This is a genomic window from Amycolatopsis sp. NPDC054798 (genome assembly GCF_053611505.1).
The window spans coordinates 1-52,706 of sequence record NZ_JBSHAM010000043.1; the positions used below are offsets into that span (position 1 = coordinate 1).

General features: G+C 69.1%; 50 protein-coding genes. 32 read left to right on the forward strand and 18 right to left on the reverse strand.

Features of this window, described 5'->3' with window-relative positions; all coding sequences use genetic code 11:
• A partial coding sequence (locus ACWGIC_RS24915; RefSeq protein WP_452078364.1) for a hypothetical protein occupies positions 1-184 on the forward strand: 184 nt, incomplete at its 5' end.
• Positions 185-281: 97 nt separating this feature from the next.
• On the opposite strand, the gene ACWGIC_RS24920 is transcribed toward ACWGIC_RS24915, so the two are convergent.
• Positions 282-1,187, reverse strand: coding sequence for a hypothetical protein (locus tag ACWGIC_RS24920; protein WP_452078365.1), 906 nt, complete (start codon positions 1,185-1,187; stop codon positions 282-284).
• 200 nt (positions 1,188-1,387) lie between these two features.
• Between ACWGIC_RS24920 and ACWGIC_RS24925 the strand changes: the two genes are divergently transcribed.
• Entirely contained in the window at positions 1,388-1,894 is a 507-nt protein-coding gene (locus ACWGIC_RS24925) for a DUF4265 domain-containing protein (protein WP_452078366.1), read from the forward strand.
• A gap of 143 nt (positions 1,895-2,037) precedes the next feature.
• On the forward strand, positions 2,038-2,232 hold the full coding sequence (locus tag ACWGIC_RS24930) for a PspC domain-containing protein (protein WP_009072943.1): 195 nt from the start codon (positions 2,038-2,040) through the stop codon (positions 2,230-2,232).
• 66 nt (positions 2,233-2,298) lie between these two features.
• Here the strand turns inward: ACWGIC_RS24930 and ACWGIC_RS24935 are convergent, their stop codons facing one another.
• The 4 genes from ACWGIC_RS24935 to corA all read right to left on the reverse strand — a co-directional run bounded on the left by ACWGIC_RS24935 (position 2,299) and on the right by corA (position 5,476).
• Entirely contained in the window at positions 2,299-2,646 is a 348-nt protein-coding gene (locus ACWGIC_RS24935) for a ClpX C4-type zinc finger protein (protein ID WP_452078367.1), read from the reverse strand.
• Between the two features lie 54 nt (positions 2,647-2,700).
• Positions 2,701-3,540 carry a chromosome partitioning protein ParB gene (locus ACWGIC_RS24940; RefSeq protein ID WP_452078368.1) on the reverse strand — a complete coding sequence of 280 codons (840 nt, stop codon included), beginning with the start codon at positions 3,538-3,540 and terminating at the stop codon, positions 2,701-2,703.
• A complete protein-coding gene (locus ACWGIC_RS24945; RefSeq protein ID WP_452078369.1) occupies positions 3,537-4,190 on the reverse strand; it encodes a metallophosphoesterase family protein in 654 nt (217 codons plus the stop codon). The genes ACWGIC_RS24940 and ACWGIC_RS24945 overlap by 4 nt, the downstream gene beginning before the upstream one ends.
• A 197-nt stretch (positions 4,191-4,387) precedes the next feature.
• Entirely contained in the window at positions 4,388-5,476 is a 1,089-nt protein-coding gene (gene corA, locus ACWGIC_RS24950; protein WP_452078370.1) for a magnesium/cobalt transporter CorA, read from the reverse strand.
• 329 nt (positions 5,477-5,805) lie between these two features.
• On the opposite strand from corA, the gene ACWGIC_RS24955 reads away from it, so the two are divergent.
• Entirely contained in the window at positions 5,806-6,309 is a 504-nt protein-coding gene (locus tag ACWGIC_RS24955) for a MaoC family dehydratase (RefSeq protein ID WP_037815874.1), read from the forward strand.
• Between the two features lie 30 nt (positions 6,310-6,339).
• Positions 6,340-7,443, forward strand: coding sequence for a DUF2332 domain-containing protein (locus tag ACWGIC_RS24960; protein WP_452078424.1), 1,104 nt, complete (start codon positions 6,340-6,342; stop codon positions 7,441-7,443).
• A gap of 281 nt (positions 7,444-7,724) precedes the next feature.
• Here ACWGIC_RS24960 and ACWGIC_RS24965 read toward each other — a convergent pair whose 3' ends face one another.
• Positions 7,725-8,126, reverse strand: a complete 402-nt coding sequence (locus ACWGIC_RS24965; RefSeq protein ID WP_452078371.1) for an NUDIX hydrolase — start codon at positions 8,124-8,126, stop codon at positions 7,725-7,727.
• A 167-nt stretch (positions 8,127-8,293) separates the two neighbouring features.
• Here ACWGIC_RS24965 and ACWGIC_RS24970 point away from each other — a divergent pair, with 167 nt between their 5' ends.
• The 6 genes from ACWGIC_RS24970 (at position 8,294) to ACWGIC_RS24995 (ending at position 12,469) form a co-directional block, all read left to right on the forward strand.
• On the forward strand, positions 8,294-8,479 hold the full coding sequence (locus tag ACWGIC_RS24970; RefSeq protein WP_037815868.1) for a hypothetical protein: 186 nt from the start codon (positions 8,294-8,296) through the stop codon (positions 8,477-8,479).
• A gap of 22 nt (positions 8,480-8,501) precedes the next feature.
• Positions 8,502-9,062, forward strand: coding sequence for a PH domain-containing protein (locus tag ACWGIC_RS24975; protein WP_009072960.1), 561 nt, complete (start codon positions 8,502-8,504; stop codon positions 9,060-9,062).
• Positions 9,063-9,129: 67 nt separating this feature from the next.
• The gene (locus ACWGIC_RS24980) at positions 9,130-9,993 is read left to right on the forward strand and encodes a PHP domain-containing protein (RefSeq protein WP_452078372.1); all 864 of its coding nucleotides are present in this window, start codon (positions 9,130-9,132) and stop codon (positions 9,991-9,993) included.
• Position 9,994: 1 nt separating this feature from the next.
• Entirely contained in the window at positions 9,995-10,627 is a 633-nt protein-coding gene (locus ACWGIC_RS24985) for a MarC family protein (protein WP_452078373.1), read from the forward strand.
• Positions 10,628-10,679: 52 nt separating this feature from the next.
• Complete coding sequence (locus ACWGIC_RS24990) at positions 10,680-11,555, forward strand: RecB family exonuclease (protein WP_452078374.1); 876 nt, start codon at positions 10,680-10,682, stop codon at positions 11,553-11,555.
• Positions 11,556-12,028: 473 nt separating this feature from the next.
• Positions 12,029-12,469: a hypothetical protein gene (locus ACWGIC_RS24995; RefSeq protein ID WP_452078375.1), complete on the forward strand. Its 441-nt coding sequence runs from the start codon at positions 12,029-12,031 to the stop codon at positions 12,467-12,469.
• A gap of 5 nt (positions 12,470-12,474) precedes the next feature.
• On the opposite strand, the gene ACWGIC_RS25000 is transcribed toward ACWGIC_RS24995, so the two are convergent.
• Together ACWGIC_RS25000 and ACWGIC_RS25005 are read right to left on the reverse strand one after the other, a co-directional pair.
• Entirely contained in the window at positions 12,475-13,653 is a 1,179-nt protein-coding gene (locus ACWGIC_RS25000) for an Rv3212 family protein (RefSeq protein ID WP_452078376.1), read from the reverse strand.
• A gap of 743 nt (positions 13,654-14,396) precedes the next feature.
• The gene (locus tag ACWGIC_RS25005) at positions 14,397-15,992 is read right to left on the reverse strand and encodes a DEAD/DEAH box helicase (RefSeq protein ID WP_452078425.1); all 1,596 of its coding nucleotides are present in this window, start codon (positions 15,990-15,992) and stop codon (positions 14,397-14,399) included.
• A gap of 501 nt (positions 15,993-16,493) precedes the next feature.
• Between ACWGIC_RS25005 and ACWGIC_RS25010 the strand changes: the two genes are divergently transcribed.
• Positions 16,494-17,177, forward strand: coding sequence for a ferritin-like fold-containing protein (locus ACWGIC_RS25010; protein WP_452078377.1), 684 nt, complete (start codon positions 16,494-16,496; stop codon positions 17,175-17,177).
• Between the two features lie 103 nt (positions 17,178-17,280).
• Positions 17,281-17,511, forward strand: coding sequence for a DUF3107 domain-containing protein (locus ACWGIC_RS25015; RefSeq protein WP_009072973.1), 231 nt, complete (start codon positions 17,281-17,283; stop codon positions 17,509-17,511).
• An 83-nt stretch (positions 17,512-17,594) separates the two neighbouring features.
• Here ACWGIC_RS25015 and ACWGIC_RS25020 read toward each other — a convergent pair whose 3' ends face one another.
• Entirely contained in the window at positions 17,595-17,915 is a 321-nt protein-coding gene (locus ACWGIC_RS25020) for a DUF4873 domain-containing protein (protein ID WP_452078378.1), read from the reverse strand.
• Positions 17,916-17,929: 14 nt separating this feature from the next.
• Entirely contained in the window at positions 17,930-18,724 is a 795-nt protein-coding gene (locus tag ACWGIC_RS25025; protein WP_452078379.1) for a TetR/AcrR family transcriptional regulator, read from the reverse strand.
• Positions 18,725-18,840: 116 nt separating this feature from the next.
• Between ACWGIC_RS25025 and ACWGIC_RS25030 the strand changes: the two genes are divergently transcribed.
• The 3 genes from ACWGIC_RS25030 (at position 18,841) to ACWGIC_RS25040 (ending at position 22,336) form a co-directional block, all read left to right on the forward strand.
• Positions 18,841-19,749, forward strand: coding sequence for an AurF N-oxygenase family protein (locus tag ACWGIC_RS25030; protein WP_037816391.1), 909 nt, complete (start codon positions 18,841-18,843; stop codon positions 19,747-19,749).
• Entirely contained in the window at positions 19,746-20,648 is a 903-nt protein-coding gene (locus tag ACWGIC_RS25035) for an alpha/beta fold hydrolase (protein WP_452078380.1), read from the forward strand. The genes ACWGIC_RS25030 and ACWGIC_RS25035 overlap by 4 nt, the downstream gene beginning before the upstream one ends.
• A 74-nt stretch (positions 20,649-20,722) precedes the next feature.
• Positions 20,723-22,336, forward strand: coding sequence for an ATP-binding protein (locus ACWGIC_RS25040; protein ID WP_452078381.1), 1,614 nt, complete (start codon positions 20,723-20,725; stop codon positions 22,334-22,336).
• 1 nt (position 22,337) lies between these two features.
• Here ACWGIC_RS25040 and ACWGIC_RS25045 read toward each other — a convergent pair whose 3' ends face one another.
• Both ACWGIC_RS25045 and ACWGIC_RS25050 read right to left on the reverse strand, forming a co-directional pair.
• Entirely contained in the window at positions 22,338-23,012 is a 675-nt protein-coding gene (locus ACWGIC_RS25045; RefSeq protein ID WP_452078382.1) for an alpha/beta fold hydrolase, read from the reverse strand.
• A gap of 5 nt (positions 23,013-23,017) precedes the next feature.
• Entirely contained in the window at positions 23,018-23,641 is a 624-nt protein-coding gene (locus ACWGIC_RS25050; RefSeq protein WP_378308497.1) for a TetR/AcrR family transcriptional regulator, read from the reverse strand.
• Between the two features lie 81 nt (positions 23,642-23,722).
• Here ACWGIC_RS25050 and ACWGIC_RS25055 point away from each other — a divergent pair, with 81 nt between their 5' ends.
• The 11 genes from ACWGIC_RS25055 (at position 23,723) to ACWGIC_RS25105 (ending at position 38,155) form a co-directional block, all read left to right on the forward strand.
• Positions 23,723-24,736, forward strand: coding sequence for an alpha/beta hydrolase (locus ACWGIC_RS25055; RefSeq protein WP_452078383.1), 1,014 nt, complete (start codon positions 23,723-23,725; stop codon positions 24,734-24,736).
• Positions 24,737-24,817: 81 nt separating this feature from the next.
• Positions 24,818-25,984 carry a DUF3152 domain-containing protein gene (locus tag ACWGIC_RS25060; protein ID WP_452078384.1) on the forward strand — a complete coding sequence of 389 codons (1,167 nt, stop codon included), beginning with the start codon at positions 24,818-24,820 and terminating at the stop codon, positions 25,982-25,984.
• Between the two features lie 98 nt (positions 25,985-26,082).
• A complete protein-coding gene (gene moeZ, locus ACWGIC_RS25065; protein ID WP_452078385.1) occupies positions 26,083-27,264 on the forward strand; it encodes an adenylyltransferase/sulfurtransferase MoeZ in 1,182 nt (393 codons plus the stop codon).
• A gap of 566 nt (positions 27,265-27,830) precedes the next feature.
• Positions 27,831-28,628 carry a TIGR02569 family protein gene (locus tag ACWGIC_RS25070; protein ID WP_452078386.1) on the forward strand — a complete coding sequence of 266 codons (798 nt, stop codon included), beginning with the start codon at positions 27,831-27,833 and terminating at the stop codon, positions 28,626-28,628.
• A gap of 115 nt (positions 28,629-28,743) precedes the next feature.
• On the forward strand, positions 28,744-30,780 hold the full coding sequence (locus ACWGIC_RS25075; protein WP_452078387.1) for a molybdopterin oxidoreductase family protein: 2,037 nt from the start codon (positions 28,744-28,746) through the stop codon (positions 30,778-30,780).
• Entirely contained in the window at positions 30,777-32,201 is a 1,425-nt protein-coding gene (locus ACWGIC_RS25080; protein ID WP_452078388.1) for an FAD-dependent oxidoreductase, read from the forward strand. The genes ACWGIC_RS25075 and ACWGIC_RS25080 overlap by 4 nt, the downstream gene beginning before the upstream one ends.
• 26 nt (positions 32,202-32,227) lie before the next feature.
• Complete coding sequence (locus tag ACWGIC_RS25085; protein ID WP_452078389.1) at positions 32,228-33,565, forward strand: nitrate/nitrite transporter; 1,338 nt, start codon at positions 32,228-32,230, stop codon at positions 33,563-33,565.
• 1 nt (position 33,566) lies between these two features.
• Positions 33,567-36,071 carry a nitrite reductase large subunit NirB gene (gene nirB, locus ACWGIC_RS25090; protein ID WP_452078390.1) on the forward strand — a complete coding sequence of 835 codons (2,505 nt, stop codon included), beginning with the start codon at positions 33,567-33,569 and terminating at the stop codon, positions 36,069-36,071.
• Positions 36,068-36,400 (forward strand): nitrite reductase small subunit NirD, encoded by a 333-nt coding sequence (gene nirD, locus ACWGIC_RS25095; protein WP_452078391.1) that lies wholly within the window; start codon positions 36,068-36,070, stop codon positions 36,398-36,400. The genes nirB and nirD overlap by 4 nt, the downstream gene beginning before the upstream one ends.
• The gene (locus tag ACWGIC_RS25100; protein ID WP_452078392.1) at positions 36,397-37,524 is read left to right on the forward strand and encodes a uroporphyrinogen-III synthase; all 1,128 of its coding nucleotides are present in this window, start codon (positions 36,397-36,399) and stop codon (positions 37,522-37,524) included. Before nirD ends, ACWGIC_RS25100 begins: the two co-directional genes overlap by 4 nt.
• Positions 37,525-37,534: 10 nt before the next feature.
• Complete coding sequence (locus tag ACWGIC_RS25105; RefSeq protein WP_452078393.1) at positions 37,535-38,155, forward strand: formylglycine-generating enzyme family protein; 621 nt, start codon at positions 37,535-37,537, stop codon at positions 38,153-38,155.
• On the opposite strand, the gene ACWGIC_RS25110 is transcribed toward ACWGIC_RS25105, so the two are convergent.
• The 3 genes from ACWGIC_RS25110 to ACWGIC_RS25120 are packed head-to-tail and all read right to left on the reverse strand — an operon-like array spanning position 38,146 to position 40,643.
• Positions 38,146-39,096, reverse strand: coding sequence for a squalene cyclase (locus ACWGIC_RS25110; RefSeq protein ID WP_452078394.1), 951 nt, complete (start codon positions 39,094-39,096; stop codon positions 38,146-38,148). The two genes, ACWGIC_RS25105 and ACWGIC_RS25110, sit on opposite strands and share 10 nt — an antisense overlap.
• A 21-nt stretch (positions 39,097-39,117) precedes the next feature.
• Complete coding sequence (locus ACWGIC_RS25115; protein ID WP_452078395.1) at positions 39,118-40,236, reverse strand: winged helix DNA-binding domain-containing protein; 1,119 nt, start codon at positions 40,234-40,236, stop codon at positions 39,118-39,120.
• Positions 40,237-40,247: 11 nt separating this feature from the next.
• Positions 40,248-40,643 (reverse strand): DUF3224 domain-containing protein, encoded by a 396-nt coding sequence (locus ACWGIC_RS25120; protein ID WP_452078396.1) that lies wholly within the window; start codon positions 40,641-40,643, stop codon positions 40,248-40,250.
• A gap of 62 nt (positions 40,644-40,705) precedes the next feature.
• On the opposite strand from ACWGIC_RS25120, the gene ACWGIC_RS25125 reads away from it, so the two are divergent.
• Positions 40,706-41,683, forward strand: coding sequence for a helix-turn-helix transcriptional regulator (locus ACWGIC_RS25125; RefSeq protein WP_452078397.1), 978 nt, complete (start codon positions 40,706-40,708; stop codon positions 41,681-41,683).
• A 104-nt stretch (positions 41,684-41,787) separates the two neighbouring features.
• The gene (locus tag ACWGIC_RS25130; protein ID WP_452078398.1) at positions 41,788-42,594 is read left to right on the forward strand and encodes a uroporphyrinogen-III synthase; all 807 of its coding nucleotides are present in this window, start codon (positions 41,788-41,790) and stop codon (positions 42,592-42,594) included.
• Here the strand turns inward: ACWGIC_RS25130 and ACWGIC_RS25135 are convergent.
• Together ACWGIC_RS25135 and ACWGIC_RS25140 are read right to left on the reverse strand one after the other, a co-directional pair.
• Complete coding sequence (locus ACWGIC_RS25135) at positions 42,591-43,412, reverse strand: siderophore-interacting protein (RefSeq protein ID WP_452078399.1); 822 nt, start codon at positions 43,410-43,412, stop codon at positions 42,591-42,593. The genes ACWGIC_RS25130 and ACWGIC_RS25135 overlap by 4 nt on opposite strands.
• Before the next feature lie 652 nt (positions 43,413-44,064).
• Complete coding sequence (locus ACWGIC_RS25140; protein ID WP_452078400.1) at positions 44,065-44,394, reverse strand: MGMT family protein; 330 nt, start codon at positions 44,392-44,394, stop codon at positions 44,065-44,067.
• A gap of 116 nt (positions 44,395-44,510) precedes the next feature.
• Between ACWGIC_RS25140 and ACWGIC_RS25145 the strand changes: the two genes are divergently transcribed.
• Together ACWGIC_RS25145 and ACWGIC_RS25150 are read left to right on the forward strand one after the other, a co-directional pair.
• Positions 44,511-47,684, forward strand: coding sequence for an ATP-dependent helicase (locus ACWGIC_RS25145; RefSeq protein WP_452078426.1), 3,174 nt, complete (start codon positions 44,511-44,513; stop codon positions 47,682-47,684).
• Entirely contained in the window at positions 47,681-51,064 is a 3,384-nt protein-coding gene (locus ACWGIC_RS25150; RefSeq protein ID WP_452078401.1) for an ATP-dependent helicase, read from the forward strand. The genes ACWGIC_RS25145 and ACWGIC_RS25150 overlap by 4 nt, the downstream gene beginning before the upstream one ends.
• Positions 51,065-51,067: 3 nt before the next feature.
• Here ACWGIC_RS25150 and ACWGIC_RS25155 read toward each other — a convergent pair whose 3' ends face one another.
• Positions 51,068-51,451 (reverse strand): DoxX family protein, encoded by a 384-nt coding sequence (locus ACWGIC_RS25155; protein WP_452078402.1) that lies wholly within the window; start codon positions 51,449-51,451, stop codon positions 51,068-51,070.
• Positions 51,452-51,557: 106 nt separating this feature from the next.
• Between ACWGIC_RS25155 and ACWGIC_RS25160 the strand changes: the two genes are divergently transcribed.
• Positions 51,558-52,640, forward strand: coding sequence for a potassium channel family protein (locus tag ACWGIC_RS25160; RefSeq protein ID WP_452078403.1), 1,083 nt, complete (start codon positions 51,558-51,560; stop codon positions 52,638-52,640).
• Positions 52,641-52,706: the final 66 nt, after the last annotated feature.

Below are 52,706 nucleotides of genomic sequence, written 5' to 3' on the forward strand. Positions count from 1 at the left end.
GAATCTGATTCCCTCAAGGAGCCCTTCACGGACGGACGGGGCCCTCTCGCGCGTGATGTTTGGCATGCGGAAACGGCTTGGGCGCTGGAGCTTGAGCACGACCATGGGCATCTGTGTGTGCCTGTTTCGCGAGCACGACCTGGAGGCGGTGGCCCGCACCGAGGGCCGGGTGCCCGGTTTGTGATCCTTTCGCTTGCCTGATCCTTACTGCGATCGTCATCTTCGGGGTGTTTCTGCAGGTTAGGACAAGGCTTCTCCGTGAAGGAGCCCTTCACGGACGTTCAGGGGATTCGCGAAAAGATCGTCGCCGCGGCGGTGCGGGCGGCGGGACAAGCCGCGTCCCCTCCCGCGCCGCTGGTGTCGACCACGCTCACCGTCGCCTGCTCCGCGCGTCCCGGCGTGGCAGGGGAGGGTTGCACCGTCCGGACGCGGCAAAACGCCCCGTCGGCCGCCACTCGTGCCACCCGGTTGCCGAGCGTTTCCGACGGCCCCGCCGGAGCCTGCCGCACCACCGCGAACTCCAGGCTCACCTTGTCGAGAATGCAGGAATGCCCGGCGAGCCCGGCCGTCGCGTCGCCGCCCTGTGCTCCGGACGCGCTGAGCATCGCGCAGGAATCCACCCGCCCCCACGACCGGTCCGGCAGTTGCGGATGCCGCACCCGATTGCCGGTCACCGCGGCGAGCACTCCGCCGACGATGTCGTCCGCCGCGGAGCACCGGTCCTCCGCACTGCCGCGATCGTCCCCGTCGGCGACCGAAACGGCCAGCCGGACCCCGTCGGCGAAGGTGATGGCCCGTCCGCACGTCCGATCCGGCACGAAACCGGCCTGCTGCACGGAAACGCCGTCCGGCACCTTGCCCGGGTACTCGTAGGCCTGCATGGTGGGATCGCGGTCGGCCGCGAGCGGCCCGATGGTGACCGTGCGCGGCCGCCCGGCCTGGACGAAGTCCGCCTGGCAAGCGGTGAACGACGAATCCGGCGTGTCGGCAGTGGTGTTCTTGAGCCGCTTCGGGTCGAGGAGGCTGCAGTAGTCGAGCGTGGCGAAGTCTCCGAGCGCCGCGATCGCGGTCAAGGGCACCGGCGTGGACTGCGCCGCCGGGGCCGGGGCAGACTCCGCGGAACATCCGGCTAGCGCGGCGAGGAGCACCGAACAGCCGACGGCGAGGACTCCGAGTGGGTTACGCACGGGGTGCAGTATCACCGTGGGTCGCGAAAAATCCAGCCCCGGCCGGGAAATCCCACACTTCGCTGCGTTATCACCGCTGGTCGGGCGGGTGCAGAAGGGAAAATGGGATTCGGCGACGGGGAAGCCTGGTCCGCGGGCTATGCCGGTCGGGCAGGGAAGCCGCGTGCCCGCTCGAGTGAAGGCGATGGCAAGCTTCGGCGGTGCCTGAACAAACCCGTCAATTCGATCAGCCGACGCACGTGAAGGTCGTGTTCGACCTGCCTTGCGACGGCGACGATTGGCCGCCGGTCCGCAGCGAAGGGCTGTGGGCGGTTCCGCTGGACCGGCCGGACCACGTGCGGCTGGACAACATCCCGTGGTTTGCCCGCGATACGGCCGAGGGCGACGTTTTCCGCGTCGAGCGGGACGCGGAAGGGGTGCTGCGGCCGGTCGAGCGGGTGGAGTGGTCCGGAAACTGCACTATCCGGATGATCGTCTGGCCGGACGGCCCGTTCGCGGGGGACCTGGGCCGCGTACTCGACCGCTTCGCCCCGTTCGGCTTCGAGGGCGAAGGGTTCGAGCGATTCAACATGGTCGCGTTCACTGTCCCGCCGGAAGCGGATCTGGTGGCGGCGAAGCGCGTGCTCAAAGCCGGTCGGGCAGACGGTTCGTGGGCTTGCGAGGAAGGCTGCGTCAGCCGGGAATGGCAAGCGGCAGGGGAGCTTTGACCTGCGAGTTCCCCGCACAACCCCGATTACTCCCCAGGTCCGGACCCCATCCCCTTAGGGGTCCGGATCGTCCCGCGGGGCGATGCGTCCCGGCCCCGGACGTGGTGCCATGGACCTACGAACCCAAACGGGAGGGGAACACCATGACCGCACCTGTCACCCACCGGCTGAGCCGGCCGCGGGAGGGGCGCATGATCGGCGGCGTCTGCGCCGGGCTCGCCCGTCGTTTCGGGACCACTCCGGGCAAGGTCCGGGTGCTCGCGCTGCTGTCGTGCCTGCTGCCGGGGCCGCAGTTCGTCGCGTACCTGATCCTGTGGGCCATCATCCCCAGCGACTGAGCAAGCCGCACCAGACCATTGTGATCGATCGGCCCTCTCCCGCCACCACACGGGAGGGGGTCCTTCTCATGTCCGCTCGGCGGAAAACCGTTCCCAGGCCGACTGTCGCGTCACCCCGAGCGCTTCGCCGATCCGCGCCCACGCCACCCCGCGTGCCCGCAGCAAATCCACCTGCTCCTGGATCCGCGCGTCCGTCTGCGCGCTGACCTTCGCCATCCGCGGGATGCTCTCGAGGATCTCCTCGTCCGATTTCCGCTCCCACAGCGTCACCTCGGGCGCGCCCGGCTCGTGTTTCCCGGCCAGGATCTGTTCGCACAGTCCGACGCATCCGTCGCAGATGTAGACCCCCGCGCCGGCGATCAGTTTGGCCACCTCGTCGGCCGGTTTGAGACAGAACGAGCAGTACGAAGTCATCAGCTACCTCCTGGTGTCAGGAACAGCCTGACACGTCAGGAGCTTCCTGACAAGTCACTGCTGGGCGCGCAGCGTCTCGATGACCTCCTCGTCCCAGCGGTGCGTCCGGATCAGCCGGTACCGTTCGCACGCGACCCACAGGTACGCCTCGGCCTCGGTGCGGTCGCCGATCAGATCGGCTTGCCGCAGCATCGCCACCACCGGGGTGAATTCCTCGTCGAACCAGCGTTGCGCGACGGTCGCGCGGTCGGTGAACCGGCCTTCGTCCTGCATGAGCCGGAAACCCCACGCCTCGACGTGCTCGCCGAGCTGCGCGTAGTTCCACGGATCCGTGACTAGCACCGAAGCGCGGGCATGACCGGAGAGCGGGACTCGTTCCAGGAACAACCGCCGGTAGTCCTTCACGATCAGGTCGCCGCGATACCGGATGCCGCTCGGGTTCAGTTTGGTGCGCACGACCGTCACCGAAGCTTCTATTGTGGACAGTCCTTGTGCCAGCGCGACCGAAACCCGGTGGTGGCCGTCAATAATGAAGTGCAGTTCGCCGACGCGGTACACCTCGATCGGCGGGATCGCTTCGCCGCGGCGGGCGGCCAGCGCGAGCCGTTCCCAGCGTTGCCGGACCCGGGCGGAGGTGGGCCGGAACCGGCGGTCGAAATCGCGGCTCCGGTCGACCGTGCCGACGATCGAGTCCAAAGTGATCACCCGGGTCCCGATCCGCGCTTCGCTGACGTAACCGAGTGCCTGCACCACTTCGTGGAACGGCAGCATGATGTTGACGTCGTCGGGTTCCCGGCGCAGCCACGTGGAAAGCCGCGACAGCACCTGCCGCCGCCGGGCTCGCAGGAAGTCGTTTTCGGCGTCGGCGCGCGGGAAACCGGTCGGTCGGGTCATCGCGAGAACTCCATCACCTGATAGCCCACTACATTGCGGATCCGGGTGCGGCCTGCCACGCGGTCGGGCACCGGTTCGCCGTGCGGGTGGATGTGTCCGTGCAGCAGCCACTGCGGCCGCAGGGTTTCGATCGTGCGGTGCAGACAGGTGAAACCTTGGTGCGGCGGGTCTTCGCGGTCGCCGAGATGCCGAGGCGGCGAATGCGTCAGCAGAATGTCGATTCCGTTGCCGTCGCGCCATTTCCGCCACCGGAAGCGCCGTTCCAGCCGCCGGGCCCGGCGGGCTTGCTGCCGCTGGGTCCACTGATTCGGGCCGTCGCGGTAGCGGATCGAACCGCCGAGCCCGGCGATCCGCAAGCCGGCGATGTCGACGACGCGGCCGTCGGCGTTGATTCCGCCCGCGGGGCCGGGCCATTCGGTCGGGAAACCGTCCTTCATGGACAGTCCGCCGTAGCGGGTGTAGCCGCTCAGGTCCGGATCGTGGTTGCCGGGGACGAACACGCACGGCACGTCGAGCATGCCGGCGAGGAATTCGAGATACGCGAACGGCAGATCGCCGGCAGCGACGACGAGGTCGACCCGCAGCGAGCGGACCGCCGGGGTCCACAGCCGCTCGTCGGCCTCGTCGGCCACCACCAGCGCTTTCGGCATGCGCCAAGGTTACGGCGCACGCGGCGTCACTTCATGCCGTGCGCGAATCCGGGGTTGAGCGCGATCATCGCGACGATGCCGACGATCCACACGAGGCAGAGGGCGAGGGCCCAGAACTTGAGGTTGGACAGCAACCGGGACATGACGAGACAAACCTCCTGCAACCGGGGGAAGAAAAGGGGACCGCGAGGGGGCGGCTACAACCAGCCGTTCTTCCGGAATATTCGGTACAGCAGCAGACAGATCGCGAGAATGACCGTGACCACGATCGGATAGCCGAACTGCCAGTGCAGTTCGGGCATGTAGTCGAAGTTCATGCCGTAGATGCCCGCGATCATCGTGGGCACCGTGATGATCGCCGCCCACGCGGTGATCTTGCGCATGTCGGTGTTCTGCTGCAGCGAGATCTTCGCGACGGTCGCGTCGACCAGGGTGCTGAGCAGTTCGTCGAACGCCGCGACGCGTTCGGACACCGTCGCGAGGTGGTCGGCGACGTCGCGGAAATACGAGCGGACCTCGTCCGGCACCAGCCGCGTGTAGCCCTCGGCGAGCCGCGACACCGGCGTGGCGAGCGGGACCACCGCACGCCGCAGTTCGAGCACTTCCCGCTTCATCAGGTAGATCTGCTCGGCGCTCACCGAGGACCGCGGCGCGAACACCTGCGCCTCGATCTCGTCGATGTCCGCCTCGATCCGGCTGGTGACCTCCAGGTAGTGGTCGACCACGTGGTCGGCGATCGCGTGCACGACCGCCGCCGCGCCGAGAGCGAGCCGCTCCGGATCGTCGTCGAGGTCACGGCGCAACCGGGCAAGGCCGGAGTGGTTGCCGTGCCGGACGGTGATCACGAAATCGCGGCCGAGGAACACCATCAGCTCGCCGGTTTCCACGATTTCGTTCGCCGTGGTCGGCGACTGGTGCTCGACGTAACGGACTGTCTTCAGCACCAGGAACAGCGTGTCGTCGTAGCGTTCCAGCTTCGGCCGCTGATGCGCCTCCAGCGCGTCCTCGACGGCCAGTTCGTGCAGGCCGAAGGTGTCCGCGATGCCCTGGATCTGGTCGGAATCCGGCTCGTGCAAGCCGATCCAGACGAACCCGGCGTGCCGCTTGCGCACCTCGCGGATCGCCTCGGCGTGCGTCCAGCGCCCGGGCAGCCGCTTGCCGTCGACATACACCGCGCAATCGACGACATAGGCCGACAGCGGCACCGGGATCGGCCGGTCGAGATTGGCCTTGGCCCGGTTGTTGCCGCGGCCGCGAAGGCCGCCTAGCGAGGGAATGGCAGGCATGGGTTCTCCTGGGCAGGCGTCGTGGAACACGAAGACGACGGCCAGGCGGACTGCGGCGTCCGTCCGGCGGCACCGTGGGTTCCCGGACGCGGGCCTACCAGGAGCGGAAAAGGCCGGCCGGCGGGGCGGGAACGCACGTACTACTAGGGAGCGGACTATCACCACTGCTCATGGGCGGTTCCTCACCTCCTTACAGCCGGGGCACGTCGTGGCGTGCGACGTGGCGGGGGTCGCGTTGACGCGCGATCACCGATGGTCGAGGGTACTCCTCACCACGGATACGTGTCGCACCTGGTTCGGCAGGTGTTACCCGGACAGGAGGCGCAAGCGTGCAATTCGGCCGGTATTACGAGGAGTTCGAGGTCGGCGCTGTCTACAAGCACTGGCCCGGCAAGACCGTCACCGAATACGACGACCATCTGTTCTGCCTGATCACGATGAACCACCACCCGCTGCACCTGGACGCGCACTACGCGGGCGAGACGACCGATTTCGGCAAGAACGTCGTGGTCGGCAACTACATCTACTCGCTGCTGCTCGGCATGTCGGTGCCCGACGTGTCCGGGAAGGCCATCGCGAACCTCGAGGTCGAATCGCTCAAGCACGTGAAGCCGACCTTTCACGGCGACACGATCTACGGCGAGACCGAGGTGCTCGACAAGACCCCGTCGAAGTCCAAGGACGACCGGGGAGTGGTGTACGTCGAGACGCGAGGGTACAAACAGGACGGCACCATCGTGTGCATTTTCCGGCGCAAAGTGATGGTGCCGAAGCGGTCCTACGGCGACACCCGCGGCGGGGAACAGCCCGGCCGTCCGACGCCGCACGAGTGATCGATCCGCCGAAGGGGAGCACGGGTGGCCATCGCCCTGGAGAAGATCAAGCAGACGCTGCGCAAGTTCGCCGAGGTGGAGGCGCGCGGAGTTTCGCCGCTGTATGACCACCTCGCCACGCACGCGGCCGAGGACGACGACGTCGCCGCGTTGCTGACCGACGCGCGCGGCGGAGAAGCGCGCGGCACCTTGCTGTTCGCCGCCGCGCACCGGCTGGTGCAGGCGGATCCGATTCATCCGCTGTCGCGGTACTACCCGTCGGTGGGCGGCTTCGACGGCGTCGACAGCGAGACGTGGCCGCTGTTCCGCTCCTTCCTGCTGGAGCGCGCGGACCAGGCCCGCGAGATCATCTCGACCCGCTACACGCAGACGAACGAGGTGCGCCGCGCGGCGCTGCTGTACCCGGCGGTCGCCGCGGCGGCCAAGGAAGCGGGCGGCAAGATCGCGTTGCTCGAGGTCGGCTGCAGCGCGGGATTGCTGCTGGGGCTCGACCGGTTCGGCTACCGCTACCAATGCGACGGCGGCGAGCAGCTCACCGCTGGTCCGGCCAAGGCCGCGGTCGGGCTGCACTGCGCGATCGACGTCGCGGATGGCGCCCGGTTGCCCAAGCTGCCCAAGAAGATCGCGGTGGCGGCACGGGCTGGCCTGGACCGGGCTCCGGTGGACCTCTCGGACGAGGACGAGCTGGCGTGGCTGGAGGCGTGCGTCTGGGCCGATCAGGTCGACCGGATCCGGTTGCTGCGCACCGCTGCCGCGGAACAGCGGAAGCACGCGCCGGAGCTGATCGCCGGGGACGCGGTGGACGACCTGGCCTCGGCAGCGTCGCGGCTGCCCTCGGAACTGCCGTTGGTGGTGCTGACGAGCCACGCGCTGGCGTACGTCGGAGACCGGCGCGCGGACTTCGTGGCCGAACTGGCGCGGCTGTCCTCGGCCCGGCCGGTGTGGTGGGTGAGCCAGGAGTTCTACCGGGGCGTGCTGGAGACCGTGTTGCCTGGGCGGGACGACCTGGCGGCGGGTTCGGAGGAGCCCGCGATGGCGATGCTCGGGCTGACGACCTGGGTGGACGGGAAACCCGAGGCCCGCGCGCTGGCCCGGACGGCGCCGCACGGCCAGCGGATGACCTGGCTGCCCTGAGCTGTCTCGTGCGCGGCGATCCCGGTGAGAACCGTGATCGCCGCGCACGACGGTCCTCGGCGCCGTGCGTAACCTGTGTCACATTCACCCCATCAGTCACACCGCTCCGCACGCGCCCGCGCCGGCGGACCGATGCGCGTCCGGCGATATCGAATACGCGTTCCGCGCATTTTCCGTGCTCATCGCGGATAGCTGAACGCCAGGGAAACTTTCCGGCAACTTCGCAATCCGTTCCGATTCGCGGACGCGGCCGCGCGCAATGCGGAAATGACCGCTCCGGGTTACGCGGCGGGCAACGCATTCCAGTCACGCAACGTCACCATGAGCTCGTCCACCAGGTGGCCAGCTTCGTCCAAATTGACCAGTTCGGCCGAGTTGACCCATCGCGCGTCGGTGGCGTCGTCGCCCGCGGTGAGGATTCCGCCGGTCCACGTGCATTCGTAGTCGTGGATGTCGAATCGGCCGCGAAGGACCGAGCCGGTCAATGTGTGCGGTCTCACGTCGAGCCCGGTCTCTTCGCGAAGCTCCCGGACCACCGCCTCGTGGTCCGTTTCGCCCGGTTCCACCCGCCCGCCGGGCAGCGACCACAGGCCTTTCCCCGGATCGTTCGCGCGCCGGATGAGCAGGAGTCTTCCCTGGTCGTCGAACACGATGCCGCCTACGCAGCGTTCGAGGCCGTCCATGCCGCGACGGTAGCCGACCCCGGCCGTACCCCCTAGCCGCCGGGAAGCTGTACACGGAGAGTAGCCGTACGGTACACTTCGAGCGCCTGGCTGACCCATGCGCGGGACTTTCCTCCCGCGTGAGTGGTCAGTGCGGTACAACGTAGAAAGTCAGTTTTCCGGGTGTCATGGAAGAGACGGGATTGATCGCTGTGAACGCGAAGAAGCTTGCGGGACTCGTGGGTATCGCGTTGGTGCTGTTCTTCGTGATCGCTCAGCCGGGCCATGCTGCCGGTCTTGTCAGCAACATTGTTGACTTCCTGCGCAGCTCGGCCGAATCGGTGATCACGTTCGTCAGCAACATCTTCCACTGACGACAGGGGATACCCTCGAACCATGTTCGCGCCACGCGACCCTGACGAGTACCTCCTCGACACCGAGCGGCGGGTCATCCGGATCCGCCGCCACTGGGCGGTGCTGCTCTGGGACACGTTCGAGGCAGCCGCGCTGCTGATCGTGTGCGTGCTGGTGTCGTATCTGCTGCCGCCGTCGATGTGGGTGGTGCAGAACATCCTCTGGTACGTCGCGCTGGCGGTGGTGCTGCGGTTCGCCTACGTGATCATCGAATGGTGGGTCGAACGGCTGGTCGTCACCGACAAACGGTTCGTGATGACCACCGGCGTCTTCACCACCAAGGTGCTGATGATGCCGATCAGCAAGGTCACCGACCTCACCTACCAGCGTTCGGCATGGGGCCGGATGCTGGGCTACGGCACGATGGTCGTCGAATCGGCCGGTCAGATCCAGGCGCTGAACCGGATCGACTACCTGCCGCGGCCCGAGGAGTTCTACGACACGATCTCCGAGCTCGTGTTCGGCGACAAGCAGAAGCAGGCCGAACGGTTCTCGATGATCAAGGCGCAGCGCGCGGCACGGGGCAAGAAGCCGGTCGGCTGACCCCCGCGGCGCGTCGGCGCTGGTCCCGGTGCCGGGGTGACGCAGCGCATCGTCGAGAATGGGTCCGATGCGCATCGACCTGCACGCCCACTCCACGGCCTCCGACGGTACCGACAGCCCTGCTGAGCTCGTCGGCGCTGCCGCGCGTGCCGGTCTCGACGTCGTCGCGATCACCGATCACGACACCACCGCTGGCTGGGAACCGGCCGCCGCGGCCCTGCCCGCCGGGATGACGCTCGTGCCGGGCGCGGAGCTGTCGACAGTGTCGATCGATCCGGACACCGGATACGAGATCAGCGTCCACCTGCTCGCGTACCTCTTCGACCCGGCCGCGCCCGCGATCGTCGCGGAACAGACGCGGCTGCGCATCGAACGGCGCACCCGGTTGCGGCGAATGGCCGAGCGCATGGCCGCGGACGGCCTCCCGGTCGACGCCGACGAAATCCTGGGCCTGTTGCCGGAAGACTCGCCCGCGGGACGTCCGCATCTCGCGCAGGCGCTCGTCCGCGCCGGGTTGGTCAGTTCGGTCGACGAGGCGTTCGGCGACTATCTGCACAGCCGTCGCGGCTATTACGTCGCACGCCGTGACACTCCGGTCGAGGAAGCGATCGACATGGTCACCGCGGCCGGCGGGGTCACCGTGATCGCGCACCCCTTCGCCTTCAGCCGCGGCGCGACGATCAGCGAGGACACCCTGCGCGACCTGGCGGCCCGCGGACTGACCGGCGTCGAGGTCAACCATCCCAACCACGACGCGGCCACCCGGGTGCGCACCCGCGAACTGGCCGACGAACTGGGCCTGGTCCGCACCGGGTCCAGCGACTATCACGGCACGAACAAGACGATCGGGCTCGGCCAGGAAACGACCGAACCGGACCAGCTGGAGGAATTGGTGGGGCGGGCGACCGGCTTCCAAGTGGTGAAGGGCTGAGATGGCCGTCTCGGATTTCTTCGACGCGAAGCTCTTCATGAGCGCGACGATCACCCTCGTCGTGATCATGGACCCGCCGGGAACGGTGCCGGTGTTCCTGAGCCTGGTCGGCCGCAAACCGATGGCCACGCGGGTGAAAGCGGCCCGGCAGGCGGTGCTGGTGTCGCTGCTGGTCATCTCGCTGTTCGCGGTGGCCGGGCAGGCGATCCTGGCGTATCTGGGCATCGGCATCCCGGCGCTGCAAGGCGCGGGCGGGTTGCTGCTGTTGCTGATCGCGCTGCAGCTGCTCACCGGCAACGCGGGCAGCAACGAGCCGGAGGCGGCCGAGGACGTCAACGTCGCACTGGTCCCGCTGGGCACCCCGCTGCTCGCCGGACCTGGCGCGATCGCGGCGACCATCGTCTTCGTCCGGCAGGCCGACGGTCATATCGGTGCCTACATCGCGCTGGCGCTGGCGATCGTGACGGTGCATTTCGTGCTGTACACCTGCATGCGGTTCTCCGGCGTGGTCATCCGGCTGATCAAGGAAAGCGGCATCACGCTCCTGGCGAAGATCGCCGGCCTGCTGCTCGCCGCGATCGCGGTGGAGCTGGTCGCGAATTCGGTGCAGGGCTTCATCGCCGGCGCTGGCTAGCTGACGGGCCCACGCCGGAAAGTGTCGGTGGGGGTGCGTAGCGTGGGCGTCGATGGAAGGGGGCGGCGTGAAAGAACAGCTGGGGTTCGACTTCGGCGTCGAGCAACCGCAGCGGCTCACCAAGGTGTCGCCGGCGCGGCTGAGCACCTTTGACGATTGTCCGCGCCGGTACCGGTTGGCGTATCTCGACCGGCCGACGCCGCAGCGCACCGGACCGTGGGCGCACAGCACGCTGGGTGCGGTGGTGCACAACGCGTTGCGCGCGCTTTTCGACCTGCCGGTGGCGAAACGGACGCCGCAGCGCGCGATGGCGCTGGTGTCCGAGCACTGGAAAGACGCCGGTTTCGCCGACGACGACCAGGCCGCGCACTACCGTGCGCGGGCGAAGGGCTGGGTCGCGGAGTACGTGGAGGACAACGACGTCAGCGACGATCCGGTGGGATTGGAACGCTGGGTGTCCGCACCGGTCAGCACGACCGGCGGCCGCCCGACGATGATCATCGAAGGCCGCGCCGACCGGATTGACCAGCGCGACGGCGAACTGGTGATCGTGGACTACAAAACCGGCCGCCGAGCCCCGGACGAACACGAGGCCAGGGCGTCTCAGGCGCTGGCGATGTACGCGGTGGCCGCTACCCGCACCCTGCGCATGCCGTGCACAAAGGTCGAACTGCACCATCTGCCGTCCGGCACGATCGCCGCGGCGGAACACACGCCGGAAACCCTGAAGCGGCACCTGGAACGCGCCGAGGAGACCGCCGGAGATTTGCGGCTGGCAGCAGATACCCTTGACGCAGGCGGCGACGGAGACACGTTGTTCCCCGCCCGCCCCGACCGCCGCTGCGCCTGGTGCGACTTCCGCCCGAGCTGCGCAGCGGGACAGCAGACAGCTCCTGCCGCGCAACCGTGGGATTTGCTTGCGCCGTAGGGGGTTTCCCGAGATGTGGATTGGACCCGAGGATCGTGGCGGCACCGGACATTGAGGAAGCGGCCCGCAGGAAGGCGGCTGACGCGCGGGGGCGTGGGGTCGACGGGGTGCGCGGTGGTACGGCTGCGGGCTCGGTTCGCGGTGCTGTGGCTGGAGATCGGGACGCTCGTGAGGCTGCGGTTGAGGGGCGGGGCGCTCGCGGGGCGGCGGCTGTTCGCGGTGCGGCGGGGAAGGATCCTGCCGGGGTGAGGAATGGCGGGGCCGGTGACGAGCGTCGTGCAGCGGGTGGGCGCGGGGGTCGGGCGGTGCGCAGGTCTGCAGCGGACGCTCGTGCGGTTGCGGGCGACGGCAACGCGACGACGGAAGATCGCGCGGCTGTCCCCGACGCGGCACTCCGGAAATCGGCGGATGACCGCGCGGCCGCGAAGCGCACGGCTGCGGTTATGCATGACTCAGCGGCAAACGATCGCACCATGACCGACCCTGAAGAGGCGGCCCAAGACTCGGCAGCGGCTGACGTTGCCGTTATCCATGACTCCGCCACCGGAACCGGGGCAGCGAACAGCGCGGCTGCCCATGAAACACCCGCTAGCAACGCCAAAGCAGCCCCCGAGCGTTACGAATCCTCCGCCAAGCGGAAGCCTCGCGGACGGTGGTGGCGCGGGTTCACCGGGTCGGTCGCCGCAGGGATGGCAGTTCTCGCCGTCGGCGTGCTTGTGGTCGGTGTGTTGTGTCTCGTGAACGGAGCCTCCGGGCCAGGGGCGCTCAAGCTCATCGGCCATCCCGTCGCCGCGGTGATTATGCTTGCGCTGCAACGGATCGCCGACCGTCGAACCGGGAAAGTGGCGGCGTCTGCCGGGGCTGGGGTGCTGGTCGTCGCGGCGGTGGCGTTCGGTGTGTTGTGGTGGATCTGAGGCGATCAGCGCAGGGCGACGACGTTCGGGCCGCGTTGTTCCAGCAGCACCGGGCCTAGCGCGGTGAGGCGGACCGGGCCGGTGTAGGCGCCGCGGTCGACGCCGACTGTGCGTAGCGTCGCGCCGTTCGTTTCGTCCAGTACGGCCAGTCCTCCGCGGATGGGCACCACCAACTGGGTCGCGAAGGTGATTCCGGGGCCGAGCGTACCGTCCAGGGTCCAGCGCGGCGACAGGTCGTCTCGCGACAGCGCAACGGTTTTTGAGCCGCTGTACCAGTAAATCCCCGCTGCGGTGCGGGTCGTCGCCTCGGTGCCGCCGACCGGATCGTTCGCTACGTCCGAAGCGGGGAGATCCATCGGGTAGGCGGCTTTTTGCGAACCGTCCGCGCCGTAGACGACGTACAGCTTCTGGTCCGGCAGCAGGACGCCGGTGAGGTCGCCGGACATCGCGATCACCCGGGCCCGCTTGCCTGCCAGCAGCGCGGTGTAGGTGACCTTCGGTTCGTCCTCGTGTTCGGCGGTCGCCTTGTAGACGGTCAGCCGGTCGGTCCGGTCGCCGGGGCAGCGTTCGATCACGCCGATTTTGTCGGCTGCCGCTGCTACGGTTCCGTAAGTGCAGTTGGGGCGCGGTTGCTTGTTCGCGTTTTGCAGGAACGGGACTTTGCCGTACTCCATGCTCTTCACGAGATCGTCGCGCCACGTGTCGAGGAGATGCTTGCCCGTCGTCGTGACGTGGCTGCCGTCGTTGACCAGGCGGGTGCCCAGTTCGGCGTCGCCGTTGCGCTGGGCGGTGATGCGGCCGGTGGCGGGGTCGAGCTGGGTGACCTCGCTGCAGCCCACTGTCTTGTGGTACACCGCGTTGATCCGGCCCCATGCGGTGTCCACAGTGCACAGTTGCAGGTTTTCGCGGGTGTAGTGCCAGCGGATCTGCCCGGTGAGCGGATCGCGCCCGGCGACCTCGCTGCCGTCCGCGGTGGTGACGGTGTCGGACTGTCCGATCGGGATCGGCGTCGCCGAACTCGGAGCCTGCCACAGCTGCGTCATCGACCCGGGCACGGCGGTCGGCGGCGAGGGGAGTGCGTGCGGCGGATCCGCCAGTGCCCGGCTGGTGTGCAGGTTGTCGCTCGTGGCGGCGACGATCGCGGCGACCACCGCGACCACGACGACGATCGCCCCCGCGATCACCCGGTCCCGTCCCCGGTTCCACGGCGAGCGGCGGGCTTTCCCTGGCGGCGCAACGGGATCCGCGGGGGTGACGGGCTGGCGGGGGAGGAGGTTTTCGGAACCGTAGGGGGTGCTGCTGACCCCGGCGGTCGTGGATTCGCCTGTGACGCGGGCGATCGGGCCGGTTTGTTCCTCGGGGGTGACCGGGGGGATCGCGGCGTGGGCACCGGCGGATGGCTGTTCGTCAGCTGGCGCGGCAGGGGCTGCGGGCGGTGAGCTGGGAACGGCGGATGGGTTTTCGGGAGAGCCGCTGGGGGCTGGCGTGGTGGAGCTTGCGGAGAGCCCGCTCGGTGTGGTGGGAGCGTTTCCGGCTGAGCTGCCTGAGGCTGCCGTGGTGGAGCCTGCGGAGAGCCCGCCTGGCGCGGCGGAAGTGTTCCCGGTGGTGTTGCCTGGCGCTGCTTCGGTCAAGCTTGCGGAGAGCCCGCCTGGCGCAGCAGAAGTGTTCCCAGCGGAGCTGCCTGAGGCTGCCGCGGTAGAGCCTGCAGAGGGCTCGTCCGGCGCGGCGGAAACCTCGCCCGGCTCGCCGGGGCCACCCTCAGCAGCCGAAGCGTCTTCACCCGACGCGGACGCCCCGGCCGGAGTGTCCGGCCGGGGGCGTTCGTCGGGATTCGCGGGAGTGCCCGCTACGTTCGATCCGGGTTCGGGGGGCGTTTCGTCGGTGCCGTTCCCGTGGTCGTTCACGTAACTGACTCCCGGTGTGTCGCTCAGTCTGCCGACGCAGGTGTATCAGATGCGGACGGACGACGGCGACGGCGGCGGCGTGCCGGACGTTCCGCGGTCTCGCCGGAATCGGACGCCGTCGCGTTGCCGGTGGACGTCGCCGGGCCGGTCGCGTCGGCTCCCGAGCGGGTGCGGCGGCGGGTCCGGGGGCGCTCTTCCTGCTGCTCAGCGGGGGTCGAGGCGGTGGCATCCGCGGCTTCGACGGCCGCTGCGGCACGGGCACCGCCACGGGTCCGCTTGCGCGGGGTCCGGTTGCGCTTGCGCGGGGCTTCCTCCTCCGCGGACGAAGACTCAGGCGAAGCAGCGGAGCCGCGACGGCCCCGGCGCTTGCCGCCCAGGTCCTCTTCCTTCTCGGCGGACAGGCCGGCGCGGGTGCGCTTCGACAGCGGCAGCCTGCCCTTCGTGCCCTCCGGAATGCCCAGGTCGCTGTACAGATGCGGCGACGACGAGTACGTCTCCACCGGCTCTGCCAGGTCGAGGTTCAGCGTGTCCGAGATCAGCTTCCAGCGCGGTTCCTCGTCCCAGTCGACGAGCGTGACCGCGACACCCGTGCGGCCCGCGCGGCCGGTGCGGCCGATGCGGTGCACGTAGGTCTTCTCGTCCTCGGGGCACTGGTAGTTGATCACGTGCGTGACGTCGTCGATGTCGATGCCGCGCGCCGCGACGTCCGTCGCCACCAGGACGTCGACCTTGCCCGAGCGGAACGCGCGCAGCGCCTGCTCGCGCGCGCCCTGGCCGAGGTCGCCGTGCACCGCGGCGGCCGCGAAACCGCGTTCCACCAGGTCGTCGGCGATCTTCTGGGCGGTGCGCTTGGTGCGGCTGAAGATCATCGTGAGCCCGCGGCCCTCGGCCTGCAGCGCCCGCGCGATCAGCTCGGTCTTGTCCATCGAGTGCGCGCGGTAGACGAACTGCGCCGTGCGCTCGTGGATCGCGCCCGCGTCGTTCTCCTCGGCCCGGATGTGCGTGGGCTGGTTCAGGAACGTCCGGGCGAGCGTGATGATCGGGCCCGGCATCGTGGCGGAGAACAGCATGGTCTGCCGCTGGTCCGGCACCATCCGGAGGATCCGCTCGATGTCCGGCAGGAAGCCGAGGTCGAGCATCTCGTCGGCCTCGTCGAGGACGAGCCCGCGGATCTTGCCGAGCACCAGGTGCTGCTGCTCGGCGAGGTCGAGGAGCCGTCCCGGCGTGCCGATGACGACGTCGACGCCCTTGCGCAGCGCCTCGATCTGCGGCTCGTACGGCCGTCCGCCGTAGATCGCCAGCGTGCGGATGCCGAGGTGCTTCCCGGCCCCCTTCAGGTCGTTCGCGACCTGGATGCACAGCTCGCGCGTGGGCACCACGACCAGTACCTGCGGGGTGCCGTCGCCGGGCACCTCGACGCGGTGCAGCAGCGGCACGCCGAAGCCGAGCGTCTTGCCCATGCCGGTGCGGGCCTGGCCGATGAGGTCGTCGCCGGCCATGGCCAGCGGCAGGGTCAGCGCCTGGATGGCGAACGTGTGCTCGATGCCCGCTTCGGCGAGCGCTTTGACGATTTCCGGCTTCACACCGAAGGACTCGAACGTCGGCGCCTCTTCGGTCACCGGGGCACCGGCCTGCAGCGGGTGCGACGTGTCGAGTGCGGCCGGTCCGTTTTCGCTGTGCTCGAGAGCGACGGCGGCGGTGGCCTGCACGGTTTCGGTCTGTTCGGTTGTGGACTGTTCTGCGGTCAGGGTGATCGCCTCTCTCGTGACCAGCGCGCACAGGCCGGTTGTCACTCGACACTCGACCGGGGGCCTGACTCGCACCTGCGCCTCGTCTGCGGAGGTCGTTGGTGCCGGAGCCGCCCTCCCGGGAATGCCGCTAGGAGGCGTGCACGCACACTTGCGGCGAACCCCGGTCGCCCTGGTGGCACCGGCCGTTCGCCTGGTTCCCGCCGCTCCCGGGGCCTCTCGAAAAAAGGCGGTCCGGCGCGGCGAAGCTCTTTTTATCCGACCCCACTGTACCTGGTCAGGTGTTTTCCGGGGAATACCGGGAGCGGCGGCGCGGCGTGGGATCGGTCTCTTCACGGCGCGGGCCTGCGGTTCGGCGATACCCTCGTCGCCGTGACCGACCCCGCCGCGCCCGCAGAGCCCGCCGCATCCCCGCCCACGATCAGCGAAGGCGTCGTCGACCTGCTCGGCGTGATCGCCTACCTGGAGCTGTCCGCGTTCGACCGGATGGCCGAGGACGCCCGCACCGCGCCGACGCTCGCCGGCCGCGCCGCGCTCGCCTCGATGGCGGCCGCGGAGATCGGGCACCTCGATCTGCTGACGAAGCATCTGGCCGCGAACGGCGTCGCGGTCGAGGACGCGATGGCGCCGTTCGTGTCGCAAGTGGACGCCTGGCACGCCTCCACCCGGCCCAAATCGTGGCTGGAGTCGCTGGTCAAGGCGTACGTCGGGGACGGGCTCGCGGCCGATCTCTACCGCGAGATCGCGAACTGGCTCGACCCCGAGACCAAGGATCTGGTGCTGACCGTGCTCGCCGACACCGGGCATTCGGCGTTCGCCGAACGCGAAGTCGCGGCCGGGATCAAGGCCGATCCGAAGGCCCGCGACAAGCTCGCGCTGTGGGGACGGCGGCTGCTCGGCGAGGCGCTCACGCAGGCGCAATACGTGGTGGCCGAACGCGATGGCCTGGCCGAACTGATCGTCGCCGGGTCCGGCGATCTCGCGGGAATCGGCGCGCTGTTCCGCCGGTTGCAGCAAGGGCACACCAAGCGCATGCAGGCGCTGGGGCTGGGCTGAGCGAGTGGTCGCGAGTCACCTGCTGGTCGCGCGCCACCGCGGCGGCCCGCTTCGGTTAGCCTTGCCGGGCGTAGTCACAACGAGTTTCCAGCGGAGGTCCCACGTGGAGGTCAAGATCGGCATCAAGGACACGCCGCGCGAGCTGGTGGTGTCCAGTGGCCAGACTCCCGAAGAGGTGGAGAAGCTGGTCGCCGAGGCGCTGACGGCCGGTGACGGGCTCTTCCGCCTCAACGACGAGAAGGGCCGCAAGTACCTGGTCCCGTCCGACCGCATCGCGTACGTCGAAATCGCTCCGTCCGACGTCCGCAAGGTCGGCTTCGGCGTCGGCGACTGACCCAGCTTCAAAGTCCGTGAAGGGCTCCTTCCGGGAATCAGATTCCCGGAAGGAGCCCTTCACGGCTTTTCGGGGACCGGTCGTCAGGCGGTGGCTTCTTCGACCTCGGCGAGGGTCTTCGGGACCGCGAACGGCGGCGTGGACGTGCCGGTGAGCCGGTAGCGGCCCCACGGGTCAGGGTCGGACAGTTCGCCCTCGGCGGTGTGCTCGCCGATCCGCACCTCGCACGCTTTCTTGCGCCCGCCGACCGCCTCGGTCAGCTTCGGGTCCGCGGCGACGCGGCCGTACCAGTGGTAGTAACCGTCGATCGGCTGGAAATAGCCGCGCAGATCGACGTTCGCGGCGATTTCCGTGCCGTCGACGACCAGCGTCGCCGAGCCCGTGTAGCCGTCTTCGTCGCTCATCCGGGATCCTCTCGTCAGCCGGCCTCGTCGCCGGCGGCGGTGTCGTTCTCGGTCCGTCCGAGCTGGACGACCTTGTTCTCCTCGAGCGGCAGGTTCGGGTCGATCACCACGCCTTGCTGGCGGGTGAGCCCGTCGATCGCCGCCCAGATGATCTGGGTGAGGTACTCGACCACCGAATCGCGGCCCATCGATCGCCGGTCCAGCCACCATTCGCCGGTGCTCTGGACCATGCCGACGATCCCGTGCGCCCACGGTTCGGCCGCGCCGGAGTCCATGTTGAACATCCGCATGTAGTCGCCGAGCAGTGCGGTCAGCGCGGTGGCGATGACCTCCTTGTCCTCCGCGACGACGTCCGAATCGGTGGTTTTGCCCGGCAGCCCGCCGTGTGCCAGCAGGCGGTACAGGTTCGGATGTTCTTCGATGACGCCGAAGAACGCGTCGAGCGCCATCCGGATCCGCGGCACCGGCGCGAGTTCCGCGTTGATCGCCGGGATCAGCCGTTCGAAAAGGATCTCCGTACCGCGCTGCCCGAGCGCGACGTACAGGTCCGCCTTGTCCTCGAAATGCCGGTACAGCACGGGTTTCGTGACGCCCGCTTCGGCGGCGACGTCCTCCATGCCGAGTTCTGGACCGTGTGCGTCGAGCGCGCGCAACGCCGCCTCGACGAACTCCGCGCGGCGCGCGATGCGGTGCTTGCGCCAGCGATCACGGCGGGCGTCGCCGGTGCCGCCGGCGCTCGTCTCGGTGTCGGCTGCCTGCTTGCCGGACTGCTTGCTGGAGCGCTTGACACGTTCGATCACGGCGGTCATGCTACCAGAGGTAACTGTTACCACGGGTTACATGTTCTGGAGCACAGTTCCCGTGGGAGCAGGCGGGACGCGGCTTCTCGATTCAACGGCGAGTCAGGCGCTGAAAGGGGCTGATGATGACGCGGACGCTCAAGGTGACCGACCGGGAAGCGACGGCACAGCGGTTGCTGAAGTCGGCGGCGAACAAGTTCTACGACCCGGATGTCGACATCGACTGGGACGCGCCGCTGGTCGAGGGCAAGCGGTACATCCTGCCGGAGCGCTCGTCGCTCTACGGCACCCCGCTGTGGGACCGGCTGAGCCCGGAACAGCGGATCGAGCTGGGCAAGCACGAGATGGCCAGCATCGCGACCACCGGGCTGTGGTTCGAGATCCTCCTGATGCAGATGCTGCTCAAGGAGGTCTACGCACAGGACCCGACGACGGCGCACGCGCAGTTCGCGCTCACCGAGATCGCCGACGAATGCCGGCACTCCACGATGTTCGCGAGGATGTCCGCGCGGATCGGCTGCCCGACCTACGGTCCGGTGCCGGTGCTGCGGCAGTTCGCGAAGCTGATGCCGACCATTTCCTACGGCCCGGCGCGCTACGGCGCGATCCTGGTCGCCGAGGAGGTGCTCGACCGGCTGCAGCGCGAGCAGATGAACGACGACCAGATCCAGCCGCTGGTCCGGATGGTGAACCGGATCCACGTGCTGGAGGAGGCGCGGCACGTCACCTTCGCCCGCGAGGAAGTCACTCGCGGGATGGCGAAGCTCGGCCGCGCGGAGGTCGCCTACCAGCAGTTCAGCATCGCGCTGATCTCGTACTTCGTGACGCGGGCGTTCATCAACCCGAACGTCTACAAGGCGGTCGGGATCCGGCCGCGCGAGGGCGTCGAGACGGCGCTGAACAACCCGCATTGGCGCGCGACGATCGCGTGGGCCGGGGAGAAGATCATGCCGTTCCTGCAGGAGTCCGGTCTCGTCGGGCTGCCCGGGAAACCGTTCTGGCGTAAGTCTTTCCTGCTGCCGGAGGGTAAATGACTACCGTAGAGCGGCTGCGTAATCCCGCCCGCGAGCATCGGTTCGTGACCGGTGACGGCTGTGCGCTGCACGTCGAAATGAGCGGCCCGGCCGACGCCGCGGTCACGCTGGTGCTGGTGCACGGCTGGACGCAGGACCACCGCACGTGGGACGGCGTCGTCGACCACCTCGGTCCCGGTGTCCGGACGTTGCGCTACGACCTGCGCGGGCACGGCGGTTCCGCGGCCGCGACCAAGGAAACGGGCACGATTCCGCGGCTGGCCGACGATCTGGCCGAGCTGATCGCCGCTCGCGTGCCCTCGGGTCCGCTGGTGCTCGCCGGGCATTCGATGGGCGGCATGACCATGATGGCGCTGGCCGAACGGCATCCGGAGCTGGTGCGCGACCGGGTCGTCGGCGCGGCGTTCGTGGCGACGTCGTCGGGCCAGATGGACCGGATCACGCTGGGGCTGCCCGGAATGGCGGGCCAGTTCTCCGCGCGGTTCGAGCGCCGGCTGGCGAAGGCGCTGTCGCACCGCAAGGGCGAGCGGCTGCCGTTGAGCCCGGCGATGGTGCGTTCGGGCGCGCGGTTCCTCGTGTTCGGCGACCGTCCGCGCCGCGCGGACCTCCGGCTGGTGGCGGATCAGCTGTTGTGCGCGCATCCGGCGAGCCTCGGCGCGTTCCAGGACGCGATTTCGACGCATGACTGTCGCGTCGCGCTGGCGACCCTGCGCGGTACTCCGTCCGTGGTGCTGGCGGGGGAGAAGGACCGGCTTTGCCCGCTGCCGCACGCGAAAGTGATCGCGGACGAGCTGCCGGACGCGGAGTTTGTCCGTTTTCCCGGTGCTGGGCACATGCTGCCGCAGGAGCGCGCGGCCGAGGTCGCGGTGCGAATCGGGGCTTTGCTGCGGGTTTCGTGACCCTGCGCGTTCGCGCTCGTACCTGACTGTCGGCTGTTCCCAGCCGCCCGGCGCTGTCACGCTGGGTGGTTGGGATGTCGCCGACAGGACGGGACGGGCGCATGGGCCAGCCGCTGAGCGCGCACGTCAACCGGAGCCTGATGGCGATTTCCCGGCGGGCGGAAAGCGTGGACCGGCATACGCTGGCCAAAACCTTCGTGGTGGCCGGGTCGTTCTCGGCGATGCTGCATTCCGCCGATCACCAGATCCTTTACGGCCGCCGAGGCACCGGGAAGACGCACGCCCTGCTGTACCTGGCCGATCTGGTCGAAGAGACCCACGACGTCGCGGTGTACCTGGATCTGCGGACAATCGGTTCCACCAGCGGCCTGTACGCGAATCAGCAGTTGCCGGTGCCGCTGCGGGGCACGCAGCTGCTGGTCGACACGCTGGAAGCGGTGCACGAACAGCTGCTGACCACGGCGATCGAGACGAGAGTGTCCGATCAAGGAGGTTTGCTGCAGGGTCTCGACGAGCTGACCGAGGCGGCGACGACGGTCGAGGTCGTCGGCAAGGTCGAGCGGGAGACGACCGTCGGGGGTTCCGCGGAGCAGTCCCGCGGCGCCGGGGCCTCGGCTTCTTGGGGGCCGGGCGGTCCGCGTGGCCAGATAAGTGTGTCGGGCAGCAGCAGGCATTCGGTCAATGCGTCGGATCGGTTGCGGCGCAGCGGAATCGAACATCATCAGGTCATTTTCGGGCCGCTCAGCCGGGCGCTGGCGCGGATCACGGCCGCGTTGGCTCCGGCCCGGCTGTGGCTGTTGCTGGACGAGTGGAGTTCGATTCCCCTTGAGCTGCAACCGTTGCTGGCGGATTTGCTGCGCCGCAGCGTGCTCCCGACGCGCGGGACGACAGTCAAAATCGCGGCGATCGAGCGCCGGTCCCGATTCCGCGAACCTGGTCTCGAAGGCGATTACGTCGGCATCGAGGTCGGTGCGGACGCGGCCTCCGCGGTCAGCTTCGACGACGTGCTCCTGTTCGATCACGGCCGGAGCCAGTCGAGGCAGTTTTTCGCCGAACTTTTCCTCAATCACGTACGACCGCGGATGCCGGTGACCGACGATCCCGCGGAATTCGTGGCCACCGCGTTCAGCCGTACCGCGTTTCCCGAACTCGTGCGCGCGGCCGAAGGCGTGCCCCGGGACGCGATCAACATCGCCGCGCTGGCCGCGCAGCACGCGAACACGGCGACCATCGGGATCCGGCACGTCCGGCAAGCCGCGCAGGATTGGTACCTGCGCGACAAATACGCGGCCATCGCCGGGAACGAACCGGCTTTGACGACGCTTCGCTGGCTGGTGGACGAGGTGGTCGGCCGACGGCGCTCCCGGACCTTCCTGCTCGAGCACGCCAGCGGCGCGCACGACCCGAGCATGCGCGATCTCTACGACGCCCGGCTCGTTCACCTGGTGCGGCGCGGCATCGTCAGCCGAAAGCGGCCGGGAACGCTCTACGACGGGTTCGCCATCGATTACGGCTGCTACGTCGCCCTGCTCTCCGAGAGGGAAGAACCGTCCCGGCAAAGCAAATCCGATGCCTGGCTGACCGATCCGCACGGTGCGCTGCCGGACAGTGCGCATCTCGAGCAACTGCTGGTCGAACTCCCTGGCGCGGCCAGATCGGTGCCACGCCAGCGAAAACCGCGCGAATGACCTAGCGGAGCCGTTCGAGCGCGGCGACGGTGGCCGGGACGTCTTCCCAGATCGGCGAGTGCCCGGTCTCGACGGTGACGAGTTCGCTGTCCGGCAGGTGGTCGACGAGGTACTGGGCGTCCGCGAGCGTGCGGGCCCGGTCGTGGATTCCGTGCAGCACCGTGACCGGGCAGCGGATCGACGCCAGGCGGGGCGTGAGGTCCAGATCCCGTTGGCTCGTCAGGACTTCCAGCGCGGCCTCGGCCGGGACGCGGGCGGCGTAGCCGAGCAGTTCAGTGCGCAGGTCCGGCGGCAACGGCGTAGCGAAGGACCGGTCGAGTACCGCGGCGTGCAGCTCAGGACCCCAGTCCGACGCGATCGTGGCGAGGATCCGGTCGACGTCGCCGTGGCCGCGCATGTGTGCGCCGGTGTTCGCGAGCAGCAGCGCGGACACCAGATCCGGCCGGGTGGCCGCGACCAGCGCCGCGATGCAGCCGCCTGTGGAGTGCCCGAGCAGCGTGACCGGGCTTCCGTGCTGCTCGATCCGGTCAGCGACCCGGGCCGAGATGTCCTCGATTCGCCACGGACCTGGCGCGGTCATCCAATCGACCGCGTCCAGCTCGTCGGGCAGTGCGGAAGCCAGCGGGGCGTAGATCCGCGGGCTGCAGAGCGTGCCCGGCACCGCGACCACGCGCACGAGGGTCAGTTGTCCTTGAGCGGGAAACCGCCGCCGATGCCACGCCAGGCGAGGTTCGCGGTGAGCGCCACCGCGTCCTCACGGCTCATCGACTGGTTGTGCTGCAGCCAGTAGCGCGCGCTGACCTGGCTCATCCCGACCAGGCCGACAGCCAGCAGACGGGCCTTCTCCTCGTCCAGACCGGCGTCGGAGGTGATCGTCTCGGTGATGGCCTCGACGCTGGCCGAGGTCGCGCGGTCGACCGCCTCCTGCACGGCGGGCTCGCCGCGCAGATCGGACTCGAACACCATGCGGAACGCGCCCGCGTCGTTGTTCACGAAGTCGAAGAACGCGCCGACCGTGGCCGGGACGCGCTGGCGGTTGTCCGAAGTGGAGTTCAGCGCGCCCTGCACCCGGCCGACCAGGTCGTCGACGTGGCTTTCCAGCAGCGCGATGTACAGGTCGAGCTTGCCGGGGAAGTGCTGGTAGAGCACCGGTTTGCTGACCCCGGCCTCCTCGGCGATCTCGTCCATCGCCGCCGCGTGGTAGCCGTGCTCGGCGAAGACGCGCTGCGCGGCAGTCAGCAACTGGGCCCGGCGCTCGGTCCGGGGCAACCGCACACCTCGTTGCAGTCGCGCCATGTCCGTCATTCTTCCTCCGTCCGCAGCCTTCGCCGGGCGGGTTCACCACCGCGTGAAGTGAATCTGACATTACCCGTGGGTACGCCCGAAATGCCAAGGGTCAGGCATCCTGGACTGGTGACCACCACGACCTCCCGCCCCACCACCGCGGCGGCGGTCCGCCCGCCGGTGACCCAGGTGCCATTGTCGACTACGCCCCTTCCGCCGCTCGACGGGGCGCTGCCTGCTTGGCCGGGAACGGTCGAAGACGGCCTGCACATCCGGCACACGCCCGGCCCGGACGGCACGCCCGCGGTGTACGTGCACGGGCTCGGCGGGTCGTCCACGAACTGGACCGACCTCGCCGCGCTGCTCGCTCCGACCGCCGCCGGACAGGCCGTTGACCTGCCCGGATTCGGCTATTCGGAGCCGGCGGAGGAGTTCGCGTACAGCCTCGACGACCACGCCGAGGTCATCGCGAGCCGATTGGAACAGCTCGGCGAACCGGTGCATTTGCTCGGCAACTCGATGGGCGGCGCGATCTCGCTGCTGCTCGCCGCGCAGCGGCCGGAGCTGGTGAGAACTCTCACCCTGATCTCCCCGGCGATGCCGGACCGCCGCCCGGACCCGCGCCGGCTGTCCGATCCGCTGATGGCGCTGGCCTACCTCCCGGTGGTCGGGGCCAGGGTGCGCCGCCGGATGGCCGGGATGACCGCCCGCGAACGCGCCGCACAGGTCATCAAGCTGTGCTTCCACGATCCGTCGCGGTTCCCGGACGCCCGGCTGGACGAACTCGTCGAGGAACACGCCGCGCGCGCCGGGTTCCCGTGGGCGCTGGCCGCGATGGAACGCAGCACGTTCGGCATCTTCCGGCGCTGGACCGCGCTCGGCCCCGGGTCGCTGTGGTCGGTCGCCAAACAGGTCCAGGCCCCGACGCTGGTGGTCTGGGGACTCCACGACCGGGTGATCTCGGTCAAGCGCGCGCTGCGGACCGCGCAGGCGATTCCGCGCGCCCGGATGCTGGTGCTCCCGCGCACCGGGCACGTCGCCCAGATGGAACGTCCGCAGGTGGTCGCGCGTGCCGTGCTCGGTCTGTGGGAGGGCGCGGACAAGGGTTCCTGGTAGCTCGAACGGGGGGACCGCGGATCGCCCGGGAGCCCGCCAGTCGCTGCCGGGAACGTCGCTGGGGTGTGGCACCCTGGGTCGGTGGACCGGCTGAAGCAGGACGCGCGAGCGAAGGACCGGCGGGGCCCGACCGCAGGGTCGGCCCGGCGTTCGCCGTCCTCCGGGTCGGCCGGTTCCGGCGACGCGGACGCCGATTCGCCGCGGGTCGGCCAGTACCGGCCGGGGCGCAAGCCCGCCCAGCGCGTGGGCGAGGACCGGTACCGCCCAGGCGGACGCCGCACGAGCGCGGAGCCGCTCGCCGCCGCCTGGAAACCCAAGGACGGCGGGGAGAAGCGCCCCGCGCCGAAGAAGCAGCAGTCGCCGTTCGGCCGGTTCGTGAAGACTTACGGGTGGCGGGTGTACGCGCTGCCGATCCTGGCCGTGATCACCGTGCTCGTCGCGGTCAACACCGCGACCGGCCCGACTGACGCGGGGGCCGGGAGCAGCACCGAGGTCGCGTCCGGCGACACCGCCGCGGGCGCGATCGACGGTTCCGGCGGCATCCCGGAGAACCCCGCGCAGCCGGTGAACCTCAACGTGCCCACCGCCGACCTGCCCAACGGCGGCAATTTCACCCAGACCGGCAAAGGCACCTGGCACATCGTGAACGGGTCCGGCGACGTCGTGGGCAAGAGCGGGAAGCTCTACACCTACACCGTCGAGGTCGAAGACGGCATCGACCCGGCCAGCTACGCCGGCGACGACAGCTTCGGCACCGCGGTGCAGGGCATTCTGTCCGATCCGCGCAGCTGGACGTGGAACGGCGAGATCCGGTTGCAGCGGGTCGACGCGAGCTATCCGAACCCGAGTTTCCGGGTGAGCCTCACCACGCCGGACACCACGCACCGGCCGGACGCGTGCGGGTTCCAGATCAAATTCGAGGCCTCGTGCTACCGGCGCAGCATGGGCCGGGTGCTGATCAACCTGGCCCGGTGGGTGCGCGGCGCGAAGGTCTACCTCTCGGACATGACCGGGTACCGGCAGTACGCCATCAACCACGAGGTCGGGCACGCGCTGGGCAACAATCACGTTGGCTGTCCGGGCAACGACCAGCCGGCCCCGGTGATGATGCAGCAGTCGTTCGGCGTGGCCGACGATTATGTGGCGATGCTCAACAACATCCCCGGCGGCGACAAGGGCAAGGTCGCCGCGGACCACCACGTGTGCAAGCCGAACGCGTGGCCGAACCCGACTCCGCCGGGCCAGTAACAGAGTCCCACCATCTGGGAGCAGGGAAGTCCCTCTTGCCAGGGCGCGTTGGGGATACTGGGATCGACTACGCGACCCGCGCGAGTATGGAGGACCCGATGTCAGACACGGCACTGCCGCCGCTCGTCGAGCCGGCAGCCGAGCTCACCAAGGAAGAGGTGGCCCGGTACAGCCGTCACCTGATCATCCCGGACGTCGGGGTGGTCGGGCAGAAGCGGCTGAAGAACGCGAAGGTCCTGGTCATCGGTGCGGGCGGCCTCGGAAGCCCGGCGCTGCTGTACCTGGCGGCGGCCGGCGTGGGCACGCTCGGCATCATCGACTTCGACGTCGTCGACGAATCCAACCTGCAGCGCCAGGTGATCCACGGCCAGTCCGACCTCGGCAAGCTCAAGGCCGCGTCGGCACAGGAGTCGATCGCCGAGATCAACCCGCTGGTCAAGGTGCACCTGCACACGGACCGTCTGGAGTCGGCGAACGCACTGGAGATCTTCAGCCAGTACGACCTGATCCTCGACGGCACGGACAACTTCGCCACGCGCTACCTGGTCAACGACGCCGCGGTGCTGGCGGGCAAGCCGTACGTGTGGGGTTCGATTTTCCGGTTCGAAGGCCAGGTCAGCGTCTTCTGGGAAGATGCGCCGAACGGCAAGGGTCTCAACTACCGGGATCTCTACCCCGAGCCGCCGCCCCCCGGCATGGTCCCGTCTTGTTCCGAAGGCGGCGTACTGGGCGTGCTGTGCGCGTCGATCGGCTCGATCATGGTGACCGAGGCGATCAAACTCATCACCGGCATCGGAGAACCGCTCCTCGGGCGGCTGATCTCCTATGACGCGCTGGAGATGAAGTACCGCGAGGTCAAGATCCGCAAGGACCCGGAGACCCCGAAGATCACCGAACTGATCGACTACGAAGCCTTCTGCGGCGTGGTGTCGGACGAGGCCGCTTCCGCCGCCTCGGGCAGCACCCTGACTCCCGCGGAACTCAAGGCGAAGTTCGACTCCGGCGAAGACTTCGCGCTGATCGACGTCCGCGAACCGCACGAGTACGAGATCGTCAACATCAAGGGCGCCACGCTGATCCCGAAGGACCGCATCCTTTCCGGCGAGGCACTGGCGGAACTGCCGCAGGACAAGCCGATCGTCCTGCACTGCAAGTCAGGAGCCCGCTCGGCCGAAGCGCTGGCCGCCCTGCACGCAGCAGGCTTCAAGGACGCCACCCACCTGGGCGGCGGAGTCCTGGCCTGGGCACGGCAGATCGACCCGAGCCTGCCGACCTACTGAGCACCCTGTCTGTTCCGTGAAGGGCTCCTTGAGGGAATCTAATTCCCTCAAGGAGCCCTTCACGGCTTTCCGCGGGGCACGTTCCGTAAAGGCCACCTTCACGACCCTGGGTTCCCTCAAGGTCCCTTTCCCGGCCAGCCCCGCTCCGCCTGCCGCGATGACCCCAATGTGGCATTGGGTGCGTCGCACGCACCCAATGTGGCGTTCGGTGCGCCTGACGCACCCAATGCCACATTGGGGCGCAGCCCCACTCCCTAAACCGCCACCACCACACCCCAAAACCCCAGGCACCCAGCCCCCTCCCTGCACCCCGATACGAAGCCTTCTCTGCGGTCTGAGGGTGGTTGTCAAGGCATCTTTCCCGCCTTGACAACCACCCTCAGACCGTCAGCACAATCGCGCTTCGGGGTGCCCACCGACCCCGCGGGGCGCAATGTCGCCGCCAGGCGACGAGCCCCAGCGAACCCCGCCGCCTCGGCATCCGAGTGACGTTGCACAGTCGAAACCACCAATGACCAGCGAGTCTCCCCAAACCAGCCCCACCCCCCGGCGTACCCTCCCCCTTTGTGCGGTCAACCCTCGAACGCCCGTCCGAACGCGTCTGCGCCGCCTTCGGCAGCAACGCCGACGCCGCGGCGCTACTCCCGGACTCCAAGTCCTGGCAAGCCGGTGACGTGGTCTTCAAACGCGTCACCGACCGATCCCAGGCCCTCTGGACCGCCCGGGCCCTGGACTTCGCCGACGACCCCGGTCTCCGCATCGCCAAACCAGTCCGCTCCCGTGACGGCCGCTGGATCGTCGGCGACTGGTCAGCCTGGCGTTACCTCCCCGGCACGACCGAACACCGCTGCGAGGAATCCGTCCTGGCCGCGGTCCGCCTGCACCGAGCCACCGCCGCCTTGCCCCGCCCGGACTTCCTCTCCTCCCGCGACGACCGGAACGCCATCGCCGACCGAATCGCCTGGGAGGAACTGGACCGCCCCCTCCCGGAGGAAAAAGGCGGCCGCTGGTTCGAAATCCTCGCCCCGGCCCGGCGCCCGATCAAACTCCCGCACCAGGTCGCCCACGGCGAACTCCTCGCCGGTCTCCTCTTTGACGGCGACGCCGCCCCCGGCGTAGTCGACTTCGTCCCCTACTACCGCCCAGGCGAATGGGGCGCGGCGATCGCCGCAGTCGACTCCCTCAGCTGGGGCGGAGCAACCGGAGCCTTGCTGGAACGCTGGGCCCACCTCCCGGAATGGCCACAGCTTCTGCTCCGCGCGATCCTCTTCCGTCTGGCCTCGCACGCACTCGATCCCCGCTCCACCAACGCCGCGCTGGACGGCCTGCGCGCCGCCGCTCGTGAGGTCAGCGCGATCCTCTGACTCACTGCCCGCCCCCGCCATGACGGCGGGCAATGTCAACTCCCTGAAACATTCGGGCACGTTGAGGTAACACAGCCTCCTTACCGTCGGGTCATCGCCGACCCGAGGAGCGCCTGTGCCGCACGTCGACACACATTGCCCCTACTGCGCCTTGCAGTGCGGGATGCGCCTGGATGAGACCCGGGTCACGCCAAGGGATTTCCCGGTCAACGCGGGCGGCCTGTGCCAGAAAGGCTGGACGGCCGGTGCGCTGCTGGAATCCGGCGCGCGGCTGACGTCGCCGCTGCTCCGCCGGGACGGCGAACTCCAGCCGGTTTCCTGGGACGAGGCACTGGATTTCGTCGCGGACCGGCTGCTCGCCTCGCGACAGGAGCACGGCGCGGACTCGGTCGCAGTGTTCGGCGGGGGCGGGCTCACCAACGAAAAGGCTTACCTGCTCGGGAAATTCGCCCGGATCGCGCTCGGAACGTCGCAAATCGACTATAACGGCCGATTCTGCATGTCCTCCGCTGCGGCAGCGGGGATGCGTGCGTTCGGGGTGGACCGCGGAATGCCGTTCCCGGTAACTGATCTCGCGACGGCGGACGTCGTCCTGCTCGCCGGGGCGAATCCGGCCGAGACGATGCCGCCGTTCATGCAGCATCTGGAGGGTGCGGAACTGATCGTCGTCGACCCGCGCCGTACCCCGACGGCCGAACGGGCTGCGTTGCACCTCGCTCCGGCACCGGGAACGGATCTCGCGCTGGCGTTGGGAATTCTGCACGCGGTCGTCGCCGAAGGGCACCTGGACAAGTCCTATGTGGATCTTCGGACGGCCGGATTCGACGAGATGTGGCGGATCGCCGCGACGTGGTGGCCGGAGCGGGTCGAGCGAGTGACCGGCGTCTCGGCCGCGGATCAACGCCGGGCTGCGGAACTGCTGGCCCGGGCGGGCAACGCGTATGTGCTTACTGGACGCGGGACGGAACAGCACGCGTCCGGCACCGCGACGGTCGGCGGGTGGATCAATCTCGCTCTCGCACTGGGATTGCCCGGACGGGTCGGGTCTGGCTTCGGCTGCCTGACCGGGCAGGGCAACGGCCAGGGCGGGCGCGAGCACGGGCAGAAGGCGGACCAACTGCCGGGGTATCGCAAGATCGACGACCCGGCGGCGCGTGCGCACGTCGCTCAGGTTTGGGGCGTGCCAGCGGAAAGCTTGCCCGGGCCGGGACGGTCCGCGGTCGAGCTGCTGGACGAACTGGGGGAGTCGGTCAAGGCGTTGCTGGTGTTCGGGAGCAACGTGGTGGTGTCCGCACCGCGTTCGTCTCGAGTGCAGGAACGGTTGGCTGCGCTGGATCTTCTCGTGGTGGCGGACTTTGTCCTGTCGGAGACCGCGGCGCTGGCCGACGTGGTTTTCCCGGTGCCGCAATGGGCCGAAGAAGCGGGCACGTTGACCAATCTCGAAGGCCGGGTTCTGTTGCGGCAGCGCTCGATCGAACCGCCGGCCGGCGTGCGCAGCGATCTGTCGCTGCTGCAGGAGCTTGCGGTCCGATTGGGACAGCCGGTCGAGCGGTTTCCGGACGACGCGGTGGAGGTTTTCGAGGAATTGCGCGCGGCGTCGAAGGGCGGAGCCGCGGACTACTCCGGAGTGACGTATCAACGGTTGCGGTCCGGAGAGGCGTTGCACTGGCCGGTTCCGGAAGAGACGCATCCGGGTACGCCGCGCATGTTTCTCGAAGGATTCGCGCATCCGGACGGACGGGCGCGGTTCGCGGAGGTCGACCACAGCGGACCCGCGGAGTTGCCCGACGAGGTTTTTCCGTTGCAGGCCACTACCGGCCGGGTGCTCCAGCATTACCAGTCCGGCGCGCAGACTCGCCGGATCGCGGAGCTGACCGCGGTCGTTCCGGAGGTGTTCGTGGAGGTGCATCCGGACACCGCGGCGCGGTCCGGGCTGGCCGACGGCGACCGCGCGGTGGTGCGGTCGCGGCGTGGCGAGACGGTCGCGCTGGTGCGGTGCGTGCCGTCGATGCGGGCGGACCTCGTCTTCCTGCCGTTCCACTTTCCCGGTGCGGCGCGGGCGAATCTGCTCACCAACCCGGTGCTCGACCCGGTGAGCCGGATGCCGGAGTTCAAGGTGTGCGCGGTGTCGTTGGCGAGGGCGGAAGCATGAGCGCGCGGAACGTCGTCATCATCGGCTACGGGATGGCCGGGGCACGGCTCGCGGACGAGATCCGGCGGCGCGACCCGGAAGCGGACCGGGTGCGGTTGACTGTGCTCGGCGAAGAGCCACACGCGGCTTACAACCGAGTTTTGCTGTCCACTGTGGTCGCGGGCGGGATGAGCCCGGAAACGGTGCGGCTGCACGATTCCGGGTGGGCCGCACAGTCACGGGTCGACCTGCGTCTCGGAACGCGGGTGACGCAGATCGACTCGGCACGCCGGATGGTCTGCACTGAAACCGAGGATTTCCCTTACGACGCACTGGTCCTCGCGACCGGAGCCGCGCCGTGGCTGCCGCCGGTCGAAGGTCTCGAACTCGGGCCGGAGGTCGTGGCGTTCCGCACCTTGGACGACTGTGCGCGCATTGTGGACGCGGCACGTCCGGGCGCACCGGTCGCGGTACTCGGCGGCGGGTTGCTCGGACTGGAAGCGGCGCGCGGGCTCGCCGGTCGCGGCGCGAACGTGACCGTGGTGCATCCGCAGCCGCATGTGCTGGAACGGCAACTGGATTCCGGCGCCGGCCGCGTGCTCGCTCGCCGGTTGGCGGAGCTGGGCGTGACGTTCCGGTTCGAGGTGACCGCAGCCCGGCACCTCCCCGGAGACGGCCTGAAACTCGACGACGGCAGCTTCGTTCCCGCTGACCTCGTGGTCGTCGCGGCCGGGGTGCGACCGGAAACGTCGCTCGCCGAAAGCGCCGGACTCGCGGTGGACCGCGGAATCCTGGTGGACGACCTGCTCCGGACCAGCGACGGCCGGATTCACGCACTCGGCGACTGCGCTCGGCATCCGGGTGCCCCAGCGGGATTGGTGCAGCCCGCGTGGGAACAAGCCGCGGTGCTGGCGGACCTGCTCACCGGAGCGGACGCGACGGCGCGGTATCGCGGCACTCGCACGGTCACCCGGCTCAAAGCCCGCGACATCGATCTCGCCGCGCTCGGCGAAACGCAGGTGACCAGCGAGGACGCCGCTGCCGAAGTTGTGACCTTCGACGATCCGTCCGGCGGCCGGTACGGCAAGCTCGTCGTCCGCGGCGACCGCGTGACCGGCGCGATCCTGCTCGGCCTGCCGGACGCGGCGGCGACTGTGACCCAAATGCACGACCGGGGCACGCCGGTACCCGAAGACCGGCTCGCGGTGCTGCTGGGCCGGGCGCTGCCCGCGGCCGCGCCGACGGCCGCGAGCCCGGCCGATCTTCCTTCTTCCACAGTGATCTGCCGCTGCAACGCAGTGACCAAAGGCCGGCTGATCGAAGCCTGGCGGGGTGGCGCCACCGACGCTGCCGCACTCGCCCGCACCACCCGCGCGACCACGGGATGCGGCAGCTGCCGCGACACGGTCGGCGCGGTCGCGGACTGGCTGGCCGCGCAATGACCGCCCCCGGCAACGAGGAGGACACCATGACCCGCCGCTGGATCGAGCACTGGGATCCCGAGAACGACGAGTTCTGGGAGACGACCGGCAAGCGCGTCGCCCGGCGCAACCTGTGGTTTTCCGTGTTTTCCGAGCACATCGGCTTCTCGATCTGGACACTGTGGTCGGTCGTGGTGCTGTTCATGGGCCCGGCCTACGGGTTCTCCGCCGCGGACAAGTTCCTGCTCGTCTCCACGCCGACGGTGGTCGGGGCGATCATGCGGATTCCGTACACCTTCGCGGTAGCCCGATTCGGCGGTCGCAATTGGACAGTCATCAGCGCACTGCTGCTGCTCATCCCGACGGTGCTGACCGCGATCGTGCTGCACCCAGGGACTTCCCTCGGCACTTTCGTGCTGATGGCGGCGCTCGGCGGGGTCGGTGGCGGCAACTTCGCCTCGTCGATGGCGAACATCAACACCTTCTATCCGGAACGGCACAAGGGCTGGGCGCTCGGACTGAACGCCGGTGGCGGAAACCTTGGCGTCGCGGTGATTCAGCTTGTGGGTCTGCTCGTGATCGGCACCGCCGGTGCGACCGCGCCACGGCTGGTGCTTTACATCTACCTGCCGCTGATCGTCATCGCCGCGACGTGCGCCGCGTTGTTCATGGACAACTTGGCCAGCGTTCGCGGTGACACCAAGGCAATGCGCGAGGTAGTCCGTTATGGACACACCTGGGTGATGTCGTTGCTGTACGTCGGCACGTTCGGTTCCTTCATCGGCTACAGCTTCGCCTTCGGGTTGGTGTTGCAGAACCAGTTCGGCCGGACGCCGTTGCAGGCGGCCGCGGTGACGTTCCTCGGTCCGCTGCTGGGTTCGCTGTCGCGGCCGATCGGCGGATGGCTGTCGGACCGGATCGGCGGCGGCCGCGTCACCTTCGCGACTTTCGGGGCGATGGCGCTGGCGACCGTCGGACTGTTGCTGGCTTCCTCGTCGAAATCGCTGGGCTGGTTCACCGCGGCGTTCATTGTTCTGTTCGTGCTCACCGGAATCGGCAACGGGTCGACGTACAAGATGATCCCGGCGATCTTCCAGGTGAAGGCGCGCGCGGCGATTCAGGCCGGTGCGGACGAGGCGACGGAATTGCGCAACGCGCGACGGCTGTCCGGTGCGTTGATCGGATTGGCCGGTGCGATCGGCGCGCTGGGCGGGTTGTTCATCAACCTCGCGTTCCGGCAGTCGTTCGCCGAGGCGCACAGCGGAGTACCGGCGTTCGTCGGATTCCTGGTCTTCTACGCGGTGTGCGTGGGTGTGACGTGGTTCGGCTATCTGCGCAAGCCGGCGGTGCGCGCGCAGGTGGCGTTGGCAGGAGCGGAGGTCTGAAATGCCTACAGTGGTGGTTGCCGGGCACGGCATGGTCGCGCACCGGTTCGTGGAGGCACTTCGCGCGGCGGACAAGGCGGGCGAGTGGCGGGTCGTCGTCTTCGGCGAGGAGAACCGTCCCGCTTACGACCGGGTCGCGTTGACCTCCTATGTGGACAGCTGGGATCCGGCCGCGTTGGCGTTGCCCGGCTCGGATTACGCGGAAGACGACGCGGTCGAACTTCGCCTTGGCGAGGTGGTCGTGTCGGTGGATCGCGAGGCCAAGACGGTGACGACGGCGGCCGGGCACGTGCAGCCGTACGACTCGCTGGTGCTGGCGACCGGTTCTCGTCCGTTCGTTCCGCCGGTGCCGGGACGGGATCTGCCGGGTGTGTTCGTGTACCGGACCATCGAGGACCTCGACGCGATCCGGGCGGCGGCTGAACGCCAGGGTCGCGGCCGTCGAGCGGCAGTGGTGATCGGTGGTGGTCTTCTCGGTCTGGAGGCGGCGAAGGCATTGCGGGACATGGGATTGTCGCCGCACGTGGTGGAGATGGCACCGCGATTGATGCCGTTGCAGGTCGACGACGGCGGTGGCGGGCTGTTGCGGCGGCTCATCACAAACCTTGACGTGACCGTCCACACGGGAACCTCGACAGACGCGATCGAGGCTGACGGGTCGCGGCTGCTTGCTCGGCTGGGCAACGGCACGGAGCTGGACGTCGACCTGGTGGTCTTCTCCGCTGGCGTTCGGCCTCGGGACGACTTGGCCCGGGAGTCCGGTTTGGACGTTGGCGAACGCGGTGGCGTGCTGGTCGACGCGACGTGCCGGACCAGCGACTCGGCGGTCTACGCGATTGGCGAGTGCGCGGCGGTCGAGGGCCGGGTGTACGGCATCGTCGCGCCGGGATACGCGATGGCGGAGGTGGTCGCGGCGCAGCTCACCGGAACGACGGCGAGCTTCCCCGAGCCGGACACCGCGACGAAGCTCAAGCTGATGGGCGTGGACGTCGCCAGTTTCGGCGACGCACACGCAGCCACCGAAGGAGCGTTGGAAGTCGCGGTGAACGACGCCGTGGCCGGGACGTACAAGAAGCTTGTCGTCACCGACGACGGACGGACGCTGCTTGGCGGGGTCCTGGTCGGCGACGCGGCGGAGTACAACACGCTCCGGGCGTTGGTCGGCCGCCCGCTGCCAGCCGACCCGGGTGCGTTGCTCGCGCCGGCCGGTGGCGGCGCGGCGGTCGGTGTGGACGCGCTGCCGGACGAGGCGCAGGTCTGTTCGTGCAACGGCGTTTCCAAGGGCGCGTTGACCCGGGCGATCAACGAGGACGGCTGCGATTCGGTCGGGAAGTTGAAGGCGTGCACGCGGGCGGGAACGTCGTGCGGCTCGTGCGTGCCGATGCTGGCGAAGCTGCTGAACGCGTGCGGGGTCGAACAGTCGAAGGCGTTGTGCGAACACTTCACGCAGTCTCGTGCTGAGCTGTTCGAGATCATCCAGGCGACCCGGATGACGACGTTCAGCGAAGTGGTGAGCCGGTACGGCACCGGGACCGGTTGCGCGGTGTGCAAGCCCGCGGTGGCGTCGATCCTGGCGACGCTGGGCAACGGGCACATTCTCGGCGGCGAGCAGGCGGCGCTGCAGGACACGAACGACCGATTCCTCGCGAACATGCAGCGCAACGGCAGCTATTCGGTCGTGCCGCGGATCCCCGGCGGCGAGATCACGCCGGAGAAGCTGATGGTGATCGCGCAAGTGGCCCAGGATTTCGGGCTGTACACCAAGATCACCGGCGGCCAGCGGATCGACCTGTTCGGGGCCACTGTGGACCAGCTGCCGGACATCTGGCGGCGGCTGGTCGACGCGGGCTTCGAGTCCGGGCACGCGTACGGCAAGTCGTTGCGGACGGTCAAATCCTGCGTCGGCTCGACCTGGTGCCGATACGGCGTGCAGGACAGCGTGGGGCTGGCGATCGACCTGGAGTTGCGGTATCGCGGTCTGCGGTCGCCGCACAAGATCAAGGCCGGGGTGTCCGGGTGTGCGCGCGAATGCGCCGAAGCTCGCGGCAAAGACTTCGGTGTGATCGCCACCGAACACGGATGGAACCTCTACGTCGGCGGCAACGGCGGAGCGACACCGCGGCACGCGGAACTGCTGGTGTCTGATGTGGACACCGAAACGCTGGTGCGGACGATCGACCGGTTCCTGATGTTCTACGTGCGCACGGCGGACCGGTTGCAGCGGACCGCGCCCTGGATCGAGGAGCTGGAAGGCGGGCTCGACCACTTGCGCGCGGTGATCGTGGACGACAGCCTCGGCATTTGCGAGGACCTGGACGCGGCGATGGCGAAACACATCGAGGGCTACACCGACGAATGGCGCGGTGTGCTGGAGGACCCGGACAAGCTGGCGCGGTTCAGTTCGTTCGTGAACGCGCCGGGCACGCCGGATCCGTCGATCTCGTTCCGCCCGGAACGCGAGCAGAAGATCCCGGTGCTGCTGGGAGTTCCGGAGGTGCGGCGATGACCATGACTTCATCCTGGACCGCGGTGTGCGCGGCCGCTGATATCCCGGCGTTCTCCGGGGCCGCGGCCCTGATCGACGGTCAGCAGGTCGCGGTGTTCCGCGCTGGAGACGGGTGGTACGCACTGTCCAACTGGGATCCGTGCAGCGGTGCGGCCGTGCTGTCACGCGGGATTGTCGGCGACGCCGGGGGAGAGCCGGTGGTCGCGTCGCCGGTTTACAAAGAACGGTTCTCGCTCCGAACTGGAGAATGCCTCGACGCGGAAGGCGTTTCGGTGCCGGTGTATCCGGTTCGGGTACGGGACGGGGTGATCGAGGTGGGCTCGCCGTGACCGATGTCCGGCCTCTAGCCGGGTTCACGGTGGGAATCACGGCAGCGCGCCGGGCTGAAGAGCTGGGCGCGCTGCTCGTGCGCCAGGGTGCCGCGGTCCGCTATGGACCGGCGATCCGGATCGTGCCGCTGGCGGACGACACCGAGCTGCACGCGGCGACGATGCGGTTGCTCGAGTCGCCGGTGGACATTGTGGTGGCGACGACCGGGATCGGTTTCCGCGGCTGGGTCGAGGCCGCAGAGGGCTGGGGCCTTGGCGAGAAGGTGCTCGACCATCTGTCGAGCGCTTCCCTGCTGGCCCGCGGTCCGAAAGCGGCCGGGGCGGTGCGGACGGCGGGGTTGGCTGAGGACTATTCGCCCGCCTCGGAAAGCAGCGCGGAGCTGTTGCAGTATCTGACCAAGTCCGGAGTGGAGGGTCGGCGGATCGCGGTGCAGCTGCACGGCGAGCCGCTGCCGTACTTCGCGGAAACCCTTCGGCAGGCGGGTGCCGAGGTGATCGAGATCCCGGTGTACCGCTGGGTCGCCCCGGCGGATCCGGGACCGCTTGACCGGCTGCTGGACGCGGTCCTGGAGGGAACGATCGACGCCTTGCCGTTCACGAGCGCGCCCGCTGCCGCGTCCACGGTCGCCATGGCGCGGCGGACCGGTCGTCTCGCCGCGTTGATCGAGGCGTTGAGCAACCGGGTGCTCGTCGCGTGCGTGGGACCGATCGCGGCCGCGCCGCTCGCCTCGCTGGGCATTCCGACTGTCCAACCGAGACGGTCGCGGATCGGTGCGCTGGCGAGGACCGTCGCGGACGCCTTGGTCGCGGCCTCGCCGACGCTGTACGCCGCCGGTCATGTGCTGCAGGTCCGCGGGACTGGTGCGTTGCTGGACGGCGAATGGCGCGAGATCGCCCCGGCTCCGATGGCGCTTCTGCGCGCTCTCGCGCGGCAGCCCGGCCGGGTGGTCGCGCGTCGGGAGCTGTCCGCTGAGCTTCCGTCCGGCGGGGAGGCGCACGCGGTGGAGACGGCGATCGGGCGGTTGCGGACGTCCCTCGGCGGCACCGGAGTGGTGCAGACGGTGGTCAAGCGCGGCTACCGGCTGGCCGTGGACCCCGGCGACACCCAAGCGCCGATCGGCTAACCTCGGGCGAGTGCGGATGGTCCCGATCCCGCCGGGAACGGTGACGCTCACCGACCGGCGGACAAAACGTAGCTGGACAGTCGACGTGCCCGCGTTCGAGCTAGGCGCGATCCCGGTCACCCAGGAGCAATACAACGGCGGTGGAGAGCTTCCTGCTGTCGAAGTGTCCTGGTTGGACGCTGTTCGATTCTGCAACACACTGTCCGAACGAGACGGTCTCCCGCCTGCTTACCGCTTCGAAGGCGACAAGGTGGAGTGGGACCGGTCCGCTGCTGGCTACCGCCTGCCCACTGAAGCCGAATGGGAGCACGCCTGCCGTGCGGGCACCGAAGGCCCGAGGTACGGCGAACTGGACGAGATCGCCTGGTACGAGGGAAACTCCGGCGGGCGGCTGCATCCGCCTGGCGAGAAGCGTCCGAATGCCTGGGGCGCTTACGATCTGCTCGGCAACACGTGGGATTGGTGCTGGGATCTCTACGATCCGGACGTCTACGGCGAGTACCGGGTCCTCAAGGGCGGCGGCTGGGCCGACGAGCATTGGAGTGTCCGGGTTTCGGTACGCCGCCGAAGTCACCCGACGTTCCGCGTGGACGACGTCGGCTTTCGCGTGGCGTGGTCTGGTCAGGACTGAGCGGAGTCCCACCAGGACAGAATTCGGGTGCCGTACAGCGTCAGCCATTTCGAGGGTTCACCGGCTGGCACGTCGACCTCGAACCACATGTCGCCCCGCAGCCTGCCGTCCTGCAGCCAGGTTCCGTCCGGCTGCCGGGCGGCGCGAATCCGTTCCACCGCGTCAGCGAGGCGCGGATCGGGCGGAAGGTCGTCCACGATGGCGGCTTCGCGGAAGTATTCGACCGCGTTGAGCGCGCTGTAGTGCCACCGCATCGGATACGCGAAATGATCCACCCACGACGCGACCTGCTCGCCGGTCGAGAGCCGGTACAACAGGCGGCGTTCCAGCAGGTACTCCTCGCCGGCGCGGCGGGCGGCGTGCGTCTCGTCGGTGCCGCCGGTGGCGACGTCGTAGGCGAGCAAGCCCTTCAGCGCGGTCAGCGTGCAGTGGAAGGACGAGCGCTTCGACCCGTCGACCCATTCGCAATTCCAGCCGCCGTCGGCCATCTGATGTTCGGTGAACCAGTGCGCGAGCCGGGAGACGTCGACGCCGAGCCAGCCTCCGTTGGCCAGCGTCCAGGCGTTGACGCAAACCGAGACTTCGCCGTCCCAATAGGGCAGGCCCTGGTATTCCCACCGGGAATTCTCGGCGATCAATTCCGGGGTGCGATTGGCGCGCAACACCGCTGGATCCATTCCCCATTCGCGCAGCATGGTGAGCGACCAGGTGGTCGCGGTCCACGGCTGCCCGGTGTCGGGGCCTGGTTTGAATCCCGCCGGGAAGAACGCGCCACCTGCCCACTGCCCGTCCGGGTCCTGCAGGGCGAGGAGTTGTGCGCCGAAGCCCTCGGTCGCGATCTTGTGCCGGGTGGCCGTCCAGACTTCGGGCGGCGCGTCCGCTACGTCCCGTTCGACCTGCCAGCGCAGCGCCGGGTCTGAGTCGAGCAGCCATTTCAGCACGTCAGGACTTTAGCGCTCCGGTCAAGCCCACGTCACGGAAAAGTCCTGGCAGCCCCGGGCGGACGCGGCCCGGGCCGCCTCGTCCTCGGCGGCGTCGCGGTCGGCACGGCGGAGCGGGTCGAATTCGGTGAGCGTGATGGTCAGGCGTTTGCCCGAGGCTTTCATTCGCCAGACGCCCAGAATCTCGCCGTCGACTAAAAGCGCACCAGGGCTGCCGAGAATTTTCCACACCTCTTTCGCTCGCGCTTTGTCCGGAACGAGTACGGCTTTGTCGCGGCTCTGCGTGTACGGATCAAGCGGAGGCAACAGGCGTACCCCAGCAGGCGACGGCGGATTCTCCAGCGCGGGCAAACGATCAGTCGGCACGAATGTTCGCCGACCGTCCACTTTGACCTCGGTCACCGACTCGGGCCAAGTCTCGCGGACGCAAGTCTTTGCGGTGCCGACAAAACCGGCCGCGTCACCCGGCGTCGCGGGCCCGTTGAAGCGCAAATACTGCTCCAGCACCCGTGAAACTGCCGCTGGAACCGGACGGGTGGACAGCCGTCCGCGATCCTCCAACGGCGCGAGCGTCGCCGGAGTCTGTCCGGCTTCGAGCCGGGCACCGCCGTGCAGGGAAGCGATCCGCATGAGCTGTTCGTGCACGTGAGTCGCGTTGCAGCCGCGGCACCACCGGCTGAACGCGGGCGGCAGCAGCTTCGTGATCTCGGTGCTCACCGCACCCTTGGTCATCGGCTTGGTGACCACCTTGCGGATCGCTCGCGCAGTGGTGAACAGAACGTCCACGGGGGACACCTCAGCGGCCTGGATGTCCTTCTTCTGCCACAACATCCGGGCCAGCGCGTCCGGATCATCCAGCGGTACCAAGGCGGCCACCAGGTCCGGGAGATCCGCGCGCCGGTGGAAATACGGCGCGCCCCGGTGCGACCACACCAGGGCGAGCCGTTGATCGTCCACAAGCGACTCCGGCGTCACCGGATCCGGCATCCGGGCCGCGAGCGAGAGCAAAGCGGTGTCGCGCATGCTGTCCTGCAAACCGAGGTCCAGCAGCGGCAGGTCGTACGGATCGGCGACGGAGCGGTGCAGCCCCTGCTCGGCGATCCGGTACGCCAGCGCCTGTTCGCGCGACACCTCCAGCATCCCGGCCTCCTTCAGAGCGTGTAGTCGAAGGTGTACGAGACGGTCGGTTCGCCCAGCACGCCGTGCACCGTGCCAGTGCCGCCGATGCCGGTCAGTTCGCCAGTTCCGGAGCCCGGCACGACCTCGAATTTCGAGCTGATGCTCTTCGGGTCGAAGCTCCATTCCTGGCGGACCACGAACGTTCCGGCGCGGCCGTCGACCGTGCCCTCGAACCGGTCGTAGCCCGGCGACGTGGTCGCGCCGCCGTCGTAGCCCTCGCCCGGGTAGTACAGCAGGTAGTCGCCGGTGGCCGCACCCTGGATCACGCCCGAGTAATCCATCGCGGCGTGCACGTAGGCGACGCGCGGGCCGCCCTCCTCGCCGCTCGCCACGTGCTCTTCCCACTTCGTCATGCCAAACGTGTTCATGCCGCTCACTCAACCAGCCATACCTGCCATCTTGTGTCAGGTATTTCAGTCATACTTGGCGCATGCGTGCCGGACGTTTGCTCACCGTGCTTCTCCTGCTGCAGAACCGCGGCCGGATGACCGCCGACGAACTGGCCGCTGAGCTGGAGGTTTCGGTCCGGACGGTGTACCGGGACATCGAAGCGCTGTCGGCCTCGGGCGTGCCGGTGTACGCCGACCGCGGCCGCAGCGGCGGCTACCAGCTCGTCGACGGCTACCGGACCCGGCTGACCGGCCTCAACGAGGACGAAGCCCAGTCGCTGGCGCTCGCCGGACTGCCGGTCGCGGCCGCCGAGCTGGGTCTCGGCACGGTGCTGGCGGCGGCGCAGCTGAAGCTGTACGCCGCGTTGCCGCAGGAGCTGCGCAGCCGCGCCGGTCGCGTCGCCGAACGCTTCTACCTCGACGTTCCCGGGTGGCATCGCGGCATCGAAAGCCTGCCGACGCTGTCCGCGGTCGCCGACGCGGTGTGGGCCGCGCGGCGCATCCGCGTCCGGTACGAGCGGTGGGGCCAGCGTGAGGTCGAGCGGGTGCTGGAGCCGCTCGGGCTGATCCTCAAAGCGGGCAACTGGTACCTCGCTGCCCGGTGCGAGGGGACCGATCGCACCTACCGGATTTCGCGCATCCACGAGCTGACCGACCTCGGCGAGGAGTTCGAGCGACCGGCGGATTTCGACCTCGCCGGTTACTGGCAGGAGTGGTCCGAGCAGTTCGAACGCCGGATGTACCCCCGAAAGGCGACAGTGCGCCTCTCGCCGCGCGCCCAGGCTCTCGTACCGTTCTACGCGGGCAGCGTCGGCGCCCGGGCGCTTCGCGAGGCGGTCGCCGCCGGAGCGGAACCGGACGGCGACGGATGGTTGACGATCGAGCTGCCGGTCGAACCGGGAGAACCGGCGATCGGCGAACTGCTGCGGTTCGGGCCGCATTTGGAGGTGCTCGCGCCGGAGGACCTGCGGACGGAACTGGCGGCGGCGATCCGGGAGATGGGACAGGCGTATGGATGAGCCGGCCGGGCGGCGTTCCGCTGAGCTGATCCGCGGTGCACAGGGTTCGCGGGCGGAGTTCTGCTGCCTGCCCGGCTCGTTTTCGCAGGAGATGGGACAGACGCATGGGTGAGCTGGACGGAACGCGGATCGGCGTCACGGCCGAGCGGCGCGCGGACGACCTGATCGGAGCCCTGCTCCGGCACGGTGCGGAGGTACGGCACGCGCCGACGATCACGATCGTCCCGCTGGCCGACGATCCGGAGCTGCGGCGCGGCACGGAAGCCGTGCTCGCCGCGCCGATCGACCTCACCGCGGTCACGACCGGGGCCGGGTTCCGCGGCTGGCTCGACGCCGCCGAAGGCTGGGGTCTTCGCGACGCGCTGCTGGACGCGCTGGCCGGGTCGCGCATCTTCGCGCGCGGGCCGAAAGCGGTCGGCGCGGTGCGTGGCGTCGGCCTGCGCGAGGAGTACTCCGCGCCCGGCGAGTCCAACGACGAGCTGTTCGGCGCGCTCACCGACGCCGGGGTCGACGGCGCGCGAGTCGCGTTGCAACTGCACGGCGCCCCGCTGCCGGAGTTCTCCGATCCGCTCGCCGCGGCCGGGGCGTCGGTGCTCGCCGTGCAGCCCTACCGCTGGCACACGCCGCCGGATCCGGAGCCAGTGTTCTCGTTGATCCACGAGGTGCTGTCCGGAGAACTGGCCGCGCTGGTGTTCACCAGCGCCCCGGCCGCGACGAATTTCCTGACGCTCGCCGACGAATCCGGCCGCGGCGCGGAGCTGCGCGAAACCCTGCGCGGTGGCACGGTCGTCTGCGCGTGCGTTGGTCCGGTGACTGCGGCACCGCTGGAGGCAGCCGGAATCCGCACGCTACAGCCGGAGCGTCAGCGGCTGGGCGCGTTGGTGAAGCTAGTGGTCGCGAAGCTCGGTTAGGACGCTTCGGCCTGCTGTCGCCCCGCGGCTTCTTCGCTGAGACCCTGCCGCCAGTAGCCGGTGAAGCAGATGGCGGTCTTGTCGAAGCCGCGCTCGCGGACAAGGTGTCGCCGAACGAGCTTCACGACGCCTGCTTCTCCGGACACCCACGCGTACGGCGTGCCATTGGGCAGCTCTGCCGCGCGTACAGCTTCTACCAGCGCTTCGCCGTGCGTACGCGCACCGCGGACGACCCAGTGCACCTCGACCGCACCGTTAGTCTCGAAGGTCTGTCGCTCCGCACGGTCCGGGATCTCGACGTACACCGAAGCGCGCGCCGACTGCGGCAGCCTCTCAAGGATCCCGCCGATCGCCGGCAGTGCCGTTTCGTCGCCGACCAGGAGCTGCCAGGTCGTGCCGTCCGGAACGTCGTACAGCCCGTGCGGCCCGAGGAACGCGACGCGGCCGCCGACCTCCGCCTGCCCGGCCCACGTCGACGCCGGACCGCCGCTCTCCTCGTGCAGCACGAAGTCGACATCCACCTCGCCGCTCTCCGGACGCGCCGCGCGCACCGTGTACGTCCGCATCGGCGGCCGGACGTCGTCAGGCATCGCGAGGTAGCGGCGATACCAGGAAAGGACGTCGTCATCGCCCATCTCGGCGGGCGGGAGCTGCGGCTCCTCGTCGCCGGGGAGCGGGAAGAACACCTTCACGTACGCGTCCGGCGCCGCCGGGCCCGCCGCCGCGAGCCCCGGGCAGTCGAAGGTGATCCGGGCCATGTGCGGGGTGACCCGCCGGACCGCGGTGACCTTGCCGGGGTGGTAAGTCAGGACGCTCATTAGGTCAGGCTAACCTAAAACGAGTGGGGTGGGCTATGGCTGGGGAGGATGGCGGACGCCACGGTTTTCGGCCTCGTGTCGTGTGGCCGAGGTGGTGGCGGTGGGGGTGAGGCGGTTCCGGACGGGAGGCGAGGTGGAGGCGGTTGGGGCGAGACCGTTCCGGCCGGGAGGCGAGGTGCTGGCGGGGGTGAGGCCGTTCCGGCCGAGGGGCGAGGTGCTGGCGGTGGGGGGGGCGAGGCCGTTCCGACCGAGGGGCGAGGTGGATCAGCGTGGCGGCTCGCGAGTGGAACGTGGCGGCGCGTGAGTGGCAGGCGGGCTTCGGTGGCCGGGTCTGCCGGGTCTGCCAGATCGGGAGCTGAGCGATGCTCCCCGCAGGTTGAGCGCTCGGCCAGTAGCGCCCCAATGTGGCATTGGGTGCGTCTGACGCACCGAACGCCACATTGGGTGCATCTGACGCACCGAATGTGGCATTGGGGCGGGATCCCGTCGAGCCATCCTGCCGAGTCGCGGCACCGTCGGGGAGCTGCGGTCCGGAAGCTGTCCCGCCACAAGCCGTCCCGGCACAAGCCGTCTCCGGCACAAGCTGTCCCTGACGCAAGCTGCCCCCGCCACACGCTGCCCCCGCCGCAAGCCGTCCCGGATCAAGCTGTCCCTAGAACAAGCCCGGCGGTTCGTCCTCGCCCGGCTCGTCGCCCTCCGGACGCCAGCGGTACTTCCGCAGGTCCACCTTCTCCCCGTCCGCCAGCACGCCCTCGGCACGCAACCGCTCCAGCTGTTCGTGCAGCAGATGCGGCGCGGGGGTGCCGTTCGCGCGGAGGATGCGGTGCCAGGGCAGGTCGTGGCCGTCCTCGGCGAGGGCGCGGCCGACCATGCGCGGAGAGGGGGCGCCGGAGAGCGCTGCGATGTCGCCGTACGTCGCGACTGTCCCCGCCGGTACGTCGGTGATGACTGCGCGTATCCGCTCGTGCAGTTCGTCGTTCATGACCCAGCAGATGATAGTCCCGCCGAGGGGTGTGCCGGTGCGCCACCCGGGTGAGCGGGCATGGTTCCATCGCTGATGTGCACGTGCGGAGAGCGGGAAACGGGCAGGCGCGGCTGGTGCGCCCGCCGGTCCCCGCCGCACCCACGTTCACCTGGGACGAGGACGCTCGCCGGCTGCTGTCGGCTCCGGCCGGGTTCCGCCGGGTGCTCGGCGGGCCGGGCACGGGCAAGACGGCGCTGCTCGCCACCGCTGCCGCGCGCCGGATCTCGGAGGGGGCGGATCCGGAGAGCGTGCTGCTGCTCACGACGTCCCGCCGGGCGGCGGACGCGTTGCGGGCCGACCTCACGCGGCGGCTCACCTCCGACCCGGATCAGGAGTCTCCGTTGCCGCGCACGGTGAGTGAACCGCTGGTGCGCACAGTGCATTCATACGCGTTTTCCTTGCTGCGCCTGGAAGCGCGCGCGGAGGAACTGCCGCCGCCGCGGTTGCTCGCCGGTGCGGAGCAGGACGTCGTCGTGCGCGAACTGCTGGAGGGCGACCTGGAGGAGGGCGCGACCGGGTGGCCCGAGCAGTTGCGTCCGGCGCTGACCGTGCCCGGGTTCGCCGAGGAACTGCGCGACCTGCTGATGCGTGCGGCTGAGCGAGGGCTCGGTCCGGAGGACCTGACCGAACTCGGGCATCGCCACGATCGCGAGGAATGGGTCGCCGCGGGGGAGTTCTGGGCGCAGTACGAGGAGGTCACCCAGCTGCAGGGGGCTGGCGGAAACGCGCTCGGCCTGCCTGCCGCGCCCGCGCTGGACGCCGCTGAGCTGGTGACGTCGGCGTTGCTCGCGCTGGAGGACGACGACGAGCTGCGCGAGCGCGAACGAGGCCGGGTGCGGCATTTGTTCGTGGACGACGCGCATCACCTGGATCCGTTGCAGATTCAGCTGATCCGCACGATCGGGCACACCGCGGAGGAGTTCGTGGTGGCCGGCGATCCGGACCAGTCGGTGTTTTCCTTCCGCGGCGCGGATCCGAAGTTGTTCGCCGATTCCGACACCGATGGCGACCGGACGGTCATGCTGACCACGTCGCACCGGCTCGCTCCGACTGTCCGGGCGGCGGTCGCGAAGCTCGGGGCTACGTTGCCCGGCGCCTCGCCGCATCGCAAATTGGTTACCCCGCAGGGGAAACGCGGCGGCAAGGTGCGAGTGCGGCTGATGCCGACTCCGGCGGCGGAGGCCAGCTGGATCGCCGACCAGCTGCGCCGGGCGCATCTCGTCGACGGGGTCCCGTGGTCGGAGATGGCGGTGCTGGTGCGGTCTCCGGCACGGACGTTCCTTGTGCTGCAACGGGCCTTGCGCGCGGCCGGGGTGCCGATCGGTTCGGCTACTGAGGAATTGCCGTTGGCGAAACACTCCGCGGTACGGCCGTTGCTGGCGGTGTTGCGGATTGCGGCGGAGCCGGAGTTGCTGGACGTCGACATCGCGGAGATGCTGCTGTCCTCGTCGCTGGGCGGGGCTGATCCACTGGCGTTGCGGCGGTTGCGGCGCGGCCTGCGTCGGTTGGAGCTGGCTGGCGGCGGGCAGCGGTCGAGTGACGAATTGCTCGTGGAAGCGTTGCGGGGCGGGGATATTCTCGTCGGTCTCGCGGACAACGAGGCGCTGCCGGTCCGTCGGGTCAGCGCGCTGCTGAGTGTCACGCACCAGGCGGTGAGCCGTGGTGAAAGCGTCGAACAGGTGCTGTGGGAGCTGTGGCAGGCGAGCGGGCTGCAGGAACGATTGCTGCGGCTGGTGGATCGCGGTGGCTCGCTCGGTGCGCAGGCCGACCGCGATTTGGACGCGGTGGTGGCGTTGTTCGATTCGGCGGGCCGGTATGCCGACCGGTTGCCGAAGGCGAGCGTCGCGGCGTTCGCGGATTACCTGTCGTCGCAGAACATCGCGGGTGACACGCTCGCTCCGGCGGCTATCCCGGGCGAAGGGGTTTCGCTGCTCACCGCCCACGCGTCAGCGGGTCGCGAGTGGACAGTCGTCGCGGTCGCCGGGGTGCAGGAGGGCGCGTGGCCCGACATGCGGCTGCGCGGGTCGTTGCTGGGCGTCGAGCGGCTGGTCGACCTGCTGTCCGGAGTGGACGAGCACGACAAGGTGTCCGCCATCGCGCCGATCCTTGCTGAGGAGCGGCGGTTGTTCTACCTCGCGGCGAGCCGGGCGCGCCGGACGCTGCTGGTGACGGCGGTGGCCGGGGAAGACGAGCAACCGTCGCGGTTCCTCGACGACCTTGAGGAAAACGGTGCCGACGACGGCATGCTCGACTCCCGGATGAAGCCGCCGGGCCGGTCGCTCGTGCTGGCTGAATTGGTCGGCGAGCTGCGTGAAGTCGTGTGCGACGACAAGACGGACCCGGAGCGGCGGAAGCGGGCGGCGAAACAGCTTGCCCGGCTGGCCGCAGCTGGGGTTCCGGGGGCGCATCCGGACACTTGGTACGGGTTGATGGAAGCGTCCACCGAGGAGCCGGTGCACGGGCCCGGCGACCTGATGCGGATCTCGCCGTCCACTGTGGAGATTCTGGTGAAGTGCCCGCTGCGCTGGCTGATCGAGCGGCATGGCGGCAGTGACCCGGCGCAGCTGGCGGCGGTGACCGGAACTCTCGTGCACGGTCTGGCGCAAGCGATCGCGGGCGGCAGCACTGAGGAACAGATCCAGGCTGCGCTGGACGAGGCGTGGGTGCGCGTGGACGCTGGTGCGCCGTGGTTTTCCCGCCGGGAACGGTCCCGAGTGGAGCTGATGCTGCGCAACTTCGTGTCGTGGCTGGAAATGTCGCGGCGCGAGCTGATCGAGGCCGGTGTCGAGCAGGACATCGAGGTCGAGTTGCCGATGGGCGACGAAGAGGTGCGCGTGCTGCTGCGCGGCCGTGTCGACCGGGTCGAGATGGACAAGGACGGTCGCCCGGTGATCGTGGACATCAAGACCGGCAAGGTCCCGGTGTCCAGTGCGGACGCGGAGAAACACCCGCAGCTCGCGGCGTACCAGCTGGCGGTGCTGCTGGGCGCGGTCGAAGGCAAGAACACGCCCGGCGGCGCGAAACTCGTGTACGTCGCGAAGGGAAACAACAAAACCGGAGCCACGCAACGGGATCAGCCGCCGATGGACGAGGACAGCGGACGCGAGTGGCTGGAACTCGTTCGGTCGGCCGCCGCTGCCGCGGTTGGCCCGGACTATCAGGCACACGAGAACGCTGACTGCGACCGGTGCCCGGCGCGCAGTTGCTGTCCGTTGCGTCCAGAAGGCCGTCAGGTGACCGGCCCGTGAGCCCAGTGGTCCTCGCCAACCCTGTCGGACCCGCGGAAATCGCTGACGCACTGGGGTTGCATCGTCCGACGCCCGAGCAGGCGACCGTGATCGCGTCGCCGGTCGAGCCGTCGCTGGTCGTCGCTGGCGCGGGCGCGGGGAAAACCGAAACCATGGCCGCGCGCGTGGTCTGGTTGGTGGCCAATGGAATCGTGAGCCCGGAACGGGTGCTCGGCCTGACCTTCACCCGGAAAGCCGCTCGTCAGCTCGGCGAGCGGGTGCGGGCGCGGTTGCGACGGCTCGCGGGTTCGGGGCTGCTGGAGAAGATCGATCCGTCGGGTGCGTTGCGGTCCACAGTGGTCGCGGGCGAGCCGACCGTGCTGACTTATCACGCGTACGCCGGGCGTTTGCTGTCCGAGCACGGGTTGCGGCTTCCGGTACAGCCGGGCGTCCGATTGCTGTCGGAGACTTCTTCTTGGCAGCTGGCGCATCGAGTTGTGTCCACTTGGGACAACGACCTGGACACTGACCGGGTGCCGCCCACAGTGACCGCACAGCTGCTCGCGCTCGCTGGTGAACTTGGCGAGCATTTGATTTCGACGGAGAAACTCGGGCAGTACACCGAGTGGCTGTGCGAGGTCATCGAGAACGCTCCGCGCGCTAAAGGACAGCGGGCTTCGTTGCCGGTAAAACTGCAGGAAGTGCTGGCGGCGCAACGGTTTCGGCTCTCGCTGTTGCCGTTGGTCGAGGACTATCACCGCCGTAAACGAGCCGAAGGCGCGCTCGACTTCGCGGACCAGATGTCGCTGGCCGCGCAGCTCGCCGACGGATATCCGGCGGTGGTCGCGGGGGAGCGCGAGCGTTACGGGGCCGTGCTGCTGGACGAATACCAGGACACCGGGCACGCGCAGCGAGTGCTGCTGCGGTCGTTGTTCGGCGGTGTTGAGCATCCGCCGATGCCGGTGACCGCGGTTGGCGACCCGGCCCAGGCGATCTACGGCTGGCGCGGCGCGAGCGCGGCGAACCTGCCGCGATTCACCACAGACTTCCCGCGCAGAGGCGAGGAACGGCTCGAAACCGCGCACGAATTCGGGCTGCTCACCAGTTTCCGCAATCCGCCGGAGATCCTGGAGCTGGCCAACGCGATTTCGGAACCGTTGCGGCAGCGCGGACTCGGCGTCGAGCGGCTGCGCGCGCGAGACGGTGCCGGGCCAGCGGACATCGCGGTCGCCCTGCTGCCCGATGTGCGCGCGGAACGCGAATGGGTCGCGGACGCGATGGCGCAGCGCTGGCATGCGGAGAAAGAGGAATCCGGCAAGCCGCCCACCGCGGCGGTGCTGGTGCGCCGCCGGGCGGACATGGCCCCGATCGCGGCCGAGATGCGGATGCGCGGGCTGCCGGTGGAGGTCGTGGGGCTCGGCGGCTTGCTGGACGAACCGGAGGTCGCCGACCTCGTGTCCACGCTGCGGGTGCTCGCCGATCCGCTGGCCGGCAGTGCGGCGGCTCGGTTGCTGACTGGTGCGCGCTGGCGGATCGCGGCGGCGGACGTCGCGGCGTTGTGGCGGCGGGCCAACGAACTCACCTCGCCCGAGCCGCGCGCGCAAGAAGGCGACGAACCGGAACTGGTCGTCGAACGCGCCGAACAGGCCGGGCTGATCGACGCCGTCGACGAACCCGGCGCGCCCGAACGCTACTCAGCGGAGGGGTACCGCCGGATTCGCCGCCTGGGCGCGGAATTGACTGCGCTGCGTCGTCGGCTGGATCAGTCTCTGCCCGAACTGGTGGCGGACGTTGAACGCACGATGCTGCTCGACGTCGAATCGCTCGCCCGCCCCGGGTCGGCGGGTCGCGCGCATTTGGACGCGTTCGCCGAAGTCGTCACCGATTACGCGGAGACCGCGCCCACGGCGACATTGTTGTCCTTTGTGGACTATCTGAACACCGCTGCGCACGCGGAAGACGGTCTTACTCCCGGTGAAGTTCAGGTGGTTCCGGACCGGGTGCAGGTGTTGACCGTGCACTCCGCCAAGGGGCTGGAATGGGAAGTGGTGGCTGTCCCGCACCTGGTCGCTGAGGTTTTCCCGGGCAAGCGTCGTTCGTCGTCCTGGCTGCGCACTTCTACCGCGCTGCCCGCACATTTGCGTGGTGACGCGGCGGATCTGCCGAAGTTGCAGATCTCGGAAGGCTACGACCGCAAAGAAGTGCAGGAAGCGCTGGAACTGCACGAGGAAGGGTTCGTCGCGCGCGAAGCCGACGAGGAGCGACGGTTGTGCTACGTCGCGCTGACCCGTTCCGAGCGCGCGCTGCTCGTCTCCGGGCATTGGTGGAACGAAAGCAGCACGCGCGCCAAGGGGCCGTCGATCTTCCTCTCCGAGATCGCCGAGGTGATGAACGAGGCGGAGCCGCCGCTGGGCGTCGTGGACGTCTGGGCCGACGAACCGGCCGAAGGAGAGGAGAACCCGCTGGTCGCGGACTCCCGGACGGCGAAGTGGCCGGTGGACCCGCTGGGCGACCGGCGGTCGGGCGTGGCTACCGGGGTCGACCTGTTGCGGGCGGAAATGGCGGCCCTGGAGGAAGAACCCGAGCCGGAGCCCGAACCGGAACCTCTTCCGGCAGCCGAAGACGACGAAATCCCGCTGCCGCCGGAACCCGAGGACGAAGAGGACTACCTCCCCGACGAGGACTACTTCGAAGACGACGACGAGGACGTCATAGATCCGGAGGACCCGGACGGCTGGGCCGCCGACACTGACGTCCTGCTCGCCGAACGCGCCCGCTCGCAGTCCACAGTGGACCGCGTCGCCCTGCCCGCGCAGCTGAGCGTGAGCCAGCTGGTGGACCTGGCGTCCGATGCGGACGCTCTTGCGCAACGCCTGCGTCGCCCGCTTCCGTTGCCGCCCAACACGTTCGCCCGCCGCGGCACCGCGTTCCACAGCTGGCTGGAACAACGTTTCTCCGGCGACCGGCTGCTGGAGATCGACGACCTCCCCGGCGCGGCGGACGTCGGCGAGGCCCCGGACACCGATTTCGAAGCCCTGCAAGAAGCTTTCGAGAACAGCGAATGGGCCGACCGGGTCCCGGTGGCCGTGGAGGTGCCGTTCTCCGCGGATGTCGAAGGCATCACTCTGCGCGGCCGGATGGACGCGGTGTACGCGGATCCGGACGGTGGCTGGACCGTGGTGGACTGGAAGACCGGCTCCGTCCCGTCCGAGGAACGGTTGCCGGCACTGGCCATTCAGCTCGGTGCGTACCGGCTGGCGTGGGCGGCGCTGAAGAAGGTCCCGGTGGATCGAGTGCGCGCGGCCTTCCACTATGTCCGGCACGGACACACGCTGCGCCCGGCGGATCTGCTGGACGCGGAAGGCTTGCGCGCCTTGCTGCGCAACGTTCCGCAGGAGTAAGAGCTAGCCCCGGTCGCGCACAGTCAACGCCCAGCTCACCAACGGCCACTGCAACGGCAACCGCAGCCACGCGATCGCGCGGTCCCGGGCAGGACGGCCGCGTCGCTGATAATCCAACGCCATTTTCACATTCCCCGGGAACACCCCGACGAACAGCAGCGCCGCGGCCAACCCGCCCAGCCGGCGCGTGCGCGGCAGCGCGATCCCGGCGGCCACGGTCAGCTCGGCGACGCCCGAGGCGTACGTCCAGGTGCGCCGGTCACCGGGCAATTCCTTCGGGACCAGCGCGTCGAACGGCTTCGGCCGCGCGAAGTGCAGAACTCCCGCCCCGGCGAGGAGGGCGGCGAGAAGATGGGCCGGACGTTGCGACGCGCGGGGCTCGGACATGCGGCCAGCCTGCCACAGCATGATCGCCGCGACGGGTGTGCGGGTGCTCCGATTGGGTTATCCTCCCCGCTGTGAGTGACGCCGAACGCGCGCGGGGAGCCGGTGCATGAAGGCCTTGAAACGGCTGCCCCTCAACGTCCGGTTGAACGACCGGCCCGACCACGAGCTCGTCGGCGTGATCCGGATGCCGGAGCTGACAGTCAGCCCGATGCGGGCGATCGTCAAGCGGATCATCGGCGCTCTGCTGGCGCTGCTGGCCACGGTGCTGATCGTCTACCTCGACCGCGACGGCTACCGCGACGCGAACGGCGACGGCCTGTCGTTCCTCGACTCGCTCTATTACGCGACGGTGTCCCTCTCGACCACCGGCTACGGCGACATCGCCCCGGCCACCGCTTCCGCGCGGCTGGTGAACGTCATCGTGATCACGCCGCTGCGGGTGCTCTTCCTCATCGTCCTCGTCGGGACCACCCTGGAAGTGCTCACCGAGCGCTCCCGGCAGGCGTTCAAAATCCAGAAGTGGAGGACGAAGGTGCGTGACCACACCGTCGTCGTCGGTTTCGGCACGAAGGGCCGCTCGGCGGTCAACGCGCTGCTCGGCGATGAGGAGGTGCAGGCCAATCGCGTGGTGGTCGTCGACACCGACCAGCAGGCGCTGGACGCGGCGAGCGCGCTCGGGCTTGTCACCGTGCACGGATCGGCGACCAGGGCAGACGTCCTGCGCGTCGCGGGCGTGCAGCACGCGCGAGCCGTAGTGGTCGCGCCGAACCGCGACGACACCGCCGTGCTGGTCACCCTCACCGCGCGCGAACTGGCTCCGAAGGCGCACATCGTGGCGTCGGTGCGCGAGGCGGAGAACGTCCACCTGCTGAAGCAGTCCGGAGCGAACCAGGTCGTGGTGTCGAGCGAAACCGCGGGACGGCTGCTCGGGATGGCGACGTCCAGCCCGCTCGTGGTGGACATGGTCGAGGACCTGCTGACGCCGGAGTCCGGGCTGGCGATCGCCGAGCGCAGCATCGAGCAGAGCGAGGAAGGCGGGTCGCCGAGGCATCTGCCGGACACGGTGCTCGGCGTGGTGCGCGGCGGGGTGCTGTACCGGGTGGACGCTCCGCAGGCGGACGCGCTGGAGCCGGGGGACCGGCTGCTGTACGTCAAGAAGGTCACTCAGGCCGAGCAGATCGAACGCTGAGTTCCGGGCGGGTGGCTTTTGGCTCCGGCAAAGGTCCGTGAAGGGCTCCTTGAGGGAATCTGATTC

Excerpts from the sequence above, each read along its gene's own strand:
- ACWGIC_RS24930 (WP_009072943.1), top strand. The coding sequence starts at position 2,038 with ATGACCGCACCTGTCACCCACCGGCTGAGCCGGCCGCGGGAGGGGCGC.
- ACWGIC_RS24935 (WP_452078367.1), bottom strand. The coding sequence starts at position 2,646 with ATGACTTCGTACTGCTCGTTCTGTCTCAAACCGGCCGACGAGGTGGCC.
- ACWGIC_RS24940 (WP_452078368.1), bottom strand. The coding sequence starts at position 3,540 with ATGACCCGACCGACCGGTTTCCCGCGCGCCGACGCCGAAAACGACTTC.
- ACWGIC_RS24945 (WP_452078369.1), bottom strand. The coding sequence starts at position 4,190 with ATGCCGAAAGCGCTGGTGGTGGCCGACGAGGCCGACGAGCGGCTGTGG.
- corA (WP_452078370.1), bottom strand. The coding sequence starts at position 5,476 with ATGCCTGCCATTCCCTCGCTAGGCGGCCTTCGCGGCCGCGGCAACAAC.
- ACWGIC_RS24965 (WP_452078371.1), bottom strand. The coding sequence starts at position 8,126 with ATGGACGGCCTCGAACGCTGCGTAGGCGGCATCGTGTTCGACGACCAG.
- ACWGIC_RS24970 (WP_037815868.1), top strand. The coding sequence starts at position 8,294 with ATGGAAGAGACGGGATTGATCGCTGTGAACGCGAAGAAGCTTGCGGGA.
- ACWGIC_RS24975 (WP_009072960.1), top strand. The coding sequence starts at position 8,502 with ATGTTCGCGCCACGCGACCCTGACGAGTACCTCCTCGACACCGAGCGG.
- ACWGIC_RS24980 (WP_452078372.1), top strand. The coding sequence starts at position 9,130 with ATGCGCATCGACCTGCACGCCCACTCCACGGCCTCCGACGGTACCGAC.
- ACWGIC_RS24985 (WP_452078373.1), top strand. The coding sequence starts at position 9,995 with ATGGCCGTCTCGGATTTCTTCGACGCGAAGCTCTTCATGAGCGCGACG.
- ACWGIC_RS24990 (WP_452078374.1), top strand. The coding sequence starts at position 10,680 with ATGGAAGGGGGCGGCGTGAAAGAACAGCTGGGGTTCGACTTCGGCGTC.
- ACWGIC_RS24995 (WP_452078375.1), top strand. The coding sequence starts at position 12,029 with ATGACCGACCCTGAAGAGGCGGCCCAAGACTCGGCAGCGGCTGACGTT.
- ACWGIC_RS25020 (WP_452078378.1), bottom strand. The coding sequence starts at position 17,915 with ATGAGCGACGAAGACGGCTACACGGGCTCGGCGACGCTGGTCGTCGAC.
- ACWGIC_RS25025 (WP_452078379.1), bottom strand. The coding sequence starts at position 18,724 with ATGACCGCCGTGATCGAACGTGTCAAGCGCTCCAGCAAGCAGTCCGGC.
- ACWGIC_RS25030 (WP_037816391.1), top strand. The coding sequence starts at position 18,841 with ATGACGCGGACGCTCAAGGTGACCGACCGGGAAGCGACGGCACAGCGG.
- ACWGIC_RS25035 (WP_452078380.1), top strand. The coding sequence starts at position 19,746 with ATGACTACCGTAGAGCGGCTGCGTAATCCCGCCCGCGAGCATCGGTTC.
- ACWGIC_RS25040 (WP_452078381.1), top strand. The coding sequence starts at position 20,723 with ATGTCGCCGACAGGACGGGACGGGCGCATGGGCCAGCCGCTGAGCGCG.
- ACWGIC_RS25050 (WP_378308497.1), bottom strand. The coding sequence starts at position 23,641 with ATGACGGACATGGCGCGACTGCAACGAGGTGTGCGGTTGCCCCGGACC.
- ACWGIC_RS25055 (WP_452078383.1), top strand. The coding sequence starts at position 23,723 with ATGCCAAGGGTCAGGCATCCTGGACTGGTGACCACCACGACCTCCCGC.
- moeZ (WP_452078385.1), top strand. The coding sequence starts at position 26,083 with ATGTCAGACACGGCACTGCCGCCGCTCGTCGAGCCGGCAGCCGAGCTC.
- ACWGIC_RS25080 (WP_452078388.1), top strand. The coding sequence starts at position 30,777 with ATGAGCGCGCGGAACGTCGTCATCATCGGCTACGGGATGGCCGGGGCA.
- ACWGIC_RS25085 (WP_452078389.1), top strand. The coding sequence starts at position 32,228 with ATGACCCGCCGCTGGATCGAGCACTGGGATCCCGAGAACGACGAGTTC.
- nirB (WP_452078390.1), top strand. The coding sequence starts at position 33,567 with ATGCCTACAGTGGTGGTTGCCGGGCACGGCATGGTCGCGCACCGGTTC.
- nirD (WP_452078391.1), top strand. The coding sequence starts at position 36,068 with ATGACCATGACTTCATCCTGGACCGCGGTGTGCGCGGCCGCTGATATC.
- ACWGIC_RS25115 (WP_452078395.1), bottom strand. The coding sequence starts at position 40,236 with ATGCTGGAGGTGTCGCGCGAACAGGCGCTGGCGTACCGGATCGCCGAG.
- ACWGIC_RS25120 (WP_452078396.1), bottom strand. The coding sequence starts at position 40,643 with ATGAACACGTTTGGCATGACGAAGTGGGAAGAGCACGTGGCGAGCGGC.
- ACWGIC_RS25125 (WP_452078397.1), top strand. The coding sequence starts at position 40,706 with ATGCGTGCCGGACGTTTGCTCACCGTGCTTCTCCTGCTGCAGAACCGC.
- ACWGIC_RS25130 (WP_452078398.1), top strand. The coding sequence starts at position 41,788 with ATGGGTGAGCTGGACGGAACGCGGATCGGCGTCACGGCCGAGCGGCGC.
- ACWGIC_RS25135 (WP_452078399.1), bottom strand. The coding sequence starts at position 43,412 with ATGAGCGTCCTGACTTACCACCCCGGCAAGGTCACCGCGGTCCGGCGG.
- ACWGIC_RS25140 (WP_452078400.1), bottom strand. The coding sequence starts at position 44,394 with ATGAACGACGAACTGCACGAGCGGATACGCGCAGTCATCACCGACGTA.
- ACWGIC_RS25155 (WP_452078402.1), bottom strand. The coding sequence starts at position 51,451 with ATGTCCGAGCCCCGCGCGTCGCAACGTCCGGCCCATCTTCTCGCCGCC.
- ACWGIC_RS25160 (WP_452078403.1), top strand. The coding sequence starts at position 51,558 with ATGAAGGCCTTGAAACGGCTGCCCCTCAACGTCCGGTTGAACGACCGG.